At 35.7% G+C, this 57671-nt stretch carries 53 protein-coding genes and 1 other annotated feature (2 of these 54 cut by a window edge); of the genes, 49 read left to right on the forward strand and 4 right to left on the reverse strand.

The genetic code is table 11. The annotated features are described in order from the left end of the window. Positions 1-1950: the 3' portion of a PolC-type DNA polymerase III gene (locus tag EZV73_RS14415; RefSeq protein ID WP_240841045.1), read on the forward strand. Its footprint begins 2376 nt before the window's first position; only the last 1950 of its 4326 coding nucleotides appear in the window; its start codon lies off the left edge, out of view; it ends in the stop codon at positions 1948-1950. Between the two features lie 73 nt (positions 1951-2023). On the opposite strand, the gene EZV73_RS14420 is transcribed toward EZV73_RS14415, so the two are convergent. Beyond that, a complete protein-coding gene (locus EZV73_RS14420; RefSeq protein ID WP_240841046.1) occupies positions 2024-3142 on the reverse strand; it encodes a diguanylate cyclase in 1119 nt (372 codons plus the stop codon). Between the two features lie 115 nt (positions 3143-3257). Here EZV73_RS14420 and pgsA point away from each other — a divergent pair, with 115 nt between their 5' ends. From pgsA to ptsP, 8 genes are all read left to right on the forward strand, one after another. Continuing rightward, complete coding sequence (gene pgsA / locus EZV73_RS14425; protein ID WP_240841047.1) at positions 3258-3788, forward strand: CDP-diacylglycerol--glycerol-3-phosphate 3-phosphatidyltransferase; 531 nt, start codon at positions 3258-3260, stop codon at positions 3786-3788. A gap of 66 nt (positions 3789-3854) precedes the next feature. Continuing rightward, positions 3855-4310, forward strand: a complete 456-nt coding sequence (locus EZV73_RS14430) for an Rrf2 family transcriptional regulator (RefSeq protein WP_240841048.1) — start codon at positions 3855-3857, stop codon at positions 4308-4310. A gap of 58 nt (positions 4311-4368) precedes the next feature. Beyond that, positions 4369-5688: a replication-associated recombination protein A gene (locus EZV73_RS14435; protein WP_240841049.1), complete on the forward strand. Its 1320-nt coding sequence runs from the start codon at positions 4369-4371 to the stop codon at positions 5686-5688. 142 nt (positions 5689-5830) lie between these two features. Further along, on the forward strand, positions 5831-6691 hold the full coding sequence (locus EZV73_RS14440; protein WP_240841050.1) for a PRD domain-containing protein: 861 nt from the start codon (positions 5831-5833) through the stop codon (positions 6689-6691). A gap of 146 nt (positions 6692-6837) precedes the next feature. Continuing rightward, entirely contained in the window at positions 6838-8232 is a 1395-nt protein-coding gene (nagE, locus tag EZV73_RS14445; protein ID WP_240841051.1) for an N-acetylglucosamine-specific PTS transporter subunit IIBC, read from the forward strand. Between the two features lie 106 nt (positions 8233-8338). Next, positions 8339-8815, forward strand: coding sequence for a PTS glucose transporter subunit IIA (locus tag EZV73_RS14450; RefSeq protein ID WP_240841052.1), 477 nt, complete (start codon positions 8339-8341; stop codon positions 8813-8815). Between the two features lie 12 nt (positions 8816-8827). Further along, a complete protein-coding gene (locus EZV73_RS14455; RefSeq protein ID WP_240841053.1) occupies positions 8828-9079 on the forward strand; it encodes an HPr family phosphocarrier protein in 252 nt (83 codons plus the stop codon). Then, entirely contained in the window at positions 9076-10755 is a 1680-nt protein-coding gene (ptsP, locus tag EZV73_RS14460; RefSeq protein ID WP_240841054.1) for a phosphoenolpyruvate--protein phosphotransferase, read from the forward strand. The genes EZV73_RS14455 and ptsP overlap by 4 nt, the downstream gene beginning before the upstream one ends. A 10-nt stretch (positions 10756-10765) precedes the next feature. Here ptsP and EZV73_RS14465 read toward each other — a convergent pair whose 3' ends face one another. Further along, positions 10766-11782, reverse strand: a complete 1017-nt coding sequence (locus tag EZV73_RS14465) for a M48 family metallopeptidase (protein WP_240841055.1) — start codon at positions 11780-11782, stop codon at positions 10766-10768. An 8-nt stretch (positions 11783-11790) separates the two neighbouring features. Then, the gene (locus EZV73_RS14470) at positions 11791-12495 is read right to left on the reverse strand and encodes a DUF5668 domain-containing protein (protein ID WP_240841056.1); all 705 of its coding nucleotides are present in this window, start codon (positions 12493-12495) and stop codon (positions 11791-11793) included. 177 nt (positions 12496-12672) lie between these two features. On the opposite strand from EZV73_RS14470, the gene EZV73_RS14475 reads away from it, so the two are divergent. The 21 genes from EZV73_RS14475 to EZV73_RS14575 all read left to right on the forward strand — a co-directional run bounded on the left by EZV73_RS14475 (position 12673) and on the right by EZV73_RS14575 (position 36507). Continuing rightward, a complete protein-coding gene (locus EZV73_RS14475; RefSeq protein ID WP_240841057.1) occupies positions 12673-13137 on the forward strand; it encodes an Rrf2 family transcriptional regulator in 465 nt (154 codons plus the stop codon). A gap of 2 nt (positions 13138-13139) precedes the next feature. After that, positions 13140-14309: a cysteine desulfurase NifS gene (gene nifS, locus EZV73_RS14480; protein WP_240841058.1), complete on the forward strand. Its 1170-nt coding sequence runs from the start codon at positions 13140-13142 to the stop codon at positions 14307-14309. Positions 14310-14315: 6 nt separating this feature from the next. Further along, complete coding sequence (gene nifU, locus EZV73_RS14485; protein ID WP_240841059.1) at positions 14316-14747, forward strand: Fe-S cluster assembly scaffold protein NifU; 432 nt, start codon at positions 14316-14318, stop codon at positions 14745-14747. A 77-nt stretch (positions 14748-14824) separates the two neighbouring features. Further along, positions 14825-15646, forward strand: a complete 822-nt coding sequence (locus EZV73_RS14490) for a helix-turn-helix domain-containing protein (RefSeq protein WP_240841060.1) — start codon at positions 14825-14827, stop codon at positions 15644-15646. A gap of 45 nt (positions 15647-15691) precedes the next feature. After that, a complete protein-coding gene (locus EZV73_RS14495) occupies positions 15692-17719 on the forward strand; it encodes an ATP-binding protein (RefSeq protein WP_240841061.1) in 2028 nt (675 codons plus the stop codon). An 8-nt stretch (positions 17720-17727) separates the two neighbouring features. Further along, positions 17728-19710, forward strand: coding sequence for an ATP-binding protein (locus tag EZV73_RS14500; protein ID WP_240841062.1), 1983 nt, complete (start codon positions 17728-17730; stop codon positions 19708-19710). Then, entirely contained in the window at positions 19697-21679 is a 1983-nt protein-coding gene (locus EZV73_RS14505) for an ATP-binding protein (RefSeq protein WP_240841063.1), read from the forward strand. Before EZV73_RS14500 ends, EZV73_RS14505 begins: the two co-directional genes overlap by 14 nt. Continuing rightward, positions 21667-23739 carry an ATP-binding protein gene (locus tag EZV73_RS14510; protein ID WP_240841064.1) on the forward strand — a complete coding sequence of 691 codons (2073 nt, stop codon included), beginning with the start codon at positions 21667-21669 and terminating at the stop codon, positions 23737-23739. Before EZV73_RS14505 ends, EZV73_RS14510 begins: the two co-directional genes overlap by 13 nt. A 14-nt stretch (positions 23740-23753) precedes the next feature. Beyond that, positions 23754-23942, forward strand: a binding site (T-box leader). 37 nt (positions 23943-23979) lie between these two features. Then, positions 23980-26592, forward strand: coding sequence for an alanine--tRNA ligase (alaS, locus tag EZV73_RS14515; RefSeq protein ID WP_240841066.1), 2613 nt, complete (start codon positions 23980-23982; stop codon positions 26590-26592). A 74-nt stretch (positions 26593-26666) separates the two neighbouring features. Continuing rightward, positions 26667-26918 carry an IreB family regulatory phosphoprotein gene (locus EZV73_RS14520; RefSeq protein WP_240841067.1) on the forward strand — a complete coding sequence of 84 codons (252 nt, stop codon included), beginning with the start codon at positions 26667-26669 and terminating at the stop codon, positions 26916-26918. After that, positions 26918-27859, forward strand: a complete 942-nt coding sequence (locus EZV73_RS14525; RefSeq protein WP_240841069.1) for an aldo/keto reductase — start codon at positions 26918-26920, stop codon at positions 27857-27859. The genes EZV73_RS14520 and EZV73_RS14525 overlap by 1 nt, the downstream gene beginning before the upstream one ends. Further along, positions 27859-28299, forward strand: a complete 441-nt coding sequence (ruvX, locus tag EZV73_RS14530) for a Holliday junction resolvase RuvX (RefSeq protein WP_240841071.1) — start codon at positions 27859-27861, stop codon at positions 28297-28299. The genes EZV73_RS14525 and ruvX overlap by 1 nt, the downstream gene beginning before the upstream one ends. A 6-nt stretch (positions 28300-28305) precedes the next feature. Beyond that, on the forward strand, positions 28306-28557 hold the full coding sequence (locus EZV73_RS14535) for a DUF1292 domain-containing protein (RefSeq protein WP_240841073.1): 252 nt from the start codon (positions 28306-28308) through the stop codon (positions 28555-28557). A 3-nt stretch (positions 28558-28560) separates the two neighbouring features. After that, the gene (locus EZV73_RS14540) at positions 28561-29001 is read left to right on the forward strand and encodes a Fur family transcriptional regulator (protein ID WP_240841074.1); all 441 of its coding nucleotides are present in this window, start codon (positions 28561-28563) and stop codon (positions 28999-29001) included. Between the two features lie 35 nt (positions 29002-29036). Continuing rightward, positions 29037-30698, forward strand: a complete 1662-nt coding sequence (locus tag EZV73_RS14545; RefSeq protein ID WP_240841076.1) for a ribonuclease J — start codon at positions 29037-29039, stop codon at positions 30696-30698. A gap of 12 nt (positions 30699-30710) precedes the next feature. Beyond that, the gene (locus EZV73_RS14550; protein WP_240841077.1) at positions 30711-31040 is read left to right on the forward strand and encodes a YlbF family regulator; all 330 of its coding nucleotides are present in this window, start codon (positions 30711-30713) and stop codon (positions 31038-31040) included. Between the two features lie 5 nt (positions 31041-31045). Further along, positions 31046-32038 (forward strand): endolytic transglycosylase MltG, encoded by a 993-nt coding sequence (mltG, locus tag EZV73_RS14555; protein ID WP_240841078.1) that lies wholly within the window; start codon positions 31046-31048, stop codon positions 32036-32038. Further along, positions 32038-32697 (forward strand): O-methyltransferase, encoded by a 660-nt coding sequence (locus EZV73_RS14560; RefSeq protein ID WP_240841080.1) that lies wholly within the window; start codon positions 32038-32040, stop codon positions 32695-32697. The genes mltG and EZV73_RS14560 overlap by 1 nt, the downstream gene beginning before the upstream one ends. Beyond that, on the forward strand, positions 32690-33928 hold the full coding sequence (locus tag EZV73_RS14565) for a U32 family peptidase (protein WP_240841082.1): 1239 nt from the start codon (positions 32690-32692) through the stop codon (positions 33926-33928). The genes EZV73_RS14560 and EZV73_RS14565 overlap by 8 nt, the downstream gene beginning before the upstream one ends. Further along, entirely contained in the window at positions 33921-34538 is a 618-nt protein-coding gene (udk, locus tag EZV73_RS14570) for a uridine kinase (protein ID WP_240841083.1), read from the forward strand. The genes EZV73_RS14565 and udk overlap by 8 nt, the downstream gene beginning before the upstream one ends. A gap of 61 nt (positions 34539-34599) precedes the next feature. Next, the gene (locus EZV73_RS14575) at positions 34600-36507 is read left to right on the forward strand and encodes a cache domain-containing protein (protein WP_240841084.1); all 1908 of its coding nucleotides are present in this window, start codon (positions 34600-34602) and stop codon (positions 36505-36507) included. A 106-nt stretch (positions 36508-36613) separates the two neighbouring features. Here the strand turns inward: EZV73_RS14575 and EZV73_RS14580 are convergent, their stop codons facing one another. Continuing rightward, positions 36614-37741: a hypothetical protein gene (locus EZV73_RS14580; protein WP_240841086.1), complete on the reverse strand. Its 1128-nt coding sequence runs from the start codon at positions 37739-37741 to the stop codon at positions 36614-36616. Between the two features lie 229 nt (positions 37742-37970). Between EZV73_RS14580 and EZV73_RS14585 the strand changes: the two genes are divergently transcribed. The 19 genes from EZV73_RS14585 to EZV73_RS14675 form a co-directional block, all read left to right on the forward strand. Then, complete coding sequence (locus tag EZV73_RS14585; RefSeq protein ID WP_240841088.1) at positions 37971-38816, forward strand: shikimate dehydrogenase; 846 nt, start codon at positions 37971-37973, stop codon at positions 38814-38816. A 12-nt stretch (positions 38817-38828) separates the two neighbouring features. Continuing rightward, a complete protein-coding gene (locus EZV73_RS14590) occupies positions 38829-40520 on the forward strand; it encodes a GspE/PulE family protein (RefSeq protein ID WP_330637127.1) in 1692 nt (563 codons plus the stop codon). Between the two features lie 2 nt (positions 40521-40522). After that, a complete protein-coding gene (locus EZV73_RS14595) occupies positions 40523-41575 on the forward strand; it encodes a type IV pilus twitching motility protein PilT (RefSeq protein ID WP_240841090.1) in 1053 nt (350 codons plus the stop codon). Between the two features lie 11 nt (positions 41576-41586). After that, positions 41587-42798, forward strand: a complete 1212-nt coding sequence (locus tag EZV73_RS14600; RefSeq protein ID WP_240841092.1) for a type II secretion system F family protein — start codon at positions 41587-41589, stop codon at positions 42796-42798. A 56-nt stretch (positions 42799-42854) separates the two neighbouring features. Then, entirely contained in the window at positions 42855-43310 is a 456-nt protein-coding gene (locus EZV73_RS14605; RefSeq protein ID WP_240841094.1) for a prepilin-type N-terminal cleavage/methylation domain-containing protein, read from the forward strand. 13 nt (positions 43311-43323) lie between these two features. Continuing rightward, on the forward strand, positions 43324-44070 hold the full coding sequence (locus EZV73_RS14610) for an A24 family peptidase (protein WP_240841095.1): 747 nt from the start codon (positions 43324-43326) through the stop codon (positions 44068-44070). 8 nt (positions 44071-44078) lie between these two features. Next, the gene (locus EZV73_RS14615) at positions 44079-44627 is read left to right on the forward strand and encodes a type II secretion system protein J (protein ID WP_240841098.1); all 549 of its coding nucleotides are present in this window, start codon (positions 44079-44081) and stop codon (positions 44625-44627) included. A gap of 12 nt (positions 44628-44639) precedes the next feature. Next, positions 44640-45788, forward strand: coding sequence for a pilus assembly protein PilM (pilM, locus tag EZV73_RS14620; RefSeq protein WP_240841100.1), 1149 nt, complete (start codon positions 44640-44642; stop codon positions 45786-45788). Then, positions 45785-46399, forward strand: coding sequence for a DUF3256 family protein (locus EZV73_RS14625; RefSeq protein ID WP_240841101.1), 615 nt, complete (start codon positions 45785-45787; stop codon positions 46397-46399). The genes pilM and EZV73_RS14625 overlap by 4 nt, the downstream gene beginning before the upstream one ends. After that, complete coding sequence (gene gspM / locus EZV73_RS14630; RefSeq protein ID WP_240841102.1) at positions 46399-47679, forward strand: type II secretion system protein GspM; 1281 nt, start codon at positions 46399-46401, stop codon at positions 47677-47679. Before EZV73_RS14625 ends, gspM begins: the two co-directional genes overlap by 1 nt. A gap of 1 nt (position 47680) precedes the next feature. Further along, complete coding sequence (locus tag EZV73_RS14635) at positions 47681-48607, forward strand: Tfp pilus assembly protein FimT/FimU (protein ID WP_240841103.1); 927 nt, start codon at positions 47681-47683, stop codon at positions 48605-48607. A gap of 4 nt (positions 48608-48611) precedes the next feature. Continuing rightward, the gene (locus tag EZV73_RS14640; protein ID WP_240841105.1) at positions 48612-51308 is read left to right on the forward strand and encodes a hypothetical protein; all 2697 of its coding nucleotides are present in this window, start codon (positions 48612-48614) and stop codon (positions 51306-51308) included. 9 nt (positions 51309-51317) lie between these two features. Continuing rightward, positions 51318-51596 (forward strand): late competence development ComFB family protein, encoded by a 279-nt coding sequence (locus EZV73_RS14645; RefSeq protein WP_240841107.1) that lies wholly within the window; start codon positions 51318-51320, stop codon positions 51594-51596. Beyond that, entirely contained in the window at positions 51589-52116 is a 528-nt protein-coding gene (locus EZV73_RS14650; RefSeq protein WP_240841108.1) for a shikimate kinase, read from the forward strand. The genes EZV73_RS14645 and EZV73_RS14650 overlap by 8 nt, the downstream gene beginning before the upstream one ends. A 24-nt stretch (positions 52117-52140) precedes the next feature. Next, positions 52141-52575, forward strand: a complete 435-nt coding sequence (gene aroQ, locus EZV73_RS14655; protein WP_240841110.1) for a type II 3-dehydroquinate dehydratase — start codon at positions 52141-52143, stop codon at positions 52573-52575. Positions 52576-52591: 16 nt separating this feature from the next. Continuing rightward, positions 52592-53149 (forward strand): elongation factor P, encoded by a 558-nt coding sequence (gene efp, locus EZV73_RS14660; RefSeq protein WP_240841112.1) that lies wholly within the window; start codon positions 52592-52594, stop codon positions 53147-53149. 30 nt (positions 53150-53179) lie between these two features. Continuing rightward, on the forward strand, positions 53180-53611 hold the full coding sequence (locus tag EZV73_RS14665; RefSeq protein ID WP_240841113.1) for a CD1247 N-terminal domain-containing protein: 432 nt from the start codon (positions 53180-53182) through the stop codon (positions 53609-53611). Between the two features lie 120 nt (positions 53612-53731). Then, positions 53732-55606 (forward strand): bifunctional diguanylate cyclase/phosphodiesterase, encoded by a 1875-nt coding sequence (locus EZV73_RS14670; RefSeq protein ID WP_240841114.1) that lies wholly within the window; start codon positions 53732-53734, stop codon positions 55604-55606. 91 nt (positions 55607-55697) lie between these two features. After that, positions 55698-57671, forward strand: the start of a protein-coding gene (locus tag EZV73_RS14675) for a collagen binding domain-containing protein (protein WP_240841115.1). It continues 2220 nt past the right edge of the window; the window shows 1974 of its 4194 coding nt (coding positions 1-1974); its start codon is at positions 55698-55700; the stop codon falls past the right edge of the window.

Consider the following 57671-nt stretch of genomic DNA (forward strand, 5'->3'; position numbering starts at 1 on the left):
GAAATCGTCATAGAAGTGCCTAATCAAATAGCAGAGGCAATGGACAATTTCTTGCCGATTCCAGATGGTACATTCCCGCCGATTATTGAAGGATCTGACCAAGAACTTCGTGATATGTGTAATGAAAAAGCAGCGAGAATTTATGGTACACCAGTACCGGAATATGTACAAGCGAGACTGGATAGAGAACTGAACTCTATCATTTCCAATGGTTATTCAGTCATGTATATTATCGCTCAGAAACTGGTTACAAAATCTTTAGAAGACGGCTATCTGGTTGGTTCTAGAGGTTCGGTAGGTTCATCTTTTGCTGCAACAATGAGTGATATAACGGAGGTAAATCCACTTGCGCCACACTATATCTGTGACGAATGTAAGACGTCTGAGTTTTTCTTAGAATCTGATTTAGGTTCTGGAGTCGACTTACCTGACAAGATGTGCCCTAAGTGTGATATACCTTATAGAAAAGATGGCCATGCCATACCGTTTGAGGTTTTCCTTGGTTTCCACGGTGATAAGGAGCCCGACATCGACCTTAACTTCGCCGGTGTCTATCAAGGTAATTCCCATAAATACTGTGAAGTCCTGTTCGGTGAAGGTAAAACATTTAAAGCGGGTACAATTGGTACAATCGCAGAAAAAACGGCCTTCGGTTATGTTAAAAAATACTTTGAGGAAAGAGAAATCAACGTTAATAAGCGTGAGGTGTTCAGGCTTGCACAAGGTTGTACAGGTGTAAAAAGGACTTCAGGTCAGCATCCTGGTGGTATCATGGTAATACCAGATTACAAGGATGTAGAAGACTTCTGTCCAATACAATATCCCGCTAACGATACAACTTGTGGTGTAAAAACGACTCACTTTGATTACCATTCCATTTCAGGTCGTATACTGAAGCTGGATATACTGGGTCACGATACGCCGACCATTATCAGACAGCTAGAAGACTTAACAGGTGTCGATGTAGAGAAGATTCCATTAGACGATCCTGATACTGTGGCTATCTTTACATCAACAAAAACTTTGAAAATCGTAGATAAGAATTATTCAGAAGAAATTGGTTCATTGGCCATTCCAGAGTTTGGTACAAAGTTTGTACGTCAGATGCTTAAAGACACGCAGCCATCTACTTTCTCTGAGCTTGTACGTATTTCTGGGCTATCACATGGTACAGATGTATGGCTCAATAACGCACAAGACTTAGTGCGTGATGGTATTACAGAATTAAAACACGTTATCTCAACACGTGATGACATTATGAACTATTTGATTTATATGAAGTTGCCTCATGGTACAGCCTTTAAAATCATGGAGGATGTGCGTAAGGGTAAGGGCTTAAAAGAAGAGTACGTAGAACTGATGAGAGAAAAAAATGTACCTGAGTGGTATATCAAATCTTGTAATACCATCAAGTACATGTTCCCTAAGGCACATGCCGTTGCCTACGTTATGATGTCCTTCAGGATTGCTTACTTTAAGGTACACCATCCAAAGGCATTTTATGCGACTTTCTTCTCAACTAAAGTAGATGACTTTGATGCAGACTTATTCTCTAAGGGTGCTGATTATGTTAAAAACTTTATGGAGGAAACAGAAGGGGAAGACCGAATTCTTTCTAAGAAAGAACAGGATATTCTTGCCATTGCTGAAGTTGTCTATGAATTCTATGCAAGAGGGTTCAAGGTTGGAAGAGTAGACCTTTATAAGTCACATTCTGATAATTTCATTGTTACAGAGGATGGTCTGTTGCCACCGCTTAGAGCCCTTCAAGGGGTCGGTGAAAACGCCGCAAGATCTATTATGGAAATTCGAGATACATCTGAAATAATGAGTAAAGACGACCTTAGAAAACGTGCCAAAGTGACTAAAACAGTCATTGAGACATTGGATGCTCATGGTTGTTTACAAGGAATGTCTGCGACAAACCAGTTATCATTATTTGATTTCTAAATAAGAACTCAGCACATCGAGTGCTTCGTTACTTATGAAAACCAAGTTTTCAAACCAAAAAAGAACAATCCATTTACGGGTTGTTCTTTTGTTTCTTGTCTTCATACATGGCTTGGTCGACTTTTGCGATGACTTCTTCTAAAGTAGTTGTTTCAGATGGTCTAAACTCAAGTAGTCCTGAAGAGAAATCCAAGTCCTTTAAATCTTCATGCATTCTATGATAAGCATCCAGACCTATGGCAATTCGATCAGTAATTTTTTCAATTGTCTTTTTATTGGTATTTTCAATAAGGATGATAAATTCATCCCCCGCATATCGATAGGCGGAATCTTTTTTATGGATGGCACCTATTAAAATCTCTGCGAAGTCCTTGAGGACTTGATCGCCTCTTACATGACCGAAGCTATCATTGATTTGTTTAAACTTATCTAGGTCAATCATAATAAGCGAAAAATTTTGTTCTTTCTTGAAAAGTTGAATGAGCCTTGATTCTAGTTGCTTTCTTAGTGATAAGCCTGTGAGGGCATCTTTAGCCATTTCAATTCTTTCCACATGTAAAAACATAAAGAAACATAGAAAGGACATTGTAGGCCAAATGGTTGGAAGGCCTGTAGCACCTTTGATGACTGATGCAACAATTACCAAGCTTAAGGCTATGAAAATATTCATTACAAATTTTCTACTCAGTTGATTTCTTTTTATGAAGGTAGAAATCAAATAAACTACCAGATATACCAACTGAATGGTCATGGTTAACAAGGTGCCACCAAGACCAACAAATTCATTACTGGTGTTAAGTTTGAATAAAAATGGGTATTGAATATTAATAATAACAAACAAGAACATAATCAAATTAATTGCTAAATAAAAGTACCTTCTTTTCTTTAAAACTTTCCTTGAAAAGTAAATTCTATAGTCTGAATAGATAAACCACATGGTAATCGGCAAAGCGCTTAGGGCGTACAATAATGCATTGAATGAGTAGTTCATGAAAAGAGCTGAAGAACCTGAAAGGCCTTCAAATAACCATGAAATCAGTTCTATAAATGTCAGTAACGCCGTTGCAGCTACTAGGTTTACATAATATCTATATGTACCTCTATAACGGTTTTCTTTTCTTGTGATATGAACAAGAAGTGTTAGAGTGAATAATAAGGTGAAACCGTAAGTGGTGATAACGTAAGCTTTCATACTTGCCTCCTCATCTTACATATACCCAGATTTTATCATATCAATTATTTAATTGTGCTTGCTTATTATTATCTTATTATTCCTTATATGATAAAATATAAAAAAAGGAGTTTGTATGAAGATACCTAATATTTTAACATCCCTTAGAATTGCAATGATTCCACTATTTATTTTTTTATTCTTTTCTGACATTGAAAGTAATTACACCTATGCGTTTATAGTATTTGCCCTAGCAGGCATTACAGACATTTTGGACGGCTATATCGCCAGACGCTTTGACATGATCACAGATGCAGGCAAGGTCCTAGACCCTCTTGCAGACAAGCTTATGCTAATGTCAGTTTTGATATGTCTTGCATCTACTAATATGGTGCCGCTTTGGTTACTGACAGTCATGGTAATAAAAGAACTTATCATGGTTTATGGCGGCATTAGACTTTATTACTCAAAGACACAAATCATCATTCCATCCAACAAATTTGGAAAAATGGCCACAGTTTCTTTTTATATTGCCATTTGTATGGTCCTTTTGAATGTCGACCATTTAATTGCCTCGATTGTCCTCTATATCGCTGTGGGACTCGCTTTATACGCATTTTTTAACTATGTAATGATCGTAATTAGAACAAAATCCCAAGAAACTTAAAATTGAGTATTTAGCATATGTCAAATATGTGTTATACTTGTTTTAATTGAACTGGGGAGGTATACAATGAGAATAACTGTTGAATCTGGTTGTGCTGTACGAATCATTCTTTTTTTATCTCTTAGAGGTGTTGGAGAAAAGACAGGCGCAAAAATGATTTCAGAGAATGAAAATATTCCAATTAGATTTACTTTGAAGATATTAAGGAAATTAAAGATAGCTGGTTTGGTGTGTTCTTTTAGAGGGCAAAGTGGTGGTTATGCACTGCTTAAGGAACCTGAAGATATTTCGCTTAAAGAGGTTATAGAAGTAATCGATGGACCGATTGTTATGAACAAATGTTTAGGTGACAGTGGTCTATGTGACTTAGAAAGAACGAGTGTATGTCCAGTCCACTACTATTTAGGTGGTGTACAAAGAGATGTCAGCGATAAACTTGGCGCTATTAACTTTAAGATGTTAATTGACAAGTACGCTGAAAATCAAGGTGATATTGTTACTCAAATCCAAGGTCTAAAATAAATCTGAATAAAGCTTTTAAAATCCATTGTATCATCTTATAATGTTAATGAGGTGAACAATGGATTTATTTAATTACATGCAAGAACAAGACAATAAAACTTCAGCACCACTTGCTGAAAGAATGAAACCGAGAACAATAGATGATTTAATGGGTCAGCAGCATATACTAGGACCCGGTAAACTCTTACGAAGAATGATTCAGGCTGATAAGATACAGTCCATCATTTTATATGGACCACCTGGTACAGGAAAGACCAGTGTGGCAAAAGTAATTGCAGAGTCGACGCATTCTGAGTTTGAAACCCTTAATGCAGTCACATCAGGTGTTAAAGACATCAGAGAGGTTATTAAAAAGGCTCAAGATGCAAGAGGTATGTTTGGTAAAAATACCATTCTCTTTATCGACGAGATTCATCGTTTTAACAAATCTCAACAAGATGCACTTTTACCTTACGTAGAAAATGGGACGGTCACTTTAATAGGTGCAACAACTGAAAATCCATTTTTTGAAGTAAACTCAGCCTTGATATCAAGATCAACAGTTTTTAGATTAAATGCACTGGAACCAGATGATTTGATGGAAATCCTTATAAAGGCTATAAATGACACAGAAAAGGGTGTAGGCATGTTCATGCCACAAGTGACTCAAGCTGGCCTGGAATACCTATCAAGTCAAGCTAATGGTGATGCCAGAAAGGCACTAAATGCACTTGAACTTGCCGTCCTTACAACCAAACCTTCTGGTGATGGTAGGATTTTAATTGATGAACATATACTGAGTGAATGCAGTCAAAAAAGACAGGTCCAATATGACAAGGATGGCGATTACCATTATGACATCGTTTCTGCTTTTATCAAGTCAATGAGAGGGTCAGATCCTGATGCAACTCTACATTATCTGGCACGTATGATTTATGCTGGTGAAGACGTAAAGTTCATTGCTAGAAGAATCATCATAGCCGCTAGTGAGGATGTGGGTCTAGCAGATTCTAATGCCCTTGTTGTTGCTAAAAGTGCCTTTGATGCTGTCCATATCATCGGTATGCCAGAGGCTAGAATCATCCTATCTCATGCAGCGCTTTATGTGGCGACGGCGCCAAAATCCAACTCTGCTTATGTGGGCATCAACCAAGCCCTAACAGATGTGGAAAATGGTCTTGTGGGAGATGTGCCATCTCATTTAAGAGATGCCACTTCAAACAAAATGAAACAGAGGTATAATATGCAAGACAAGGCTGAAATAAAAAATTATTTATACCCACACAGCTATGAAGGTCATTACGTTGAACAGCAGTATTTACCTGATGAGTTGAAAGACAGAAAATATTTTTCATCGTCAAAAATGGGGTCAGATAAGTTTGATAAAGAAAAATTGTAGTTGACAGAATAAAAAATCTTGTGTTAACATAAATTTAGAAAACGGAAAGCGATTTCATAATAAAGGTGTGTTACTGTTAAATCAGGCATGAACCGTACGTCAAGTAGTGGGTCATGCTTTTTTTGAATTTTGGAGACGATATATGAAACCGAATTATACGATAATAACAGTTATGAACAACAATGTTGTTCTAGCGAAAAATCATAAAACAAAAAATGAAGTTGTCCTCTTAGGAAAGGGCATAGGCTTTGGTAAGAAAAAGGACACATCCGTATTCTTCTCAGAAGACATCATCGAAAGATCTTTTATCAACATCAACAAGTCGGTTAAAAAAGAATATTATGAGTTGATACAGCAAATGGATTTAGAGATTATGGGTTTGTGTCAGGAAATTATTCTTATGGCAGAAAAAGAAATCGGTGATCTTAACGATAACATACATATTGTTTTAACAGACCATATAGGCTTTGCCATTGAGAGATTAAGACAAGACATTGAAATAGCCAATCCATTTTTACATGAAATAAAAATTCTTTACTCAGATGAGTTTAAAATTGGCATGAAAGCCATAGAGTTAATCAATGAACACATTGATGTTCAATTGCCAGAAGAAGAAGCAGCATTTATAGCACTTCATCTTCATTCTGCAAGAAAGAACAAGGCGGTTAAGAAGACCTTAAAAAATACCAAGGTCATAAAAGAAATCGTGGCGCTTCTTGAAAATGAGATAGGTAAGGATATTTCAGAGGATGTTTTGACTTACAGAAGGCTTTTGACTCATATTAGGGCCAGTATCGACAGAATTGAAAATGGCATTTCACTAGAGAATCCTCTATTAGATACCATAAAAACTGAGTTTAAAGATTCTTGGTCAATTGCCTCAAAGGCAAAAGAAGTCATAGAAAATAAATTGGATTTGAAGGTACCTGATGATGAACAAGGTTACTTGACAATCCACATAGACCGTTTGATGCGATTAAAGAAACAGCGTGTTACTGATTAGATCAGGCATTAGCTAACCTTTATGGGTTGGTTGATGTCTGTTTTTGTTTACGAATAAGTCGTTTGAATAAACGCTTAGATATATGTTTTGCTACTGATCATAGCAAAATGAGGTTATTATAAAATATTTATTAAAAGGAGAGGGTTATGGGTAATTTTTTCGGTAAGTTACAAAAGTTAGGTAAATCCTTGATGGTACCAGTTGCAGTTCTTCCTGTTGCAGCAATCTTTTTAAGATTAGGTGCAGGTATCCCTGGTATTGAAGGTAAGGTTGCAGAGATTTTCTTAAAGTCAGGTGCTGGTGTATTTGACAATATGGCGATTTTATTTGCAATTGGTATTGCTTTTGGTCTTGCTAAAGACAACAATGGTGCAGCAGCACTTGCCGGTGCAGTTGGTTTCTTCGTAATGAAGAATGTATACTTGGTAATGAATGCTGACATCGATACAGGTGTATTTGGCGGTATCATCATAGGTATCGTAGCAGGTAACTTGTACAACAGATATCACGATATCAAACTTCCTGATTTCTTAGGATTCTTTGGGGGTAGACGTTTTGTTCCTATCGTGACTTCATTCGCAGCTGTTGCATTAGGTATTGTATTTGGATTTATCTGGCCAGTCATTCAAAATGGTTTAGATGCATTCTCAAGAGCAGTTGTTGATGCAGGTGCAATCGGTTCATTTGCATTTGGTTTCGGTAACAGAATGTTAATTCCAGTAGGTCTTCATCACGTACTTAACTCAGTATTCTGGTTTGGTCATGGTTCATTTACTAACGCAGCTGGCGAAATTGTAAATGGTGACTTATTAAGATTCTTAGCTGGCGACCCAACTGCAGGTGTATTCCAAGCAGGTTTCTATCCTATCATGATGTTTGGTATTCCAGCAGGCGCTTTAGCTATGTACACTGCAGCTAAAAAAGAAAACAAGAAGATGGTTGGTGGTTTACTATTCTCAGTAGCATTTACATCTTTCTTAACAGGTATCACAGAACCGTTTGAGTTTATGTTTGTATTCTTAGCATTCCCACTTTATGTTTTACATGCTGTATTTACAGGTTTATCATTAGTGGTTACAAATGCCTTTGGTGTTTTACATGGTTTCGGTTTCTCAGCTGGTGCATTTGACTACTTCTTACTTTGGAATCAAGCAACTAGACCAGCACTTATCATAGTTATTGGTTTAGCATTTGCAGCACTCTACTACTTCTCATTCTTATTCTGTATCAAGAAGTTCAACATCATGACGCCAGGTCGTGAAGATATAGATGAAGAAGCTATCCAGAAGTTAGAGAGCATGGACGTTACTGAATTAGGTAGAAAGTATGTTTCTGCTTTAGGTGGTAAGTCAAACATCGTTTCTGTTGATTCTTGTATCACTAGACTAAGATTAGAATTAGCTGACTCTGCTGCAGTAGAAGATGCTGATCTAAAAGCTCTAGGTGCTACGGGTGTTTTAAGACCTAACAAGAAAAATATGCAGGTTATTATCGGTACAAAAGCAGAATTTGTTGCTGATGAGATAAAAAAAGCATTATAATATAATGGTATCTCCTTTTTAGGAGATACCATCTTAAATCTTGAATTGTGCTCATGGTAGAATTGAGGATTTAAAATACATCACTTAATGTGATTTGGAGGTCAATATGTTAAAAGGTTTATTTAAGAAGAACAATGTCCAATTAATCCCCCCTATGGTTGGACAAGTTCTAAAATTAGAAGAAGTGCCAGATGCTGTTTTTTCAGGCAAGATGATAGGTGATGGCTTTGCCATTATGCCAAGTGATGGTAAAGTATACGCACCAGTATATGCAGAGGTTGTTCAGTTGTTTCCAACTAAACATGCTTTTGGTTTAAAAACAGCCAGCGGTCTTGAAATTTTAGTGCATATCGGTATCGATACTGTGGAATTGAAGGGTGAGGGTTTTGAAGCCTATATTAAAGCGGGTGACAAGGTAAAAGCCGGAGATTTACTATTAGACGTAGATTTAGATTTTCTAAAGTCTAAGGAAAAGTCAGTAATTACACCTGTTGTTTTTACGGATAAGAGCCAATACAAAGATTTTGATGTGACATATGGTTCTTGTGATAAATCTGACAAAGTATGTGTCGTTAATATTTAGAAAGGATTTAAAATGAAATCAATTGTTATTACATCAGAAAATGGTCTACATGCAAGACCAGCCAGTTTAATTGTCAATGCGTGCAGTGCTTTCAGCTCAGATATTTTCTTAGTAAAAGACGGCAACAAGGCCAATGCTAGATCTATCATGAATATCATGGCTATGGGTATTGTTAAAGGTGACGAACTTAAAATTGAAGCTGAGGGCGATGATGCTGAAGCGGCTGAAGTTAAAATATTAGAAATAATCGAGGCATCTATATGATTAAAGGCATAAAAGCGTCAGATGGTATTGCCATTGGTATAGCTTATGTGATTAAAGAAGAAAAAATTGAAGTAATCAAAGAAACCAGTCTTGAAGTTTCAGCCGTTCAAGCTGAAATGGATGGTGCTATTGAAAGTGGTGTAAAGGCCTTAGATGACCTTAAAAAGAAAACTTTAGAAACGGTTGGTGAATCAGAAGCAGAGGTCTTTGAAGCACATAAACAACTCTTGATGGATCCTGTTATGGGCGGAGAAATCAAGACTGAAATTGAAAAGGGTGTATCTTCAGCTTATGCATTTGAAAGTGTTATTGATAAGTACATCACCATGTTTCAGTCATTAGACAATGATTATATGAGAGAAAGAGCCCTTGACTTAAAAGATATCAAAGTAAGGGTTTTAAAGATACTATGTGGAATTGATGACAGTCAAGCAGTCTTAACAGATGATGCGATTATTGTCACTTTTGATTTAACACCAAGTGAAACTGTGAACTTGGATAGGGAAAAAACAAAGGGCTTTGTTACTGAAATAGGCGGTGAAACCTCTCATTCAGCCATCATAGCAAGAACACTTAACATACCAGCAGTTGTTGGAGTTGGAAAAGAGATTGCCTCAATCAATCAAGGTGATCAATTGATCATCGATGGTTCAGAAGGTGTGATTTATATCAATCCTGCAGTTGACATAGTGGATGAATATAAGAGGAAGAAAAGCGATTTTGAAGCTTCTCAGTCTCTTCTAGAAGCCTACAGAGATAAAGCTTCTATAACCTTAGATGGTAAAGAAATTGAAGTGGCAGGAAATATCGCTAGTGTTGAAGATGTCCAGGCTGTCTTAGATGCAAGTGGTGATGGTATCGGACTCTTTAGATCAGAATTCTTATATATGAATAGACCTTCACTTCCGACAGAAGAAGAGCAGTTCGACGCTTATAAGACTGTCTTAGAAAAGATGAATCCTAAACCTGTTACTATTAGGACCATGGATATTGGTGGCGACAAGGAACTGGATTATCTGGGTCTTGAAAAAGAAATGAATCCATTTTTAGGCTATAGGGCCATCAGGATCTGTTTAAAGGATACAGAGCTTTTTAAAACGCAATTAAGGGCTTTACTAAGAGCTTCTGCCTATGGTAGATTAAGAATCATGTTTCCAATGATTGCTTCTTTGGAAGAAATTATAGAAGCAAAAGAGATACTAAAAGCATGTCATGATGACTTGATTTCAGAAGGCGTAGAAATACATGAATATCAGGTTGGTATTATGATTGAAGTGCCAGCTGCAGCTATTATGGCAGATGTTCTAGCAGAAGAAGTAGACTTCTTCTCAATTGGTACCAATGATTTGATCCAGTATACAACTGCTGTAGATAGAATGAACAACACCATTTCTGATTTATACTCACCTTATCATCCAGCTTTCTTACGACTGATAAAATCAGTTGTTGAAGCCGGTCATGTAAAGGGGATAGAGGTTGGTATGTGTGGCAATGTTGCAGGCTATCCTGAGTTTATTCCATACCTTTTAAACATCGGTTTGGATGAACTTTCTATGAGTCCTAACATGATCTTAAAAGCTAGATCAATTGTCAACAATCATTCTAATGAAAGTGTAGACGATATCTTAAAACTAAAGACTAAGAAACAAGTAGAAAACAAACTAAAGGCTGAGTAAAATCAGCCTTTTATTCTGTCCAAGATATGAAGTTGGATGTTTTCTTTTTAGAGCCTTTTGCAACAATATCACCCGCATCTGAACCACCTGCAAGAGTGAGGTCATAATAGTCGTAAAGTTCGCCGTGTGATTTAAAATCAGGTGCTTTAATGTCTTCATCACCGCTGACCCTATGTGCAAGTATTTCAATAAATTCTTCTAATAAATCCATGGCACGATTCTTATCTGTACCAGCTAGAAGTTTGAGTCCAAAGGCAATTTGATCTTCTGCTACAATAATGGTTGCTTCTTCAACTTCGATTTCTGAAGAAATTAAGCTGATGGCTTCTTCCTTATGTTTTTCTGTAATGACGGGTCTATCTTCTTCACTTTCGGTAAAGAGTTGTTCGCCGCCTTCTAGACTACCTTCGCTTGATTCTAGTTCAATAACTCTATTGATGGCTTCAGGTAAATTAAAGGCTGCAAATACTGTTACTGTCAGTGACAGTAACAGTGCTATAAAAATAGCTTTCTTCTTAGACTTTGATTGAAAAACATCTACAAAATAAGTAACAAGATATACAATCCCTGTAAGTAAAAGAGTAGGGTATATGGATTTTAGTAGAACACCCATGATGATAAAAATTATATAAAAGATAACAGCTGTTAGACTTTTACCCTTGTTTTTAGATCGAAAGCCTATGATATGAAAGCGGTAATCATCTGTTATGACTTTTTCCTTAACAGGTACATCCTTGAGTTTTTCGTTGATGGCATCGATACGTCTTTGAAACTTATCTTTAGTACCAGACATCTTGTCATTTTCAATGGCTTCTATGGCTTTATGACAAAGTTCAAGGGCTTTATCATACTGTCTTTTTCTTTCATATATAACTGCCGGGCGCTCATAAGCATCGGAAGTATTGGGTTCGAACTTTTCATGAAGTTCAATATACAAGTCCAGTGCTCTGTCGGCACTGCCCATTTCTTCTAATTTTTTTGCCCGCTTTAAAAGTTTAAATTGTTCCACTAATTGGTCATTACTCATACAAATCCTTATCTTCTTCTGATTTCTAAGCCTCCAAGAGCGATATTGGCCTTAATGACTAATGTCTTATCATATTGGTCATGGTTGTCTGGATAACGAACTTCTTTGATTTCGTTTTGGAAACCACCGCCATCTAGTTCAAAGAACTCATAACCGCCTAATGTATATTGACCCACTAGGAAAACCTGAATATCGTCTTCTACTATAATTTCGGCACCTCCGAAGGAAATGTTTAGGTTTAAAGATGTAAAACCATCATTCATTTCATCATATTTAAAGATGTATTTTTTTGAGTTAAAGGTGATATTGGTTGTCTTTGAATTGGACTCACCATCATAATTGTCAGTGACATCATCAAAGTCACCATCAAATTTAATTTTCTTGTCGTTGGTTAAGAGTCTAAAACCTACATAAATCAGGACAACAGGCCAGAAAAACTTAAAGATGACTGAACCTTCATAAGATACACCAATAAGTTCAAGGGTGTTTTCAAGTAAAAATGAACCACCTATAAGGGTCAGAACGATACCACCGATGCCCACCTTGTTCTTAAGCATGTTTATACCTGGAATAAGTATAAAGAGTGGCCATAAGACACCGATGATGTTACCTAGGTTGAAGCTAGATAAAAAGGGCACATTGAATACTTGTATAGTCAATAAAACACCAATGGCAATCAGTGCTATAGCAAATACATTTTTGTTTGATTTCATAATAATTCCTCCTTATAAACATTGTATAAGACTTACATTATAAATACAATTAGAAGAAGATTAGAATTGAGTGAAAAATAATGTTAATTATATAACGGTTTAATGTTGACTAAATTACTAGGGTATACTATAATTATATCGAAATCCTAGTAAAAAAGTTGGAATTAGGAGGTATACATGAAACTATCGACTAAAGGGCGATATGGATTAAAGGCAATGTTTGATTTAGCTTTATTTTATGGAGAACAACCCATCTCTTTGTCAAACATCGCTGATAGAAGAAATATCTCTCTCAGTTATTTAGAGCAGTTGATATCACAACTCAAAAAAGCGGGTGTTGTAAAAAGTATTCGTGGTGCTCAAGGCGGTTATATTTTAAGTGATGAACCTAAAAACATTTCTGTCGGTCAAGTACTGAGAGCTTTGGAGCAATTAGCACCAGTAAAGTGTGTGACAGACGATCATGACTGTGATAGCTCAGAGTTTTGTGTCACACGTGTTATATATCAAAAAATATTAGACAGTATATTAGAAACTGTTGATAATATTACTTTACAAGATATGATTGATGACTATTATAATAAACGGGAAAAAGGATCTATTGTAACATCGATTAAATTGTTTGAAGACAAAGGGGTGTAAAGATGACAAAAAGAATTTATATGGATTACGCAGCAACAACACCTGTAAAAAAAGAAGTTGTTGACGCAATGTTACCTTATTTTACTGAAACTTTTGGTAATGCATCAAGTCCACATGGATTTGGTAGAGATGCTAAAAAAGTTTTAATCTCTTCAAGAGAAACAATTGCAAAGACATTAAATGCAAAAACAGATGAAATTTATTTCACAGCAGGCGGTACTGAGTCAGACAACTGGGCGTTAAAGGGTGTTTTAAAGTCAGTTAAGCCAAAGGGCAACCATATAATTACCAGTGCTATTGAACATCATGCTATTTTACATGCTGGTGAAGCACTAGAAAAAGAAGGCTATAAGTTAACAGTACTTCCTGTTGACTCAGATGGTTTGATTTCATTAGAAGATTTAAAAGCTGCTATTACAGATGAAACAGCATTGATCTCAATCATGTTTATGAACAATGAGATTGGTACTATGCAGCCGATTAAAGAAATTGGTGAAATTGCAAAGGCTCACAATATTTACTTCCATACAGATGCTGTACAAGCCTATGGTAATGTAAAGATTGATGTTGAAGAGATGCACATTGATATGTTAAGTATGTCTTCTCATAAGATTTATGGACCAAAGGGTATTGGTGCCCTTTATATAAGAAAAGGTACACTACTGGCTAACTTTATAGATGGTGGTGCACAGGAAAAGAAAAAACGTGGTGGTACTGAAAACATTCCGGGTATCGTAGGTTTTGCTAAGGCAGCAGAAATTGCTCATGAAAACTTAGAAGATCATATCGAAAGATTGACAGGCCTAAGAGACCGTTTAATCGATGGTTTATTATCAAAAATCGATTACTCTAGATTAAATGGTCATAGAACACTTCGTCATCCAGGTAATGTGAACATCTCATTTGAGTTTATAGAGGGTGAGGCTTTACTACTTATGTTAGATCATAAGGGTGTGGCTGGTTCATCTGGTTCTGCTTGTACATCTGGCTCTTTAGATCCATCACATGTACTTATGGGTATCGGATTAACTCACGAAGTTGCTCATGGCTCATTGAGACTAAGCTTAGGTGATTTTACAACTGAAGAAGATATAGATTATGCTATTGAAGCATTAATACCAATTGTACAACGATTGAGAGAAATGTCTCCGTTGTATCCAGGAAACAATTAGGAGGCTATGATGTATAACGATAAAGTAATGGACCATTTCTTAAACCCAAGAAATGCTGGAGAAATAGAAAACGCTGATGGCGTTGGTGAAGTAGGTAACGCTAAATGTGGCGACATCATGAGAATGTATGTAAAAATTGAAGATGATGTGATTGTAGATTGTAAATTTAGAACATTTGGATGTGGTTCTGCTATTGCAGCTTCATCAATCTCTACAGAGATGTTGATTGGTAAGACTGTTGAAGAAGCATTAGCAATTACAAACAAGGATGTTGTAGATGAGTTAGGTGGTTTACCAGTCGTGAAGGTTCACTGTTCAGTACTTGCTGAACAAGCTTTCAAAGTAGCTATCTATGACTACGCTAAGAAGCACAACAAAACATATGCAGGTCTTGAAGGATTTGATCCGGATGATTTAGAAGACGCACATGAACATTAAGATTTAAGAGTATGCCTTGCATGCTCTTTTTTTTGCATTATTTTTTTCTATGTGAGAAAATGAATCAGGAGGCTGGTATGAAGATTCAAGAGGCAATTTATGATTCCATAAATTACATAGAGGATCATATAACAGAAGAAATAACATTTGACCAGTTATCATCAAGAGTTTATTATTCATCTTTTCACTATCAAAGACTCTTTCAAATGATGACAGGAACGACTCTTTATCAGTATATACGAAAGAGACGGATGACTCTTGCTTCTAAGGAGCTTTTGTCCGGAGACGTAAAAGTGATAGATTTGGCTTATAAATATCAATATGACAGTCCTGAAGCCTTCTCAAGGGCCTTTAAAGCAGTCCTAGGCGTATCGCCTAGTCAAGTGAAAAGATCGGATGTTATTTTAACGGCCTATCCCAAGCTTGATATAGATGAGCATGAAACACCTCTAAGCTACGAGCTAGTAGAAAAAGACGCCTTTTATATAAAAGGATATAAAAGAACATTTACAGCTGAAGACATTATAGAGGGACATGCTTATTCTGAATTTTGGAAAGAAAAAGAAGCAAGTCTTGAGGAACTAAAAAGACAGACTTCTTCTAATTGTAAAATTGGAGCGGGTAGATACAGGGCCGATCAGAAATATTACGACGCCTTAATTGGTGTCTTTGGACAAGGTGAAAATACAATATGTGTTGAAGCGTCTAGATGGTGTATTTTTAAAGGGACAGGACCACTAATAAGTGAACTTCCTAAACTGTGGAAACGCATCTTTTTAGAATGGTTTCCATTAACAGATTTTCAGCATTCAGGCAAGATCGAACTGGAAGTATTTTATGATGGAGATGTAACCAGTAGAGACTATGTCTTTGAAATATGGATTCCACTTTCGAAATAACAAGTTATCTTGTTATTTTTTCTTATATTAGGGTAAAAAAATAGTATGAAGAGTATACGTATAAAAATCTTAATTCTAGTCATTACATGTATGCTGATTGTAGGATCTGTGGTCAGCTTTTTTGTCATGCAAAGAACAGAGGAGGTTTATACTGAAGAAATTGAAAAGACATTGGTGGCTAGAACCAGAAATAATGGAGGGGTCATAAGTGATGAAATTTCTGACGTAGAAAATACCTCCTCTATTTTACACCTACTGGTCGAAAAGCTGTTTGACGAGACAAGTTTTCTTGAAGAAGGTTATATGGATGACTTTCTAGACAGGTTAAAACCAAGTATAAAAGACATCGCCAGCGAATTGTCTTTGTCACAATCTGCTTATATATACTTCTATTCTGATGGCATATCAAGAAATGTCTGGTATGCAGACTTGTATGGTGATGGTGAAGTTTCTCTTCAACAGGAATCAGATGTTTCTATTTACGATATAGAGACAGATTCAATGGATTGGTTTAATGTACCTAGAAGGACACTCAAACCATATTGGACCCATCCTTATGTTGGTAACACAGTATTTTCAGCAGATGTCACCTTTGTTTCTCATACGAGGCCCATTGTTATAGGTGGTAAGTTTTATGGTGTGGTAGGCTCAGACTATCACTTTGACCAACTCTTAAACGATGTGGATGACTTCAGTTTTTATGAGGACAGCTATGCCTTTTTAATGGATAAGCAAAGCAACTTAATCTCAGACACTGTGGAGGATTTTACTGAGTCTCTTGACTATAGTGATAGGCAAAAGTTGATTTCTAATCAGTCGGGGCTTATTGTGTTAGATGACAAATATGTCAGTTTTTCAAAGTTATCCAATGGCTGGATCTATGGTGAAGTCAACTATATGGAAGATGTTTATTATTGGTACAGAGAACTAGGAAGACTCCTATCAATGATTTCTATTATCTTACTCGTTGTGATTCTTTTGATGACCATGAGACTTTCTAGCGTCATTATTGATCCTATCAAACGACTTACTAATAATGTATCTCAAATCAGTGATGGTATATACAACAAGCCCCTTGAAAAGAGCCTTTTGACCCTTAATAATGAAATCGGTAAACTAGCAAGGTCTATAGAGAAGCTACGTCTAAAGCAAAAGACGTCACTCAAGAGGTTGAATGAGCAAAATGAAACTATGGAGATAGAAGTCACTGAAAGAACGGAAGACCTGGTTAAGCTTAAAGAACAGCTAGAGATTTCACTGGAAGAAAATCAAAGAAAAAAAGAATCTTTAGTAGATTTAAATATACAGATGGAACTTGCCATTAACAAGATGAAAAATACACAGCTCAACTTAATTGAATCTGAAAAGTCAGCTTCGCTTAGCTTGATAGTGACAAGAATGGCACATGATTTCAATACTCCAATCGGTAGCTTTTTAACACTCATTACCTTTATGAAGAAGACATCCAACGACTTACATCAAAAGCTTACTGATAATCGTATGACCAAGGCTGATCTAGAAGCCTACTTTGACAAATGTTATCAAACCAAGCTTATGATAGATGAGAACTTAAATAATATCAGAAAATTGGTGGAACGTTTTTCTAATTTGGATTCATATAACCAGCATGCCATTCATACCACCATTAATGTAAAAGACCACATTGTATTTTTAGTTGCCAACAGCAAGTACCGCGATGATCTTGAAGTTGTTTTGGACTGTCCGTCAGATTTAGTAGTTACAACAGATGTGGCTAAGTTTTCTACCATTATTATGAATCTTGTAGAAAATGCTTATTTCCATGCTTATGATGAAGACCATACCAAGGTAGAGATTTATGTTGAAAGTGGAGAGTATTTGAAGTTGGTAGTTAAGGATTTTGGTAAAGGCATCACTGAAGATAGAATCCATCACATCTTTGTACCTTATTTTGCAGAAAGTCTGAATGAAAAGGGAAGCGGTCTAGGTTTAAATATTGTCTATAATATTGTTACAAAATATTTTTATGGGACTATTTCTTGCAAGTCGGAACTTGGACAAGGAACAGAGTTTAATATCACACTTAAACTGTAGGAGAGCACATGAAGAAGATTCAAAAGACAATAACAAATATGATTCTCTTTAATGTAATTATTGCCTTTGTTTTGATTACATTGTTCTCCATGATACGCATGAGAGCCTTTTATTTAGAATCAGTCAGTAAAAGAACTGAAAAAGATGTGATTCATCAGGCCTATGTCTTTGAAGAGGATATGATCGATGTGGAATCGACTACCAAAGCCTTGGTTGCCTTTGTCGAGTCTTCTTTTGATGTTGAAAAGTTTAAGACTGACGAAAGTTACATGGATGACTTTGTTCAAGAAATCGATCCCTATTTTAAAAGAATGGCATTAGAAACATCTGATCTGGGCTCTACTTACATCTATTTTGATCCGACTTATATGAATGGTCAGGTTTATGATGTTTGGTATGCAGATTTAAATTACAGTGGTAAGATTCAGAAACAGCCTTCTACAAATCTTGACTACTTTACCGATGAAAATGACCATAAGAAGTGGTATTTTGTCCCGCTTAGAACCAAATCCTTTTATTGGTCTATGCCTTTTTCAGGACAAAATGAGTTTTCTAGTCATATGACATTTGTTTCAAACAGTGGTCCTGTTCTTATTGAAGACCAGGTGATTGGCGTGGTTGGGTCTGATTATAATTATGAAAAAGTAACCCAGCATATTGAGAACTACAAGGGGATTGGTCAAGCATTTTTAGTCGACCAACATTATCAGTTGATCGCCGCTTCAAGTGATATTGACCTAAGTGCCATACGACAAGACCTGTCAGGTAAGGTTATGAAAGACCATGATTATACCATTATATATAGTGAAATGATGAATGGCTGGTATTATGGTGTTCTTTATGAAGATGGTCAAGTGCTTGAATGGTATCATCACTTACTCATCAATGTTCTATTACTTGGACTTCTGATAGTCATTTTTCTTTATCTTTACGCTAGATATACGTCAAAAAAACTGATTCAACCGCTAGAAAGTCAAGCCTATCATGATGAGCAAATGACACTTCCGGAAGGACTTCTGATGAGAGACGATGAAGTTGGTTTATTATCTCGAGAAATTGACGACATGCAAAAGCTTCAGAAAAAGTTTTTTAAGACCATGGAAGACCAGAACCTGCTTTTAGAAGAAATGATAGAAAAACGGTCACTTTCTATTAAAGAGAACAATTATCTTTTAAGTGAAGCTGTTCAAGCTTCACAGGATAAAAGTAGAGAGCTAAATGATTTAAATGATGAGTTAGAACATGCCATAGAGGCCATGCATGACACAAGAAAGAAAATTGTTGAAATTGAAAAAAGATCTACACTGTCTTATGTTATAACCAAATGGGCCCATGAGTTTAATACACCAGTCGGTTCATATATTACCATGTTGTCTTTTCTAAAAGAAAGAGTATCAAATATAGAAGAGAAGGGCATGCCACTATTTATCAAGCAGTTTCAAAAGACCCATTACATCATTCATGAATCACTTGTCGAGTTAGAAGATTTGATTTCTAAGCTGACGGAAATGGATAAAATGCACGAAGTTAAACCTGTTCAAATCAATGTTAAAGACTTTATAGATATGATTATTAAAACCCTTAATTATCCTAAAATCGGTTTTATCAATCATAGTGATGACCTGATCCTTTTGATTGACAATGGTAAGTTTTCTCAAATTGTCTATCATTTACTGGATAATGCAGCCCGCCATGCTTACGATGGTCATACTGGTCATGTAAGGATTTATGCCTCAAGGCAGGATGATGACCTGGTGTTGAGAGTAGAAGATGATGGTAAGGGTATGACTGAGGCCGTTAAAAATGACATCTTTGTACCATTTTATTCTGGTGGTATCCATTATAAAACTTCTGGTGTTGGTATGAGTGTAGTTTATAATATAGTTAAAAATGTCTTTGATGGTCATATAGAATGTGAAAGTGAAGTTGACAAGGGCAGTGTCTTTTGGTGTCAACTAAAAGTAAGTGGGTGGCCTCATGAGTTTGAATAAAAGAATTGTCTTGTTGATATTATCAACAATCGCCATCGTTTCCATTGTCATTTCATCTGTGATTTTAATATCTTCACAAAAAAGGATTCAAGAAGAGACCATGGCTCTACTGGATAAGACCAGTGAAAATAATGCCCTCCTTTTTAACAGGAACATGGAAAGCGTTGAGGAAATCGCCTATAACATCCGCATAGCCGTTGAATCATCTTTTGATGCAGATCAAATAGGAAACACTGACTATTTAAGAGACTATGAGCTCTTTCTAGAAGACATCATCTATAAGATGTTAGAAGAAAAGCTGATGGTTGATTCAGGTTATATGTACTTTGATCCATCTGTAGATTCTAATGAAACACATGATGTTTGGCTATCTGATTTATCAAGGAGCGACACAATCGAAAGACAAGAGGAAGTAGACTTTAATTTTTATAGTGAACAGAAGGATAAAAGGCAGTGGTATCATAGACCAAAAGAAACTGGCCTTAGTGGTTGGACAGATCCTTTTTCTGGTACACTGGACTACATCATGGATGAAATATTTGTTTCATTTACCACACCGGTTTATGTAGATGATGTATTTATTGGTGTTGCAGGTTCAGAATTTTATCTGTCTAATATGATTGTTTATCTAGACCAGGCCCAGTTGAGTGATGATGCCTTTGGATTTGTTTTGAATGAAGAGCTAGAACTTGTTATAGATGGTGGTATTACGGACCAAGATGTCCTTACTGACAGCAAAAGGATGATCAGAAACGGTGAACTCGGTGTACAAAGATACGGCCATAAGCTTATCAAGTATGTGACTTTGAGTAATGGCTGGCATATGGTATTTTCAATGAATGCCAGTCAGACAGAGAAGATTTCTAGTGAAGTGATTGCTCTTTTAGTGACAACACTTATTATACTAGGTCTTGTATTGATCACCGCCTCACTTATAATGAATAACATGCTCATCAGACCAATCAAGGCTTTGATCAAATATGTCAGTGACTTGTCTTCTGGCAAGTATGATCAAGTGCCATCACATATTCTATTAAATAGCAGTGAGGAGATTCATCGACTGACGAGTGATTTACAGAAACTTTCTCTATCTTTAAAAACAACCTATGATGATATAAGTCATTATAAGGACTCCTTAGAAGAAAGGGTAGATTATCATACGAAAGAATTGAGTCAGAGCCAAGAAATTTTAGAAAATGCCTTATCTGCCAATGAAGAAAAAAACCAGACGCTGACTGATCTGAATAAAAAACTAAATGAAACCATGAATCAGATGAAAGATATGCAGTATAGGGTGATTCAAAGTGAAAAAACAGGTTCCTTGATGTCAACGATCCTTAACCTGTCAAAAGAGTTCCACAAGCCCCTAAAGGCATTTTCATCCAACCTATTAGAACTTAAGTCTCTGTCAGAAGATATCAAGGATGACATGATATCTTTTGAAGCATTTAAGGCTGATTTTCTAAGTAAAAGTCAAAATTGCTTAGATGCCTTAAAAGATATGATTGTTTTGATTGATAAGTTTAAAATGCTGGACCAGGAGTTTTCTAAATCCATCAAGAAGCAAGTTGATTTGGGCCACTATCTTACTTATTTATTAGGTGAAATTGTTAGTGTTAAGTCTACAGCACATGTCTTAATTGACACAGACAAACTCGAATATGTTATGAATGAGCTTGTTTTAAATGCCAAACTCCATTCTAGAGGTCGTGTACACATTGATCTGGCTGTTGAGGATGAGATTATTATTACAGTAACAGATGACGGTATTGGCATGACTGATCAGGTTAAGAACCTGGCTTTAAGTCCATTTTATTCAAGCCTTCCTGAACGAGAAGGACTTGGACTGAGTATCAGTAGCAACATTGTTGAGTCTATGTTTTCTGGTAAATTTATTATAGAGTCAAATTTGAACCAAGGTACCAGGATTAAACTGATCTTACCAAAGGATAAATTATGCGTACAATAAGAATGAAAGTGTTTTTATTAATAACCACTTCCATACTGTTGATCTCTTTGATCATCAGTTCTATTGTTATGCTTAAATCCAAGCAAACCTTTCATGATTTGGCCATTGAAGCAGTAAGAGAAACCGTTGTTACCCATGCAAAGAATTTTGATGATCAACTGAACTTTGTAAAGAAAACAGCCCATAAGGTAGAAATCATCATTGAAAATCTTCTGGATATAAAAAGGTTGAATGAACCAGGTTATCTAGAAGAGTTTGAAGAAGAACTGGCACCACTTATCTACAGTCTTGCTGATGAAGGCAAGCTGACCAAATCAGCATATATCTTCTTTGATCCATCTTTAGATGGTCAGACCCATGATGTTTGGTATACCGACTTAGATGACAATGGTAACTTAATGAGGCAAGAAGAGTTTCCAATGTCCTTTTATGAGAACTTATCAGAAGGGGATGAATGGTACAGTGAACCTAAAAGAACTTTAGAGCCTTATTGGACAAAACCTTATCATGGTAGTGTTGACTTTGACCAGCATGTGATTTACGTGTCTCATACAAGACCGGTCGTCATAAACAATCAGTTTATAGGTGTCGCAGGCTCTGACTATCATTTTTCAACAATGATTGACGAAATCACAAAACTGGATATGTACGACGGTTACGCTATTTTGATGAATGAGTATGGCGAAATCATTGTCCATCCAACAGAAGAAGTTGGTTCTAGTCTACTGAGAGATTTTGATGGTAGGTTTGAAGACATCACCCTTGAAATGATCAAGAAAGATAGAGGATATGTATCCTATAAGTGGCTCAATGATGAAGACAAGTTCATGGTCTTTGAAACTTTAGAAAATGGTTGGAAATTTGCAGTGGCTGTTGAAGACAAGGCCATTACTTCATGGTATAGAGAGTTGCAAATTGTACTTGCTTTTATCACCTTTGGCATCATGGTTGTTGAACTCATTTTAGGTTATCATGTATCCAAGCAGATTACCCGTCCCATTGAGCATTTGGTCTCTCATGTGGAGGAAATATCTCTAGGCAACTATGAAGAGAGTTTACCTAGAAAGCTTTTAGATATGAAAGATGAAACAGGCTCTCTATCTAAAAGTGTAGAGTCTATGCGGATTGGTATTAGAAATAACTTAAATGAGATAAGAGCGCATCTAAGAAAGTTAGAGGATTTGGTATCAGAAAGAACCTTTTCTTTAATAGAAAATCATAAACACTTAGAAGAGGCGCTAGTTGAGAATGACATACAAACCAAAGAGCTAAAAGATGTGAATGAAAAACTTGAGGCTCTGTTAAAAGAGATGCAAGAGGCTCAAAAGGCTTTAATTGAAACTGAAAAAATTGCCTCAATGAATGCTGTGATGACCAGGATGGCCTATGAAATCTTCACGCCAATGGACAATTTTGAAAAGCTTTATAATAGACTCAATCAGCTTAGAAATCACTTGGCTAAAAAGTATGACCAAGCTTCATTAACTAAAAGAGATCTGCTTGAGACCCTTATGGAGTTTGACGAGCAGTTTGTTGTCTTACTTGACTACCTAGACCAGATGAGTGGCTTAGTTGAAAGCTTTAAGGCACTAGATCCTTATACGGATTCCATGACATCTAACTTTGAAATGGGTCATCTTGCTCATGTGGTCATAGATTCTATTATGTTCCCTTCTCACGTTGGTGTAGAGGTCTTGTGTCATGAACCCGTTCATGTTAATTTGGATGCGACCAAGATGTCATCAGTTTTACATCATCTACTGGACAATGCTGCCAAACATGCCTTTAGTGGATTGTCTTCTGGTTTGGTGGTTGTAGACATTTTTATGAGGAACAATAAGCTTCACATCACCGTTAAAGACAATGGGATAGGCATTGATAAAGACATACTTGATAATGTTCTTAGACCCATCTATCATGCAGAGCATACAAGTGGCTATGGCCTTATGATTGCCTACAATTTGGTGGTCCAGTTTTTCGCAGGTTCTATAGACTGTCAGACTGACGAGAATTTTGGTAGTGAGTTTAGAATTTCTATAGCCCTTGATGAAAAAGTATGATATAATTATTTGAAGAAAAGACGAAGAAAGAGATAAGTAGTTCTTATACAGCGAGTTGTCGTAAGGTGAGAGATAACAAAGAATGAAGCTACTCTGGAGTTGCAGTAAGAAATTACTGACGGTAACAGCCGTTATATGTAGGATGTATATCTAAAGTGATCGAAAGATAATTAGGGTGGTACCGCGGTTTTGTCGTCCCTATCATGTCACTTTAGTTTTTTTTGTTTTTGAGGAGGCTACATGAAAATTACAGGATTGAATGAGATTAGACAATCTTTCTTAGATTTCTTTGAGTCTAAGGATCATTATGTTAGAAAAAGCTTTTCTCTTGTACCGCAAAGTGACAAGAGTTTACTTTTAATCAACGCGGGTATGGCACCCCTAAAGACTTATTTCACAGGTGAAGAAACACCACCAAACACAAAGATGGCTACCTGCCAAAGATGTATGCGTACAGCAGACTTAGATAATGTTGGTTACACATCAAGACATGCGACTTTCTTTGAAATGTTAGGTAACTTCTCTTTTGGTGATTACTTTAAAGTGGAATCACTTCAGTGGGGATGGGAGTACATTACAGAGGTGTTAGGTTTACCTGTTGATAATTTATGGGCAACGGTTTACTTAACAGACGATGAAGCTTATGACATTTGGAAAGATGTTATTGGTATAGATGAAAACAGAATTGTAAGACTGGGTAAAGAAGATAACTTCTGGGAAAAAGGTACAGGCCCTTGTGGTCCATGTTCTGAAATATACTACGACAGAGGTCCTAAGTATGGCTGTGACAACCCTGATTGTAAGCCAGGTTGTGAATGTGACCGTTTTGTAGAATTCTGGAACCATGTATTTACGCAGTTTGATAAAGATGAACAAGGCAACTACAACGATCTTGCTAATCCAAATATTGATACAGGTATGGGTCTTGAGAGAATTGCTTGTATCATGCAAGATGTAGAGTCTATTTTTGAAATTGACACATTAAAGCATGTGTTGGATGCAGTTGTTGCTAAGGCAGGTATTGTTTACAATGCTGATAAGAAGCAATCTGTATCAGTTAAAATCATTACTGACCATGTAAGAGCCGTAACCTTTATGGTACTTGATGGCGTTATGCCAAACAATGAAGGTCGTGGCTACGTCTTAAGAAAGATCTTAAGAAGAGCATACAGACATGGTAAGTTATTAGGTATTGAAGGTATCTTCTTAAATGAACTAGTGGATACTGTTATAGAGGTTTCTAAAGAAGCTTATCCTGAGTTGGTTGAAAAGAAAGATTACATCAAGAAAGTTATTGCGCTTGAAGAAGAAAGATTCCAACAAACAATCAACCAAGGTCTTGATATCTTAAAATCTTATGTAAGTGAACTAGAAGGTCAGGTACTTTCAGGTGATAAGGCATTTAAACTTTATGATACTTACGGTTTCCCAATTGACTTAACGAAAGAGATTTTAGCTGAAGACAACTTAACTGTAGATGAAGAAGCTTTCAATGAAGAAATGAAAAAGCAAAAAGAGCGTGCTAGAGCGGCACGTGGTGACCAGTCTGCTTGGGAGAAAAATGCATTAGCAGATACTGATATCCCTGCAACTGAATTCAAGGGTTATAGCTCTCTTGATGGTCATGGTAAAATTATGGCAATTGTTTCTGAAGGTGAACTTGTAGACTCAATTGGTGAAAATACAAAAGCAGAACTTGTACTGGACCAAACGACTTTCTATGCAGAGTCTGGTGGTCAAGTAGGTGATCTTGGTGAAATCGTGACTCATGATGGTATCTTTGTTGTAACGGATACTCAAAAGGCTATCATGGACAGGGTGACGCATAAGGGTTATGTTAAGACTGGTTTGATTCAGGTCGGCGTAGATGCTAAAACTGAAGTAGATGAGGCTGTAAGAATGGCTTCGGCTAGAAACCATACGGCAACCCACATCCTTCACAAGGTCTTAAAAGAAACTTTAGGTGACCATGTAGAGCAGAAGGGGTCTTTGGTAGAGCCTTCTAAACTACGTTTTGACTTCTCGCACTTTGAAGGTATTGATTTTAAGGTGATCCAGTCTATAGAAGAAGAAGTTAATAAAAGATTATTTGAAGCACTTCCAGTAAACACTGAAGAGCTTGCTATAGCAGATGCTAAAGCAAAGGGTGCTACTGCACTCTTTGGTGAAAAATATGGCGATACAGTTAGAGTAGTTACAGTAGGTGACTTCTCGATGGAACTTTGTGGTGGTACACATGTTTCTAATGCCTCTCAAATTGGCTTATTTAAAATCTTATCTGAGTCAGGTATTGCAGCAGGCGTTAGACGTATAGAAGCCATTACTGGTTCTGAGGTATTTAACTACCTAAGCCATGTGGAAGATAAAATGAAGCATGTTTCTGCACTTGTAAAAGGTACTATGGAAGATGTGGATACCAAGGTAGAATCTCTAGCAAATGAAGTGAAGTCTCTTCAGAAAGAGATTGAAAAGATGAAGTCAAAGGCAGCGGCTTCAGGCTTGGATGATATCATTTCTTCTGCAAAAGAAATCTCAGGTATCAAGGTCGTGACAGCTAAGTTAGCTGGCGTACAGCCAAATAACTTAAGAGAGCTTGCAGATAAGATTTCAAATAAAGTAGATGGTGTTATTGTACTGGCTTCAGACAATAGCGAAAAAGTAGCACTGCTTGCTATGGCGTCAGAGTCAGCAATTGCTAAAGGTGCTCACGCTGGTAACATCATTAAAGAAGTAGCTAAAATCACTGGCGGTGGCGGTGGTGGCCGTCCTAATATGGCTCAGGCAGGCGGTAAAGATGCTTCTAAGATTGAAGAGGCTCTTTCTAGGGTATTAACAATTATAGACGAATTATAAAATAAATGATTTTTGTTAAATAAAACACGACAAATCATGTATAATAGTATTAGATATAAGATTGGAGTGGTGAGATGAGTAAGTTAGATGCAACAATGAAATTTGATTTTGACGCGGAACTAAAAGAAGAAGTAAAAGATATTCTAACAAGCGTACAAAAATCTTTAGTGGAAAAGGGATATAATCCTGTGAATCAAATGGTTGGCTATTTATTAAGTGGTGATCCTACTTATATCACGAGTTATAACAATGCTAGACAATTGATGAAAAAAGTAGAACGTGATGAAATCATCGAGGTTCTATTAAAAGCGTATTTAGAGGGTTAATGATTTACAATGAATTAGGGAAGACGGGGATTAAGGTTTCAAAGCTTTGCTTTGGAGGCTTAACCGTCGGTCCTTTACAAAAGAACAAGACACCGAGTGAGGGTGGTAAGATCATTCGTTATGCCTTTGATCAAGGTGTCAACTTTATTGATACAGCCCAGCTGTATCATACTTATGAACACATAAAATCAGCTATGCTAGGTCTTAGGCGAGAGGATATTGTCATCTCGTCTAAGTCTTATGCATATGATGAAAAGACAGCTCTTTCTAGTGTGTATGAAGCCCTTGAAAAATTGGGGACGGAATATATAGATATTTTCATGTTACATGAACAAGAAAGTGAACACACCATAAGAGGACATTTTGAAGCTTTGGAGACCTTTCTTAAATTAAAAGAAAAAGGCATTATCAGGGCAGTTGGTCTGTCTACACATGCTGTAGCTGGTGTAGAAGCGGCCATAAAATATTCAAATGAAATTGAAGTCATCCATCCTATACTCAATGTATCGGGTTTAGGTATCACAGATGGGACTAGAGATGATATGTTAGAAGCCATTTCAAATTACAATGGTGGTATCTACTCTATGAAACCCTTAGGTGGCGGACACCTATTAAATAGAGTGGAAGAGTCTTTTGACTTTATCCTAAAACAAAAGGTGGATGCTGTTGCAGTAGGCATGCAAAACTTTGATGAAGTTGATTATAATATAAAAAGATTTACTGAAGAAATGATAAGCGATGATTTGAAAAATCGTTTAAGAACACAAGTAAGAAAGTTGCATATAGCTGACTGGTGTACAGGATGCTTTAAATGCGTAGAAAGATGTGGGCAAAAGGCCCTGTTAAAGGGTGAGGGTAGACCGATAATCTTACAAGACAAGTGTGTCAAGTGTGGTTATTGTGGCAGTGTTTGTCCTGAGTTTTGCATAAAGGTAGTTTGATGAATAAAATAATGGGTTTAGATGTTGGCGATAAGACAATTGGAGTTGCCATAAGTGACGCACTTTTAATGACGGCTCAGGGTCGTACAACCATTAGAAGAGAATCAATTAAAAAAGACATTGACCAGTTGCTGGATTTTATAGTGACTGATCACATAAATATAATTGTTGTGGGGTTACCAAAGAATATGAACAATACCATTGGGCCTCAGGCAGAAAAAACTTTGGACTTTGTTAAGAAGCTTCAAAAGAAGATTAAATATAGCGATCGTTTGGAAAATCGTGAAATTGAAGTTGTTATGTGGGATGAAAGACTGACCTCTGTTGCTGCGGAACGCTCCATGTTAGAAGCAGATATGAGTAGAAAGAAGAGAAAGAAAATCATCGATAAGCTTGCAGCGGTATATATTTTACAAGGTTATCTAGACAGCAGAAGGTAGGTTATTATGGACGAAAATATTATTGTATTATTGGATGAAAATGGCGATGAAATAGCATTTGAGATTATAGCGGACTTTGAAGTAAATGATCAAGAGTATGCAATTTTAACACCTGTAGATGAAGATGACGATTCAGCACTTATTTTTAAGGTAGTAGACCAAGGTGACGATGAGCCGGTACTTGAGTACTTATCAGATGAAGATGAGTTTGATTTTGTGGCAAAAGCTTACGAAGAGTTGATGGATGAAGAGGATTAAGATATGGAAATGACTGCAGTTAATGAAAAACTGAAGAAAAAAGGATATAAGTTTACACCTCAGAGAAAGGCTATATTAGAAGTCGTTTCTGATAGCGTTGGACAACATTTGTCGTCTGAAGAAATCTATGACTTGGTAAAGGTAAAAAATCCTGAAATTGGTTTGGCAACTGTGTATAGAACAGTTCAGCTTTTAGTGGAACTGGATATCCTATCAAAACTCAACCTAGATGATGGTTTCGTAAGATATGAAATGAACGACCATGATGGTAATGAACATCACCATCACCATTTAATATGCTCACAATGTGGACGCATTGATGAGGTAAAAGAAGATTTATTGGAAAGTATAGAAAAAGAAATCGAAATGAAATACGAATTTCAAATTAGAGATCATAAACTGAAGTTTTTTGGTTTATGTAAGTCTTGTAAAGAAAACCTATAATTCTATAGGTGTTTTTTACGGTTAGGAAGGTAAAAATGAGTAAAAAATTAAAAGTTATACCCTTAGGTGGGTTAAATGAAATCGGTAAAAATATGACCGTTTTCGAATATGACGATGAAATAGTCATCGTCGATTGCGGTTTGTCGTTTCCTGACGACGAAATGTTAGGTATAGATGTTGTTATTCCAGATTTTACGTATCTGAAGAAAAATCAACATAAGATAAAAGGAATTTTTATTACCCATGGTCATGAGGACCATATTGGTGCCATTCCTTATTTCTTAAAGCAGTTCGAAGCACCAATTTACGGTTACAAATTAACACTTGGTCTTGTACAGCTTAAGTTAGAAGAACATGGTTTAATGGATAGAACAACTTTAAATGTTGTAAAACCAAGAGATGTTATTAAAACGAATCATTTCTCAGTAGAGTTTATCAGAGTATCTCACTCTATTCCAGATGCTTCCGCTCTACACATCAAAACGCCTTATGGTTCAATTGTTCATACAGGTGACTTTAAAATCGATTACAATCCAATCGATAGTGAAATGATCGACTTAAATAGATTTGCAGAGCTTGGAAGAGAAGGCGTGCTTTTACTTCTAGCAGACTCAACAAATGTGGATAGAAAAGGTTACACCATGAGTGAATCGACGGTTGGTGCATCGTTTGATGATATATTCCACAACAACCAGGATAAGAGAATCTTTGTAGCATCATTTGCATCCAATGTTCATAGAATTCAGCAGGTTGTACATTCTTGTTATGCTTATAACAGAAAGTTGGCATTCTCAGGAAGATCAATGGTCAATGTATCAAAACTTGCTATGGAACTAGGTTATTTAAAGGTACCAGATGGTATGATCATTGAGTTAAATGAAATTGATAAGTATCCAGACAATGAAATTGTTATTGCAACAACTGGATCCCAAGGTGAGCCAATGGCTGCACTTTCTAGAATGGCCAATTCTGAACACAGACAATTACAACTTCGTCAGGGAGACTTGGTAGTATTTTCTTCATCACCGATTCCAGGTAATGAAAAGTCTGTTAAACGTGTGATTGATAAGATTCTTAAGCTTGGTACAAGTGTTATTTATGAATCACTTGCTGATATTCATGTATCTGGCCATGCCAAAGAAGAAGAACTTAAACTCATGCATTCTTTGGTAAAACCAAAATATTTTGCACCAGTTCACGGTGAGTATACACATCTTTCTCACCATGCATTTTTAGCGGAATCTTTAGGAAAATCATCAAGTGATGTTTTTATCATGGAAAATGGTCATGGTATAGAGATTGACAAGGACGGTGCAAGATATACCAAGAAGGTACCATCAGGCCGTACTTTAATAGATGGTCTAGGTGTTGGTGATGTTGGTAATATCGTTTTAAGAGACAGAAGAATCCTATCTCAAGACGGTTTAATGATTGTTGTACTTGCAATTGAAAAAGAGTCTGGTAAAATAGTCTCTGGTCCTGATATTATTTCAAGAGGTTTCGTCTATGTAAGAGAAGCTGAGACATTGATGTCAGATGCCAAATCAGTTTTAACACATGCGCTTTATGAGTTAGAAAAAGATGGTGTAAGAGAGTGGTCTTCAATTAAGTCCACTGTAAGAGATACATTAAGAACATTCTTATACCAAGAAACTAGAAGAAGTCCGATGATTTTACCAATCATTATGGAAGTATAGAAGGAGGATATTATGAACGTATTAGATCAAGCAAAAGCATTAGCAGAATCAATCAAAACTTCAGAGGAGTTTTCAAACTATAAGTCATTAAAGGAAGCACTTTATAAGAACGAAGAAATCGTTGGTTCTTTATCTCTATTTGAAGCAAAGCAAGCCAACTTACAAAGAATGCAAATGTTAGGCGAGCAGCTTAACGAAGATGAAATCAAAGATGCTCAAGAGTTATTTGATGAATTGAATCAAAATGAAGATGTAAAGGCTTACTTTGAAGCTGAGTTTAAACTTAACCAAATGATGGCAGAAGTTTCTAAGGTTCTTGGCGATGCCATGAACATTAGGTAATTATCATGAAAAGATTATTGTTATTCAGTTTAATGATCGTTCTGGCTTTGTCATTAACAGCTTGTAATTTAGATGAGATGAGAGCACCTGTGGATCCTGAAGATACAGAGATTGTCTTGTTAACAGTAAACAGAGGTGCAACCACCACTTCTATTGGTGCAAGTCTCATGGAAGCTGGACTTATTCAAAGTGAAATGGTCTTTAAAATGGCAGCAAAAGAACTGGGTGCTGACGGTAAGATGCAGGCTGGTGACTATGAGTTATCAAAGTCAATGTCTACAGATGATATCATCGCTAAATTAGTAGCAGGTGATGTTGTTATCAATACCTTTACCTTCACCATCCCAGAAGGCTTTGAGATTAAAGACATCACAGCTAGACTAGTAGCAGAGGGCCTAGTAGATGAAGCCAAGTTCAACGAGGCTTTATTAAGACCTTATGACTATAAGTTTTTAGAGGGTCAAGAATCTCTAGAAGGCTTCTTGTTCCCAGATACTTATGAAATGAAGGTTGGAGCAAGCGAGCAAGAGATCATTGTTAGAATGTTAGATAGATTTGATGAAATCTTTAAAGAAGAATACTATGGACGTTTAGATGAACTGGGCATGGATATGAATCAATTGATTACCCTAGCATCTATCGTGGAAAGAGAAGCACAGGCTAAAGAAGAGTTTCCTATTGTTTCTGGTGTTTTCCATAACAGAATTGAAGACGGCATGTTATTACAATCATGTGCAACTGTTCAATATATCTTAGGTGAAAGAAAAGAACGTTTAACATATGATGATATAGCCATAGATTCACCATATAACACTTATATCAATGCAGGTTTACCACCGGCACCGATTGCCTCTCCTGGCAAGCTAGCCATTGAATCGGCTTTATTCCCAGAAGACCACAACTACTACTATTTTGTTGTGAAAAAAGGTGGCAATGGTACACATGTATTTAGCGAGACATTGTCTCAGCACAATAAGGCGAAAGAAGAAAATAGATAATGAGTAATATAGTAAATGAACATGTAGAAAAGTATATCAGAGGCTTGGTTCATGAGTCAGAAGATTACTTTTTACAACTAGAAGACTATGCAGAAGAACACCATGTACCCATCATTCATAAAGAAGTTAAATCATTACTGGCATTTGTAGTTAAGTCTACAAATGTTCGTTCTGTATTAGAGATCGGTACAGCTATTGGTTATTCTGCTTCTGTCTTTGCTAGGGCCATGAATGGTAAAGGCAAGATCACTTCTATAGAAAGAAGAGAGTCTTACCATGATATGGCCAAAGAAAATGTAGAAAAACTAGGCTACGAAACTGAGTTTGACTTTAGATTAGGTGATGCCATGGAAGTGCTAGATGACATTGATGGGACTTATGACCTTATCTTTGTTGATGCTGCCAAGGGCCATTACCAGGTCTTTTTAGACAAGTGTCTAGATAAATTGAATCCAGGTGGTGTCATTGTTTCTGATAATGTGCTTTATCAAGGTATGATTGCCTCTGATGAGTATGTCATCAGAAGAAAAAAAACCATCGTCAAGCGTATGAGAAACTATCTGGACCATATATCAAACCATCCGGATTTTACAACAACACTTCTACCAATCAGTGATGGTGTTGCACTATCATACAAGCATGGAGGACAAGATGAATAAAATAGAACTTTTAGCACCTGCTGGTGACCTTCAAAAGTTAAAGTTTGCTATTATTTATGGGGCTGATGCTGTATACATTGGTGGACAAATCTTCGGTATGAGAGAAAAGGCTAAAAACTTCTCTTTAGAAGATATGAAAGAAGGGGTAGCCTTTGCCCATGAACGTGGCAAAAAAGTCTATATGACTTTAAACATCATTCCTCATAATGATGACTTAAAGCATTTGGAATCTTATTTAAAGGATGTAAAAGACATTGGCTTTGATGCTGTTATTGTATCAGATCCAGGGACTTTGATGTATATCAAAGAGTATGCACCTGAACTAGAAGTCCACTTGTCAACACAAGCCAACAACACAAACTACATGTCTGCTAAGTTTTGGCATGGCCAGGGCATTTCTAGAGTCATCTTGGCTAGAGAATTGTCTTTTGATGAAATCAAGGAGATTTCAGACAATATTCCAGAAACACTTGAGTTAGAAGCTTTCGTCCATGGTGCCATGTGCATTTCTTACTCAGGTAGGTGTTTGCTTTCTAACTATATGACAGACAGAGATGCCAATCGTGGTTCTTGTGCCCATGCATGCAGATGGAAGTACAAGCTTGTAGAGGAAAAGAGACCAGATGAAGCTTATCCAGTTGTTGAAACTGAAGAAGGTACATTCTTCTTTAACTCTAAAGACTTATGTATGATTGAGTTTATTCCTGAACTTATTAACTCTGGTTTATCAAGTTTAAAAATTGAAGGTCGTATGAAGTCTGTTTACTACGTTGCAAATATTGTGCGTGTTTACAGAGAAGCCATCGACAAGTACTATGAGAATCCAGAAAAGTTCTCTTATGATCCGATGTGGCTTACAGAAATACAAAAGGCCAGCCATAGAAAGTTTACAACAGGTTTTTATTACAATAAACCGACAGAAGAGGATCAATTATATACATCATCTTCTTATGATAGGTATTACAATTTTACAGGAATTGTGATAGACTATGATGAGAAAAGTGGTTATGCAACTATTGAACAAAGAAATAAGATTGAAATCGGTGACGAGCTAGAGGTTATGCAGCCTGGATACAAGGGCTTTACTCAAAAGGTTACGGAGTTAATTGACCATAAAGGTGTGTCTGTAGAAAGTGTACCTCATGCTCAGCAAATCTTTACTATGAAGATGAATCAGCCGGTGAAAGCTTTTGATATTTTAAGAATGAGAAAGGATGAATTTGATGAATAAACCTGTAATTATTGGTATCTGTGGAGGCACAGGCTCTGGAAAAACGACTGTAGCGAGAGAGATTTTAAAGGCGCTGCCTTCTAAGAATGTATCTATCATTCATCAAGATGCTTACTACAAGAAGCAGTCGGACAAGTCTTTCGAAGAAAGAACAGAAACCAATTATGATCATCCTTTTGCATTTGATACGGAACTTTTATTAAATCATTTAGAAGACCTACAAAAGGGTTCTGATATTGATATGCCGATTTATGATTTTTCTAATCACAACAGATGTGATGAGACAACTAAGATTTTCTCTAGAGAGATCATCATCTTAGAAGGTATCTTAATCTTAGAAGATAAGAGACTAAGAGACTTGATGGATATAAAGATCTTTGTTGATACAGACACAGATGTAAGAATCATTAGAAGAATCACAAGAGATATGAACGAAAGAGGCCGTTCTTTAGAGTCGGTTATCGAACAGTACTTATCAACAGTTAAACCTGCCCATGAGCAGTTTATTGAACCTTCAAAGAAATATGCTGATATCATTATTCCAGAAGGTGGCTTCAATGCTGTAGCCATAGACATCATGGTAGGAAAAATTAAAACGATTTTAGACTAATATCACCGGATATTAGTTTTTTTTATGTCTTTTTTGGGTATTCACTTAATGAGGCATGCTTATGAGAAAACTAAGATTATCAGAAAGAATCACAATTATCATTTCATTAACACTTGTTGTTATACTTTCTTTGACAGGTGTGTTTCTTTATGACTTTATTTCTGAAATAACCAGAGACAATGTAGAAGAAGCCTCATCCATGCAGGCCAGCAACATTTCAAAAGATATCACCAATATTTTTGAAAATGCAAAGCTTGCCACTGAATACTTAAGTCTACATAACAGTGTTCAGATGTATCTAAAAACAACCAAACAAAGAGAAGACATCTTTACAAACCAATATACCCAAAGTGTTTATAAGGCCTTAGAAGACGTTATTAACTTGAATGATCGACACTTCCTTGCTTGGGTAGCCAATGAAGAGGCCAACTTTTACATTGACTCTTTAGGTTATTATTCAGGTGAAGATTACGACGTTAAAAAAAGACCTTGGTATGATGTGGCCAATAATGCAGCTGGTGTTGGTCTAACCACGCCTTATGTGGAGTGGGAAACTAGAGAAGTCGTGATTTCGTCTATAATGGCCCTATACGATGAAGGTAAAATTTATGGCTATGTAGCCATTGATATTGTATTAGAAGATGTACCTGAAATTCTAGATATGATGAAACAGGGAGATGAAGATTTTTCTTATTTGATCACTGGTGACGGATCTTATGTTTATCATCCCAATGAAGCTATGATCATCAACCGGGGTATTTATGATAAAGATGATGAGCTTTATGATTATAAGGATCATATCATAAGGGGAGACGGTTCACTGCTTGAAATCAACTTAGATGATAGAGACTACTATTTGGTTTCACATAAGGTAGATGAAAGAGATTGGAAGATTGTTACCTTAATTGATAAAACAAGGCTAGATGTTTTGATTACCAGACGGTCTATACTGCCTATGTTTATTCTCTTTTCTGCCATGATCATAGCTGTCTTTATGATTTATGTTCAGATAAGAGTTACCACCAAACCTTTTGTACACCTTGTAGAAGTAGGCTCTGATATAGCGGCAGGGGACTTTACAAAAAATGTGCCTGAAAGGTACTTGTTAAGATCTGATGAAATGGGTGACCTTTCTAAAGCCTTTCAGTCTATTACTGATACTTTTAGGTCAGTTAATACAAGATTAGAAGAGGAAATAGAAAAGAAAAATCTAGAGCTGGAATCTCAGTATAAACTTTTATTGGAACAGGAAAAGCAAATCTCTCTTGGCTATATGGTGACAGGTGTTGCCCATGAAATTAACACGCCGCTAGGGTCATGTTTATCACTGGCAACCTACTTAGAGAAAAATCTTAATGAAATCAAGGAAAAAGCCGCAACCGGTACCATGACAAGGTCTGACTTTGAAAGAATCATTAAGACTTCAGAAGAATCTATGGGCCTCTTAATTGAAGGTCTGACAGATGCCAATACTATTGTAAGTAACTTTAAGATGATTTCTATGGATGCGTCTAAGGAAAGTAAACATAAGTTTAGACTGGTGGATGTTTTTTCTGCCCTTATCATATCTATGAAGAGTGAGATAAAAGATCATAAAGTAATGATTAAGTGTCAAGAAGAAATCTTTATTAACTCCTATCCATCTGCTCTTTCTAATGTTTTCAGCCACTTGATCATCAATTCAGTCAAACATGGCTTTAAAGACAAGGATGGTCAAATTATCATTGATGTAGAAAGTAATGATAACTTTATAGAAATACATTACAGAGACAATGGGCTTGGTATGTCTAAAGAAATTATAGACAAGATGTACGATCTATTTTATACAACAAAACGTAACTCCGGTTCTGGGGGACTTGGTATGTACATTGTTTTCACTACTGTCACCCAAAAGCTAGGAGGCAGCATTGAGTATGTAGGTTCTATAGAATCAGGTGTCTATTACCTTATAAAAATACCAATCAAATAGAATTTCGCACATCGAGTGCAGATTTACTCATGAAAATGAGTTTTTAAACCTATAAAAGATGGCTACATATCTCTGATATGGCCATCTTTTTATATTATAAATTCGATTATTCCAGTTTGTTAAGGCTGGCATAGATAGTTTTGACACCTATATACCAGTTTTCATCTTCAGAGTATTTATTGTTTAAGAACTCAATAAGGTCCACGTCTTCAGGTCTGTTTCGAAGTGCTGTATCAATGGTATTTAAACATATTTGAGTGGCGTCTTCAAAATTGGTATTGTAGTCTTGCCATGAACCAAATACATTGTATGGGTTATTAATTATTTCATCTGCATACTCATGATCTTTTGGCACATAAGACTGTTCTTGTCCAATAATGGCTATTAAAAGATATGGGTTTACATAATGTTTTTTTGACAACCTAGTGATGGTTGTTAAGTAATCATCCTCAACAAGCTTTGAATTTTTCTCATTTAGATATTCGTAAACTGCTTTAAGATTCATATCTTTATAAAAGTATTCATCAGGTATGATCTTGATATCAACCTTATCCATTTGGTCAATGTATTCACCTGCCACAAGTTCAAGGTCTGCATGATAGGCTTCTGGCTCTATAAAGTCCATAACATGGTGGTCATGGGTATCCATAACAAACAAGCTGTATAAAAGAATAGCCAGTAAAATGACAATGGGTATGATGATGGCTCTTTTGGTTGGCTTATATTTATAAATAACATCATCATAGGATGGTTCTTTACTTGGTCTTTCATATGTTCTTTCAGGTGGTTCATAAGTCGTCGCTGCTGTTTTGACGATTTTACCAGATGAGTTGATCTTATAAGATTTGATATACTGGGTTAATGATTCTTCTTCATATGTAAACTCCGTGTTTAAATCAAGCCACCTCATCAGACGAGCCTTTGTATGATCGTCATCGTCATCAAAGTTTGTCAGTGTTGTAAAGACGTGGCCGTAGTTGATATGGTCACTTGTTGGGTTTGGAATGACCATAAAAGAATTCACAATGAGAAGTCTACGGATGGATTCTTTATCCGCTTCATTGACGCCAACGAGGGAGTTATCAATCTGTTCGTTTATTTTTTTAGCAAGTTCTCTCGCACGCTCTTTTGAGGGTTTATCATAAAAGAGCATGTTAATTTCATATTTCATACGTCTAACAATTAAATCGTTGATGACGATTTTATCGTTCAAAGATCTGATGAGTTCGTTCATGTCACCTCGTTAATACTTTTTTAATATTTTTACTCAAAGTTTTATATAAATATAGTATTCGCATATTTTTTCATGTATAATTATGTGTAAGCTAGTGTTCACTAAAGCTATTTTAACTTATATTTTCTCATAAAGCAAAATTAGTTTTATAAAAAAGTTTATAGAAAGTATTAACAAATAGAGTAATTTAATATATAATAATATACGGTTGTTTACGAGGTTGAAAAAAATGATAAACGGGAAGACTAAAACAGTGTGCTTACTGGGTTCACCAGTGGAGCATTCTTTCTCTCCGATGATGCACAATGCATCATTTCAGAAGCTTGGTATAAACGCAAAGTATCTTGCTTTTGATGTTCATCCAAGTTCAATAGAACAAGCTGTAGAAGGGGTGAGAGCCTTCGGTTTCTTGGGATGTAATGTGACTATCCCACATAAAGAAGCTGTCATGCAGCACTTAGACGAAATTGATCCTAAAGCCGAGCGCATTGGGGCTGTTAACACAGTTGTCAATGAAAATGGTAGACTCAAGGGATACAACACAGACGTCGATGGTTTTATTGAATCCTTTAAAACATTTCATTATGATTTTAAAAACAAAAAAATAGCGGTTCTTGGAACAGGCGGTGCTTCAAAAGCAGTGGTTGTTGGTTTGCTTTATCAAGGTGTAGGAGAAATTCACATTTTTTCAAGATCTTATGATAAGTCATCTTCTTTTTGTGATAGAATTGATAACTCCTTAAAAGCCATGACTTATGACCAATTAGATGAAACTTTTCCTTATGATGTTGTTGTAAACACCACGCCAGTGGGTATGCATCCTAATGAAGGTAAGTCTGTTATCCATGTAGAGAACTTAGGTCATAAAGAAACCATTTTCTATGATCTGATCTACAATCCACTAGAAACCGAATTTTTACGTCAAGGACGTGAATCTGGTAGAAGAACGCTTAATGGTTTGGATATGCTTATTTACCAAGGCATCTATGCCTTAAGGTATTGGGTAGACTTTGATCACTCTAAGTGGACAAGAGACGATGTTATAGAAGTTTTAAAAGCCAGTCATATCATATAGAAGGGGAACTCAATGAAGATGAGAAACACGCTGCGTTTAGGAGACTTACTCGTAAATGCAGGAAAAATCAAAGAAGATCAACTGGAATTTGCCTTACAGGTACAAAAGGATAAGAAGAGAAAACTTGGCGAGACCCTTATTGAGTTAGACTTCGTATCTGAAAGAGATATCATTGAAGTACTAGAATTCCAACTTGGTATCCCTCAAGTCGATTTAGAAAAGTATTACATAGAACCAGACGTACCCAATCTTGTGTCGGAATCTTTTGCTAGAACCAATCTTCTGATTCCAATTAAGAGAGATGGTATGAGACTGGCTGTAGGCATGGTAGACCCACTGAACATCTTAGTCATCAATGACCTTGAAATAATTACAGGACTTGAAGTAGAACCTAAGATTGCTACAGAAAAAGATATTAGAAATGCCATCGACCAATTTTATTCTAGACGTTCAGCAGAAGAAGCTGCTGAGGAGTTTACAAAAGAATACAAGTTGGAACAAGATGATATTGATAAAGAACTCTTAAAAGAGATCAACAAAGCACCGGTTGTAAGACTGGTTAATACCATCATTGTACAGGCGGCTCAATCGAGAGCTTCCGATATTCACATCGAACCACATGATGACTATTTAAGAATAAGATTCAGAGTTGATGGTGATTTACAAGAGGTTATGAAACCAGCCAAGCAAACACATGGTGCCATTGTTACTAGGATCAAGATTATGGCCAAACTGGATATCGCCGAAAGACGTATTCCTCAAGATGGTCGTATCGAGATAAATGTTAAAGGTAGAGACTTGGATCTTCGTGTTTCGACCATACCAACGATTCATGGTGAGAAGGTTGTTATCCGTTTGCAGGATAGAACCACTTTCCTAAAGCCAATCGATGAGTTAGGTCTAAACGATGTTAACCAACATGCATTTGAAGAAATCATTAAGGCAAGAAACGGTATTGTACTTGTTACTGGACCGACAGGTTCAGGTAAGTCAACGTCTTTATATGCCATGTTAAATGAACTCAATGACTTCAAACGTAATGTCATGACTGTTGAAGACCCGGTTGAGTACCGTATGGATGGTATTACACAGTCTCAAGTAAACCCTAAGGCAGGATTTTCATTTCCTGAAGGTTTAAGATCCATGTTACGTCAGGACCCTGATGTTATTATGGTTGGTGAGATTCGTGATACCGAAACAGCTGAAATTGCCGTAAGAGCTGCCATTACTGGTCACGTTGTTTTGTCTACACTACATACCAATAATGCTATTGCAACAATTAACAGACTTGTAGATATGGGTATTAAGCCTTATCTAGTATCTTCATCAATTGTGGCAATCATTTCTCAGTTGTTAGTTAAGAAAATATGTCCATCATGTAAGGTGCCTTATATACCATCTCAGGCTGAGCTTGAAATGGCGGGTCTTAAAAATCTGGATTTAAATGTAGAGTTCTACAAAGGGGCAGGTTGTCCACACTGTAAGCAAACTGGTTACAGGGGTAGAACACCGATCTTTGAAATTTTACAGTTTGATTCTGATATTAGACAAATGGTTACAGATGGGAAGTCATCAAACGAGATCAAAAGATTTTTATCAAGTCAAGGTATTCGTACTTTGCAAGATTCTTGTCTAGAGCTTGTTTTAAAGGGTGACACAACAGTAGACGAACTTATGAGAATTTCATACACATTGGAGGCGTAATTATGTCAATAGTAGAACTTCTAAAAATGGCGCATAGAAACAAGGCATCAGATGTACACATTACAGTAGGGGTTCCACCAGTTATCAGGGTTAATGGTAAGTTGATTCATGTAGATAATGTGGACAACTTAATGCCAGAAGACACTGAAAAAATTGCTTATGAACTTTTAACTGAAAAGCAAATAGCGGTTTTAAAGGATAAAGGAGAAATTGACTTTTCATATGCTATCAGTGGCGTAGGACGTTTCAGAGTAAACGTATACTCACAACGTGGATCGTATTCAGTAGCTATCAGACCGATTCCACTTGATATTCCTAGTGCACAGGAATTAGGATTGCCAGATATTTTAACACAACTGGCGGATAGAAAAAGAGGTTTAATATTGGTTACAGGTCCTACAGGTTCAGGTAAATCGACAACCTTAGCGACCATGATTGACCATATTAACGAAACAAGACGTTGTCATGTACTTACCTTAGAAGATCCAATAGAGTATTTACATAGACATAAGTCTAGTATCATCAACCAAAGGGAGATTGGTTATGATACAGGATCGTACAATACGGCTTTAAGAGCTGCTTTAAGACAGGATCCAGATGTTATTCTTATCGGTGAGATGAGAGACTTAGAAACCATTTCTATAGCAGTTACTGCTGCTGAAACAGGTCACTTAGTACTAGCAACGCTTCATACGATTGGTGCAGTATCTACAGTAGATAGAGTTATCGACGTATTCCCAGCTGAACAACAACAGCAAGTTAGAGTTCAGTTAGGTTCAGTACTTCAAGGAGTTATTTCACAGCAACTTGTAAGACGTGCTGATGGTTCAGGAAGAATCGGTGCCTTTGAAATAATGATCTGTAATCAAGCGGTTAGAAACCTGATTAGAGAAGGTAAGTCACATCAATTAATGTCTTCGATCCAAACAGGAAGAAAGATTGGTATGATGTCAATGGACACATCTTTAGTGGAATTATATAAGAAAGGTTATATCACTGTAGATGAGGCTATGGCTCATTCCGTAGATAAGACGTTTATCAAGCGTCTGTTGTAAAGGATTAGAATTTGGCTATTTATACTTACGAAGGGAAAGACTACAATGGTAGAAAAGTTAAAGGAGAACTGGATGTAGACTCTAAGTCACAAGCAGTCTCTGAACTTAGAAAACAGGGTATTTTTCCTATAAAAGTACAGTCTAAAGAGGAAACGAGTAAAGAAATCAATCTTTCCTTCGGACGTAAAAAAGTAAAAAATAGAGAACTGATTATCTTCTGTAGACAGTTTGCTGCTACACTAGATGCCGGTATCTCTATCATAGAAAGTCTAGATATCCTTAGGCAACAGACTGAAAATAAAATGCTCAAAGAAGCGCTTGATGATGTCTACAATGAAGTGCAAAAGGGTTTAGCACTTTCAGTTGCAATGAAGAGTCATCCCAAAGCATTCCCAACTATGCTAGTAAACATGGTAGCAGCAGGTGAATTCTCTGGTGCACTATCAGACATCCTACACAGAATGACAGAACATTATGAAAAAGAAGATAGGATTAGTGCAAAAATTAAGAGTGCAACAATTTATCCAAGAATACTTGCTGGAGTTACTATTATTGTAGTTACAATACTTTTGATTTTCGTATTGCCAAACTTTGGTCAAATGTTTGCTGATATGGGTGCAGAACTACCTGGTATAACTCAGCTACTCATGAATTTTGGTTCTACAGTTACTACTTATTGGTATGTTCCAGTGGGAATATGTGTTTTGATATACCTGTTCTATAGAAGATTGAATTCTACAGTAGAAGGGAGAATAGCTTGGGATAAATGGAAGCTTGGACTGCCAATATTTGGCCAGCTTACAAGAAAAGTTGCTACGTCTAGATTTTCAAGAACGCTAGGTGCAATGCTTAAATCAGGGATTCCGATTATAGAAGCTATGGAACAAGTGATTCAAGTTATAGGTAATAAGTATGTAGAAAGCGAATTGATTGGAACGTTAGAAAACATAAAAAGAGGTGAAGGTATCGCTAATCCATTAAGCTCGATTAACATTTTTCCACCTATGCTTATTTCGATGATCAGGATTGGAGAAGAAACTGGAACTATAGATGAACTTTTATTGAAAACATCTGAGTTTTATGATGACGAAGTAGAAAGAGCATCAACTAATATGGTTCAAGCATTAAACCCATTGATTCTATTAGTAATGGTTGCTTTTATCTTACCGGTGTTAATTGCAATAGCTTTACCTATGTTTGATATGTATAACCATATGGTGTAGATAACTGTAGGTTTTCATATATAGTCAACTCATGTTAGAGAAGAAGGAGAGATAGTATGATTAAAAAGATTCAAAAAAACATGAACAAGAAAGGTTTTACTTTAGTAGAACTAATTATCGTTTTAGCAGTAATGGCAATATTAGCAGCTATTGTTATTCCAAGGATGTCAGGTGTTACAGATTCGTTCAAGATTAGATCTGATGAAAGAGTTGCTGCTTCAATTGCTAGAGAGATACAGGTGATGGTCCAAACTGGTGTGATTGATGACTTGGGTGCTTCTGACACAAGTTCAGTTGTAACTACAGATTACACTTCTAGAGATAATTATATAGCTCCAGAAATTCAATCAACAACTTTGGCTGAGGATGCATTGATTATTACCTTATTCTCAGATTATGATATTAATGGTGATGGTGATAAGGATGATACAGATGAGGACAAAAAACATATTGAAGTTAAATTTGGTGATGATATTACAAGTGTATTAAAATATACTGGTGAAATTAACTAAGAGTAGGTTGCGTTTGATAGTCATATATTTTATATTAGGTTTATTATTAGGTAGTTTTTATAATGTATGTATCTATCGTCTTCCTGTTGGGAAGTCGGTGGTGACGCCTCGATCATCTTGTGGTGCTTGTGGACATGTGTTGGGTGGTTTAGATATGATCCCAGTTTTGTCGTACTTTATTTTTGGTCGTAAGTGTCGTCATTGCGGAGCTTCTTATAGTGCTAGATATGCGCTGGTCGAGTTATTGACTGGCGCTCTATTCGCTATAACCTATGTGGTGTTTGGTTATACGTGGATGTCTTTAGTAGGAATTATATTATCATCAATAGTTATAATTGTTACATTTATAGATATTGATCATCATATAATTTTAGACAGATTTACTGTCTTTGGGATTATTTTAGCTATAGGATATCACTTATTTATTAGTGATGTATCATGGTTAAATGTTTTATTAGGATTTCTAATCGGTGGAGGTATACTTTTTATTATTGCCATGATAGGAACTATGGGTGGTGGTGATATAAAAATTATGTCTGCTTTTGGTATGCTTTTAGGTTTTCCTAAAGTCTTTATGGCATACTATTTATCTTTTGTTATAGGTGCAATTGTTTTATTACCGATTGTAATCTATCAAAAGAAAAAATATGGAGAATACAAGTCGCTTGTACCTTTTGGACCATTCTTATGTATAGGTACTTGGGTTACATTCTATTTTGGTGATGTTTTGTATAATTTTTATCTGTCAGTTTTATTGTAGGTGATGCTATGAAGTTTTTCAAAAATAAATATGGTTTCACCTTAGTCGAGATGATTATTGTAATTTCTGTTGCAGCAATCGTTTTAACTCCTTTTGGCATGTTGATGACTGCTGGTTTGCGAAATGAAGTTGCTATTCAACGAACAATAGATGCTGATCAGACAACTCAACAGACTTTTATAGTTCTGAATGAGAAGATTCGTAAAGAGGGTTTTTCAGCTGTAGAAGATTTAGGTACACATCTTGCACAAGCTAATGTACTTAGAGTAGATGACAAGATATTCTTTTTAAATTCAAATGGTTATGTTTATCAAGATTATAACGACACTGTATTACAAACGACCACAGAGGTTGTCTTAAATGAGTTTGTCTTATCTGCTATTCCTTCTATGATTACATATGAAGATATATTAGATCGAGATGCGATTGAAAAGACGGGTTATACGACAGAGCAATTGAATGAGATTATAAGTTTAGAGATAGAGTTTGGGATTGATACGAATAATGACAATGTAATAGATGATACATATACTTACATTTATTCGAAGAGAAATTGATAGGGGGAAGTAATGCCAAAGAGAATTGGTTTGGAGATTGGTACTGCTAAGACTAAATTAGTTGTCGGCAATGCCAGTAAAAGTGAATTTAGGTTATCAGGCTATGAAGTCTTTGATACATTAGATGGCGTCTATACTATTGATGAAGACATTGATTTACTACGCATGGAACTGCCTATCAAAGAAGCGATGGGTAGGTTAAATGTTAAAAATGGCGAACTATATGTAACGATTAATAATGAAAAAGTTATTATTCGTACACGTGAATTACCGCGTGTTGGCCCTAAAGAGATGCTTGATATTGTACGTTTTGAAGCAGAATCCTTTTTACCTTATGACATCGATGCTTTTTACATTGATTACAAGGTACTTGATGAAGTGGATGAAAAAGAAATCGGTGAAACTGATGACAAGCAGGTTTTCTTTAATGTCATGATCATAGCTGCTCCGAAAGATGTTGTAGACCAATATATAGAACTTGCTTCAAGACTTAAGTTGAAGTTAAAAATAGTAACTGTTTATACAGAAGCTGTAACAAAATTCTTTAACAAGCATTACTTGGAAGATAAAAAGAACACTCTGTTCGTAGATATAGGTAATAAATATACTAATATGACAATGTTTGAAGGTAATCACTACTTCGCAAACATTAAAACAGAACGTGGTATCAATGGTATGTATGAACGATTAGTAGATCACCATGGATTTAATGAACATGATGTTAAGTATTACATGTACAATTATACCGGTGAGTTAGGTGAACCTATAAAGAGAGAAGAAGAGGAACATGTATCTTTAGAAGAGGATTCATCTTTAAAAGACTTACAGATGAAACTTCAGTCTATTCAAAAGGCCAATACCAATCTTTCTGAATCCGATACAGACTTATTGAGTCTTCGTAATAGAGAATACGACAGTATTATCAATGAAGTTAACAGAATGGTTGAGTTTTTTAAGACTCGTAAGTACGGTACTTTTGTTGACCAAATATTTGTATTTGGTGGTGGTGCATACTTGTCAGATTTTGCGGAAATAGTAAATGAATCATTAGGTGTACCTTGTGAAGTATTGCCAAATAAGGGGTACGCAGGTTCAATAGATAAAGAGAGTTATGAATTGATGATACCATCAATTGGGGCATGTATAGGAGGCAAATCTTGAAACTAGGAAAATCTAAAGTTTATAGTTTGAAAGATTATAAGCAGAGAGAAGTAAACTTACTGCCTCCTGATTTTCACCGTGGGGCTAGAATCAAAGCTGGTATATTAATGTTTGTTGCATTATGTATTGTAGCTGTAGGTGCATTTGCATTCTATGAATATACAGTAATTCGCGATACGAAAGCTTTAGAAGAAGAAACAATTATCAAAAAAGCTGCAATTGCAAAAAACCAGAATACAATTAGTAAGCAGAATATCATTATGTCATTGGATACAAGAATTGCTTTAAAAGAATTCTTGTTGGACTATGTATTCACTGCAAATAGATCATTGAGTGAAATGATTGATTTGTTTGAGTCTAAACTAAATGGAGAAGTGTATCTGACTTCTTTGACAGCAGATTCATCTACGAGCCTAACAGTTAGTGCATCTGCACTTTCGCATGAGGCTGTGTCATATACTATTAATCAATTGAAATTACTATCTTTTGAAGATGGTACAAAATATTTTGATACTGTTACTACAAATGGTATTGTTAGAAATGAAGATGAAGATGGTAATGTTACTTATCTCTTCCAACTTGAATGTAAATTTGGTGGAGGTGTTGAGTAATGAAATTATCTACTCGTGAAAAGAACATGATCATTGTTTTTGGTATCGCCTTAATTTGTGTTGCTATTTATTTCTTTGTTGTAGAGCCAATTCATGTAGAATACAAGACTGTAAAGGCAGAATACGATACTGTAGAGTCTCAATATAGAATTGTAAAAACGCAAGTAAAAGACGATAATGAGATGGAAGCTATCATGGCAGATTATAGAGATCGTCTAGCTAGGTTAAATGCAAAACTTCCTTCACAAGTTTATTTAGAAAAAATCATTGATGATATGTACAACCATTTTGGTTCATATGAGATCGTCATGGATGCTGTAACGTTCAATTTGGTTGAGAGTGAACAAGTTGAAGTAGAGTCAATTGAGAGTCAAGATGGTTTAGCAGTTGAAAACTTAAGACCTGTAATGTCTGTTGAAGAAATAATGGAATCATATGAAGCAGAAGAAGATTTATCAGGTGTGGTAGTACTCAATGAAGAAACTATAGCATATGATTATTCTCAACTTGGCTACATGAATGTAAATATGTCTTTTACAGCTAATTATAATATCTTTAAAGATGCATTATCATCACTAGCATTGTTGGATTCTACTGTTATTCCAACAAACTTGTCATTATCAAAGTCTGAATATGATGATGAAGCTAGAAATCCGGATGATAATCAAGTCTTCGTTGCATTATCTGTTGCTATACCATTTTATTATGATAATGAAGAAAAAGAAGATATATTCTTTGATTATGAGTTTGAGCCTGAAAAAGACTTTGAAGAGCATGGTCCATTTGAGTATGTATCAGTTACTAATTCAACAAGAGGTTCATCATCGTCAAGTTCTGATTATAGACCAGCGAGCACTGTGACTTCAGTTAATGCTGATTTTACAGTTTCGATAAGAAATTCATCTTCTGATCTAGCTGCTCAATCTTTGACTTACAGTAACATTCCAGGCTCTAAACTTGAGTTGGACTCAAATAGAAATGAAAAATATATCATGGATATCACTGAATCGGGTTCTAGTTTATCATTTAAGTATTCTAATGATAATGCGACGTACCCAAGTGGATCTGCTTATGAAGTATTATCTCCAAAGGGAGATAACATTGTCGTAAAGGTAAACTCGTCTGTTAGAAGTAATCTAGATGATGATTCGGGACTAACTTTAGTTCTAAACAATAGATCTTCTAGAAAAGTGATGATCTATGTTTCTGATGATGATCCAAATAATCCTAGATTTAACATCATTGTTAACGCAGGAGCCTTTGAAGTAATAAGGAATTAGAATGAAAAATAAGAAGGGTTACACACTTGTTGAATTGATCATTACGCTGGCAGTTATCAGCATAATGATCGTTCCTATTTTCAATTCATTTATAGAAGCTAATCGCGTTAATCTTCGTTCGAGACGACAGATTAGCGCTGCTTATCTTGCGCAGAACACCTTAGAAGAACTTAAAGGAATGCCAAGATATGATTTTACTAAGATGGATACGAATGCAGGTGATTCTATAGGTGTTTATGATGCTGCATGGAGTGAAACTAGAACAGAAACAGTAGACAATGGTGGTACAACTTTTACAGTTGTCACTGAAATGAGAAACATTACTAGAGAAAACATTGATTTAGATAATGATGGTTCAGGTGATGTTATTGTAGGTGTTACAGTCGACAACAGATCGACAAGTTATCTGACTAAAGAAAGAGATTATAATGCAAAGGTATTTATAAACTCTGATCAAGCTGATGTGACTTATAGGACCCAAAATGTTGCCGGTTCAACTTATCAGGACAGTGATGATACTGTTTATTTACTTTTTACTAGTACAGATGATTCATTAAGTCATATAAGACCAGTTGATGAAAGTTTGGTAACCATTCCTGGTATGGAAAGTAAGAACATTACAACTACAGGCTTTGGCGATGATGATATGATTGTTCTAAATATTGAAGGATATGAGTCGCTTGCATCGAACTATACGTTTCATATTATTAATAGGTCTAACTGGACCATAGATGCAAAGCCTTATACGGATAATGACCACATTATAATAAAGTCGCATAGAGATTCAACAAATAACGTTTATATAGGAAACTCTTTTCCAGTAGCAATTGGGACACCATCTTCGGTAAAACATTACTTTGAAATTGTAGTGACTGTTTCTAGAAATGGTGAAGAGTTTGAAAGAATAGAAGCTATAATAGGGAAGTGATGATATGAGAAAGTATTTAAATAAAAAAGGATATACTTTAACATACACTATCGTTGTGATAGGTCTTCTTTTGATTCTTACTGGATCGGTCACCTTTATATCCTATTATAATCTTAAAACGGCAAGAGTAGGTGGAAGAGTCAACGACTCTTTTTATTTAAATGATTCATCTTTAGAAGAAGCACTTACTGACTTGAACAGATATGTTTATGATGCTGAAGTAAAAGCGTGGAATCACTTAAATGAGCATACTTTTGTTGTAAATGATACAACATGGGTTAATTTCTTATCTAGGATATATCAAGATGTTAATGACCCAACAAGTGGTTTAGAATTAGAGCACGCAAATGATATCATTGCTCGTGCTTTAAAAGGAGAGTTTGAAGTAACCTTCTATAATGAACTTTACCAGGGTACGTATGCAGAACACGACTTTTATAATCCGTCTGGGCTAACACCTGTGGACCGATATTCAGATTATGATTCTTATCAAGGTGTTTCTCTTATAGCTGATACAGAGTTAAGAACAGATATTCAAACAGATTTAAAAGAAACTGACTTTTTCTCTGCGTCTGTAGAACCAACTGTGAAGATAGAGTCATTTAGGCATATTGATGTGGATGATGATGGGAATATAGTTGACGGCACCAATGGATTTGAATTGGTTCTATCAACAGATGGTACTGCTCATAATTATAATAAAAAGCTTCAAACTAAATTACATGTTGTTGCACCAAAATATGAGTTTTCAGTTGCAATGTTAACAGAAAACTTTATTATGTATAAAAATAAATTGACATCATATGCTTTGGTTGCAAATGATAATATCGTTGTATTAGATGGTGATGTTGATGTAACTGGTGATATATATGCTTTAGGTAACTATAAAAAAGCAGATTCTAGTTATGGGCATGTAGATGTTGATTACAATTTACCAAGAGATAATTATGGCGGTGTGGTTATTGGTTATAAAGATTCTACATCTGAAAGAGTATACGGAAATTCAAGGGTGGATTCATTTTATACTGATGAGGTTTCAGGTAATTTAACTGTCACCGGTAGTATTTCAACTAGAAATTCAGTGAAGGTAGAATCATCTTCAGTAGCAGATGCAACCAAACTTATTGTTACTGATGATATTAATGCTAATGCTTTTTATGTTCGACCGGGCACAGATGCAGCTGATATAAAAGTAAATGATAATATGATGTTGTATGCTGATATGTATGTGTCTGGTACAAATACGAAAGTAGAAGTTGGATTAAGTAATACAGAAACACCTTCAGGCAATAGAAACCTATTTAAGTATAACTCTGGTGTAATTTGGGGTTTACATGATACGAACTTCTCTGCGAATAACGCTTATACTAGGACAGGATCTTTAATAATCGGATCGAGTGCAGTCAATCCAATTATTGAAGCAAATGGTCTTAACTTGAATGGTGTTATCAGATACGATGTTGAAGGTTATGAAGTAAGAGAACCTGGTTCAGGTGATGAAAAAACAGCATATAGAACAGGTGAGTCATTTACTACTTATAAAAATGCTCAATATTATCAGACTTTAATGTCAGATAATATCTATCAAAATGGTGTTTTTGCATTCTTAAGTTCGTTTGCAAATTCATCAGGTGTGAATTTTGATATGATTTCCTTTGATGCTTTAGCAGGTGTTAATCAAGTTGCTTATAGATCAAATCATTATTTTACAATGGGTTATATGGCAAACAATCCTGGTAAATTTGGTTTAGATGAAAATTACTATAAAAAAGTTGCTGATGAGGATAAAAAGATTCTTCGAATCAGAAATCCAAAACATGATGGAACAGATTCTAATCCAGGTCAGTTTTATGGTATACAAACAAATGGTATTGTTGCATTCAGTAAAGAAGATGGATCTGATGGTAAGGTCTATAATGTAAATAGAACTGAAGTTAGTGATGATAATAAGGGGTTAGTTATAGATGTACTCTATGATGACCCTTCTTCAGCAAATGATGAAGGTGTTGATAAAGACATTAGTTTACTGGGCTATACTTTTGAATATGAATCCGGTGGTAAGAAGTTATATAGGGAAGAAACATTATTTAGTGAATGGATTAAATCTTTAGATGGAGATAGTAATGTGATACCGAGTGTGATACCGGATAGAGATTCAACTTCTTTTGCCTTATACAATGGTGAGTCTTCTAAGGATGTTTATATAAACTTCCCAAGTTCTTATTATAATGGTGATGGCAGTCCTATAGATAGTGTGAAAGATCATATACATATTAAAGGTGTTCATCCAGTTACAGAAAACTTAGAAGGAACAATCGTAAGTAAGGGCAACATTTACGTATATGCTGCATCAGGAGAAACATTAAATTTCAAAGGCAATATGATAAGTGAAAAAAGTATTTACTTATTTGGACCTGGTGAAAAGAACTTCAAGGTTGATGAACAAATTACGTATGGTATGATTCATAAGAATCAAGATTTAGTAGATGTATACATGACAGAGTATGGACGTGACATATCTATTCCGCAAGGTGTTGGTACAGGGACTTCTATAGAACCAAACTTCTCTGTAAATATTGAAAATAATACAGATGATTCCAATAAGATTTCAATAAATTTTGTTTCTAATGCCAATCCTAATGGTACAAGTATAATAGATTCAAATACTATTATTATTGATTCTTGGCAAGAAATCGATTAGGAGGGCTTTATGGAACTTAAGAACTATAAGGAATTTGCAGTGGATCATGTATTGCCTAACTTGTTAAAGGCTTTTCCTGATATTTGTAAGTGTGATAAATGCTTGATGGATATTAAGGCAATTGCTCTTAATAATTTAGAGCCTCAATATGTGGTAACTGAAAAAGGTGAGTTGTTTGCTCAGGTTAAAGAGATGAGCTTACAATACGAAGCGAATATTATGAAAGCTGTATTGGATGGTATTTCTGTTGTATCTGCCAATCCAATGCATGAGGTAAAAAGTGAGTAATATTGTATTAATAGGCATGATGGGATCAGGTAAATCTACCTTATCCCATTTGCTATCTAAAAAAACAGGTTACAGTATCATAGACTGTGACAGTGAAATTGAAAAATCTGAAGGTATGAGTATTTCTGAAATTTTTTCTGCCCATGGCGAATCTTATTTCCGTGCTTTAGAAAAATCATTTTTAGAAGACTTATCTTGTGATTCTACAATCATCTCTACAGGTGGTGGTATGATCTTACAAGAAGACAATGTCATTGCTTTGATGGGTCTAGGACACGTGATTTATCTTTCTGGGACTCTTGATACCCTTGTATCGCGTCTTCTTTCTGGTACTGAAAATAGGCCGCTTTTGGATGAGACGTCACTTAGAAGCCAAGTTTCTGATTTGCTTTCTACTCGTGAAATCCTCTATCAAACTTCATGTGATGATGTGGTTGAGATTGACGGAAAGTCTCCAGAGGAGATAGTTTCAGAAATTTATGGAATCTTAAGCGAAATAGACTATAATTTTTCAGGATAATATGATATTATAAATGGAGTAATTATGAAGAAAATACTAGTAATCAATGGACCAAATCTTAATATGCTGGGAAAAAGAAAAGAAGAGCATTATGGGCGTCTTACTTTAGACATGATATGTGATTCTATGACGACATTGGCATCAGACCTGGACATGTCTTTAACATTTGTCCAGTACAATGGTGAAGGTGAAATCATAGACTGTATTCATTCGGGGATGGACTATGATGGCTTGATCATCAATGCTGGGGCGTACACGCATTATTCTTATGCCATTAGTGATGCTTTAGAAATCCTGAGTATACCAAAGATTGAAGTACATCTTTCAAATATACATGCAAGAGAATCTTTTCGTTCTCAGTCAGTAATAGCAAGATCTTGTACAGGTCAGATATCGGGTTTTAAAGAAAGTAGTTACATATTAGCATTATATGCTTTAAGAGATCTTTTAAAAGATTAATAATTGGAGGGAAGATATGATTTCAGCAGGTGATTTTAGAAAAGGTATGACGTTTGAGAAAGATGGTAATCCATTTGTAATCGTCGATTTCCAACACGTTAAGCCAGGTAAAGGTGCTGCATTCGTTAGAACTAAGTACAAGTCTTTATTAAATGGTACAATTAGAGAAGAAGCTTTTAACCCATCAGAAAAGTTTCCGAAAGCTCATATTGAGACTAAGCAAATGCAATACTTATACAATGATGGTGACTTATACTACTTCATGGATAATGAGACTTATGATCAAATTCCATTACAACTTGAGTTAGTAGAAGAAGCAATTAAGTATGTAAAAGAAAATGACAATGCAACACTTAAGTTCTACAAGGGCAAGTGTTTTATTGTTGAGCCACCTAACTTTGTTGAGTTAGAAGTTGTTGAGTGTGAGCCGGGTGTTAAAGGTGATACTGCAACTAACGTAACTAAGAAGGCAAAAGTTGAGACTGGCGCAGAAATTAATGTTCCTTTATTCGTAAATGAAGGTGACAAAATTAAAATTGATACTAGGACTGGTGACTACCTGTCTAGAGTATAGAAACCTATCTATAACAATAAGGAGGTTATGATGGATTATTTATATGAAAAAGTAGCATATCTTAAAGGTTTAGCAGATGGTCTTGATTTAGACGAAACAACTAAAGAAGGCAAAATGCTGGTTAAGATTGTTGAAACTTTAGAAGATTTTGCAGATGCTATTGTAGATTTGGATGAAGAAGTAGAAGAACTAAATGAATTCGTAGAAATCATTGATGAAGATTTATCTGACCTAGAAGATTTCGTTTATGACGAAGAGTTCTATGATGATGAGTTTGATGAGTTTGATGAGTTTGAATGTCCAAAGTGCGGCACAATCCTTTTTGTTGATGAAGATGACTTTGATGAATTCGGAAATCTTGAAATTGCTTGCCCTGAATGTGGTGAAGAGTACACTGTAACAGATGATGATGTTTGTGATTGTGTATGTGGTTGTAGAGAAGAAGAATCAGAAGAAGAATAATACCGAGCAATCGGTATTTTTTTTATGTTAAAATTTGCATTAAGTGAATAAATGTGTCGAATTTTGTTGAATATTAGTTGTAAGTAAAATATAATTAAACATGGTGTGAGGTGTTTGATAATGTTTGATAACAATTCGTTGTATGAAAAAATGATAGATAGCCTAGAAGGCAGTGTCCATACCGTATATACACTAGGTATGGTCATTATGATACTGGCTGCAGTCTGCAGACAGATATTCGTTCCAAAAGATCCATTTTTGTATCTAGATATACTAGCTGCTCTCGTTTTACTCTTATCTAATATATTCTCGGCTAGATGGTCAATAGTATTTAGAGTAAGACTTGCAGGAGGTCTTTTTTTAGTCATGTCACTTTTGTCTTTGTACCTTTATGGTTTAGAAGGTGGTGGCTTGCTACTCTTGATTATTCCAAATGCAGTTGCTGCTTTTTTTGAAAAGAAAAAGTCTTTTTTATTCTGTATGATTGTCTCTATTATTGGCATGGTTGTCTCTTATGATCCGACTAACTCGTTTTCATACATCATTTCATGCATTATATTTGTTTCAAGTGCTCTAGGCATTAGAGTTATGATAGGCGGTCTGAGAAGTGCCTATGTAGACAACATGCGTGAACTCAACTATAACATACAAGAAAATGATATGATTTATGCTGAGCTTTTAGAACAGCATGAAGAAGTAAAAAAATCCAAACTGGAAATATATGAGTTGGCTTACTATGATAAGCTTACTGGTTTACCAAACAAGGTAAACTTTAAAGAAACTGTTTCATCGAGAATCGCATCTGGCAATTATGGTACCATGATGCTTTTAGATATTAAAGACTTTAAGATTTTAAACTCTGTCCATGGTATGGAAATGGGGGATAGGCTTTTAAAACTTGTAGGTGAGGTTGTAAGAGACTTAAATGATCCCTACCTCTATGCTTGTCGTATTTCAGGCAATGAGTTCTTATTCTGGTATGAATCCTTAGATTCACTGCATATGAGAGACCTACTCAACAGAATGATTTTAGAATACAACGTTCGTGCTAGAAAGTTCTTTACTTACTCTAAGGTGCATTTTAGGATGGCTTTTGTTAGAGCTTATGAAGATGGTAATGATTACTTAACCCTTGTGGATAAACTAAACGCTGCCATCAAGTATTCTAAATATGCCGATATAGATGAGCCTGTCAGATTTAAAGAGTCCATGTATGTAGATCTTCAAACTGAAACTCAGCTGAAAGAGTTGATAGAAGATGCAATAGAAAAAAGAGCCTTTAATGTTTATTATCAAGAAAAATTTGATTTAAAGTCCAATAAGGTTACTGGTCTAGAGGCTTTAGCTAGATGGCAGTCTGATATATTAGGTGAAGTGTCACCTATGATCTTTATTCCAATTGTACAAAAGTATCAAATGACACCGTCATTTGAACGTTTGATTATCGGTAAGGTTCTGTCAGATTATCCTAAGTTGATAGAAAAGTACGGTCCTATTAAAATTGGTATAAACATCTCTTCTGAGCACATTTCTGCTAAGGGCTTTATCAAGTATTTCTCAGACGCTTTAATGCTCTATAAAGTAAATCCTGAGCATATTTCATTAGAGATTACAGAGAACATTCTTGATTTTGGTCAGGAAAAAGTTTTACGTGTAATAAAGAACTTAAAAGAACTAGGCGTTAAGATTGCCCTTGATAACATTGGACAGGGGTATTCCTTCTTAGATCATGTTTTACATTTGCCTTTAGATGAAATTAAACTAGACAGACGTTTTGTTCTAAACATAGAAAATAAGAAGGTTCAAAAGCTACTAAGAGCCATTACAAGTCTAAAAGATGACTTTGAGGTATCTGTTGTAGCTGAAGGTGTAGAGAATGAAAGTCAGCTTAAAATAATAAGAGAAATGGGCTGTACTGAAGTACAGGGCTTCTTGTATCAAAGACCTGAACCATTATCAAAATTAAATAAGAAACAGAACAATCATATATCTTAGTGAAATTCTCAACATGTGTTTGAGAATTTCACTTTTTTTGAATATATGAACATAAAACTATGCTATAATGGTGGAGATTGAGGAGGTATGAATGAAGAAGTTTTTTAATGTTTTATTGGTAATAGCTATCTTGTTTTCTACATTACCAATACAAAATTTTACTTATGCAGCTGGCGGCTATTACTTTACTGATGTAGAAATCCTACATACAGAAGGTGGCCAAGCAAAATCTATTGATGCACTAACAGAACCTTTACAAGATGGTGATTCTGTTACTATGAAGTTTCACTGGGCCTTGGATAACACAGCTATAGTAGCGGGTCAAACTATGTCCATTGATCTACCTAAACTAATAGATTGGTCAGATCTTTTGAATCAAGATTTACCAGGTGATGATGGTACAATTTACGGTATCTTTGATGTACAAGATGAAAATGGAGACGGCACATACGAACTTAAAATTACTTTTAATGCAGAGGCTGATAATAAGTCCAATGTTTCAGGTTTTGCAGGTGTAAATGTAAGCGTTGAGACGCTTAATCAGATTATAGAACTGCCTTATGAGTATTCAATGCCAATTAATGGTGGTACTAAAAAGATAAGTTTTGATGTTTTACCAAGTGGTGGTCAAGTGCTAGAAAAGTATGGTGTCTTAACAGGAGATCCTAATGTTATTTCTTGGACTATAAATGTAAATACAGGTTTAACGAAGCTTTCTGATTACGATTTAGATGATTCATATTCAAGTCTACTAAAATACGATGACAATATGACTATCCATGAGATTTTAATCAATGCAGATGGTTCTGAAGCTGGTTTAGGTGATGATGTGACAGATCAGTTTGATATCACTTATACAGATGCTGGTGTTGGTGTTGAGACCGGTCAAGAAGGTAAGTTAAATGTTAATCCTAAAGATACTTATGACAAGGGTTATAACAAAGCTTATAGACTTGTTTATACAACAACAATAGATCCGGCTAAAATTGATGTATCAAGGACGACATTTGATTATGAAAATACAATTGAGTTAAATAGTGATGATACACAGTCGGATACGGTTACTGTTACAAGAGGGACTCTAATCGATAAGTCGTCTGCATTGTCATCTGTTTACAATGCATCTTCTATTGATTGGACCATTCATGTAAATAATGCTGAATACGATCTATCAAATGTTCAAGTGATTGATACAATCCCATCAGGTTTGACCTTGGGAAGTGTTTCCATTAAGACAACTGATGGTACAGATTATACGAAAGATGTAGACTATACAATTTCTACAGCTGGCGTAGATGAAAAGACTGTGATGACCATTGACTTTACAGCCAATGTATCAGAGGAGTTGATTATCAAGTATGATACTCCGATCGCTGATGACTCTAGATTTTCAAATTCTGATAACATCACATTTACTAACTCTGCTAAGTTGAAACATTCAAAGGGTGAAAATTTAGACTTAGGTGGCGATGAGACTGTTGCTTTAAAGCAAGGCCGTGCTATCTATAAAAAAGGGACTGGTACTAACTCATATAATGATGCCAAGTTTATCATATGGGATCTCTACATCAATATGGCTGAAATAGATATGGGTGGTGACAATGTCATTACAGACAGTTTTTTAGATAACTTACATTTAGACAAGTCATTTCCGATAGAAGTAAATAAATTAGATATAGAGCATGATGTCAATCTGGGTGGTGTGAATTCTGATCCAGCTCAGGAAATGCTTGAACAAATAAAAAATGAAACAGAATTTAATGGTTTTTCAGTTGTTTACAAGACAGGAGATGCAGTAGCTATAGATGACAATTTAATTGATAACTTCGTCTTAACTATAAATCCCAAAATTGATGCAGCCTACCATATCAGATACAAAACACTTGTTAATTCAGATAAGTACGATGTTAGAGACTATTCTAATACAGTCGGCTTTGGTGGTTTATCTGATGACTTTGATGAAGAATTAATAATTTCAAATATATATAATAAGTTTTCTACAGATGTAGACTATAATACTAAAATATTATCATGGAACATATCCATAAACCCTCTTAGACATGAG

The sequence above is a fragment of the Acidaminobacter sp. JC074 genome, assembly GCF_022496765.1.
Taxonomy (GTDB): Bacteria; Bacillota; Clostridia; order Peptostreptococcales; family Acidaminobacteraceae; genus JABXKX01.

What these genes read in the sequence shown, in the direction of transcription:
- EZV73_RS14535 (WP_240841073.1), top strand. Translation starts at nt 28,306, where the DNA reads ATGGACGAAAATATTATTGTATTATTGGATGAAAATGGCGATGAAATA.
- EZV73_RS14575 (WP_240841084.1), top strand. Translation starts at nt 34,600, where the DNA reads ATGAGAAAACTAAGATTATCAGAAAGAATCACAATTATCATTTCATTA.
- EZV73_RS14670 (WP_240841114.1), top strand. Translation starts at nt 53,732, where the DNA reads ATGTTTGATAACAATTCGTTGTATGAAAAAATGATAGATAGCCTAGAA.
- EZV73_RS14635 (WP_240841103.1), top strand. Translation starts at nt 47,681, where the DNA reads ATGAAAAATAAGAAGGGTTACACACTTGTTGAATTGATCATTACGCTG.
- EZV73_RS14510 (WP_240841064.1), top strand. Translation starts at nt 21,667, where the DNA reads ATGCGTACAATAAGAATGAAAGTGTTTTTATTAATAACCACTTCCATA.
- EZV73_RS14505 (WP_240841063.1), top strand. Translation starts at nt 19,697, where the DNA reads ATGAGTTTGAATAAAAGAATTGTCTTGTTGATATTATCAACAATCGCC.
- pilM (WP_240841100.1), top strand. Translation starts at nt 44,640, where the DNA reads ATGCCAAAGAGAATTGGTTTGGAGATTGGTACTGCTAAGACTAAATTA.
- efp (WP_240841112.1), top strand. Translation starts at nt 52,592, where the DNA reads ATGATTTCAGCAGGTGATTTTAGAAAAGGTATGACGTTTGAGAAAGAT.
- EZV73_RS14525 (WP_240841069.1), top strand. Translation starts at nt 26,918, where the DNA reads ATGATTTACAATGAATTAGGGAAGACGGGGATTAAGGTTTCAAAGCTT.
- EZV73_RS14605 (WP_240841094.1), top strand. Translation starts at nt 42,855, where the DNA reads ATGATTAAAAAGATTCAAAAAAACATGAACAAGAAAGGTTTTACTTTA.
- EZV73_RS14490 (WP_240841060.1), top strand. Translation starts at nt 14,825, where the DNA reads ATGAAGATTCAAGAGGCAATTTATGATTCCATAAATTACATAGAGGAT.
- EZV73_RS14540 (WP_240841074.1), top strand. Translation starts at nt 28,561, where the DNA reads ATGGAAATGACTGCAGTTAATGAAAAACTGAAGAAAAAAGGATATAAG.
- EZV73_RS14645 (WP_240841107.1), top strand. Translation starts at nt 51,318, where the DNA reads ATGGAACTTAAGAACTATAAGGAATTTGCAGTGGATCATGTATTGCCT.
- udk (WP_240841083.1), top strand. Translation starts at nt 33,921, where the DNA reads ATGAATAAACCTGTAATTATTGGTATCTGTGGAGGCACAGGCTCTGGA.
- EZV73_RS14430 (WP_240841048.1), top strand. Translation starts at nt 3,855, where the DNA reads ATGAGAATAACTGTTGAATCTGGTTGTGCTGTACGAATCATTCTTTTT.
- alaS (WP_240841066.1), top strand. Translation starts at nt 23,980, where the DNA reads ATGAAAATTACAGGATTGAATGAGATTAGACAATCTTTCTTAGATTTC.
- nifS (WP_240841058.1), top strand. Translation starts at nt 13,140, where the DNA reads ATGACAAAAAGAATTTATATGGATTACGCAGCAACAACACCTGTAAAA.
- aroQ (WP_240841110.1), top strand. Translation starts at nt 52,141, where the DNA reads ATGAAGAAAATACTAGTAATCAATGGACCAAATCTTAATATGCTGGGA.
- ruvX (WP_240841071.1), top strand. Translation starts at nt 27,859, where the DNA reads ATGAATAAAATAATGGGTTTAGATGTTGGCGATAAGACAATTGGAGTT.
- EZV73_RS14455 (WP_240841053.1), top strand. Translation starts at nt 8,828, where the DNA reads ATGAAATCAATTGTTATTACATCAGAAAATGGTCTACATGCAAGACCA.
- EZV73_RS14665 (WP_240841113.1), top strand. Translation starts at nt 53,180, where the DNA reads ATGGATTATTTATATGAAAAAGTAGCATATCTTAAAGGTTTAGCAGAT.
- EZV73_RS14560 (WP_240841080.1), top strand. Translation starts at nt 32,038, where the DNA reads ATGAGTAATATAGTAAATGAACATGTAGAAAAGTATATCAGAGGCTTG.
- nifU (WP_240841059.1), top strand. Translation starts at nt 14,316, where the DNA reads ATGATGTATAACGATAAAGTAATGGACCATTTCTTAAACCCAAGAAAT.
- EZV73_RS14640 (WP_240841105.1), top strand. Translation starts at nt 48,612, where the DNA reads ATGAGAAAGTATTTAAATAAAAAAGGATATACTTTAACATACACTATC.
- ptsP (WP_240841054.1), top strand. Translation starts at nt 9,076, where the DNA reads ATGATTAAAGGCATAAAAGCGTCAGATGGTATTGCCATTGGTATAGCT.
- EZV73_RS14550 (WP_240841077.1), top strand. Translation starts at nt 30,711, where the DNA reads ATGAACGTATTAGATCAAGCAAAAGCATTAGCAGAATCAATCAAAACT.
- EZV73_RS14435 (WP_240841049.1), top strand. Translation starts at nt 4,369, where the DNA reads ATGGATTTATTTAATTACATGCAAGAACAAGACAATAAAACTTCAGCA.
- pgsA (WP_240841047.1), top strand. Translation starts at nt 3,258, where the DNA reads ATGAAGATACCTAATATTTTAACATCCCTTAGAATTGCAATGATTCCA.
- EZV73_RS14565 (WP_240841082.1), top strand. Translation starts at nt 32,690, where the DNA reads ATGAATAAAATAGAACTTTTAGCACCTGCTGGTGACCTTCAAAAGTTA.
- nagE (WP_240841051.1), top strand. Translation starts at nt 6,838, where the DNA reads ATGGGTAATTTTTTCGGTAAGTTACAAAAGTTAGGTAAATCCTTGATG.
- EZV73_RS14420 (WP_240841046.1), bottom strand. Translation starts at nt 3,142, where the DNA reads ATGAAAGCTTACGTTATCACCACTTACGGTTTCACCTTATTATTCACT.
- EZV73_RS14475 (WP_240841057.1), top strand. Translation starts at nt 12,673, where the DNA reads ATGAAACTATCGACTAAAGGGCGATATGGATTAAAGGCAATGTTTGAT.
- EZV73_RS14520 (WP_240841067.1), top strand. Translation starts at nt 26,667, where the DNA reads ATGAGTAAGTTAGATGCAACAATGAAATTTGATTTTGACGCGGAACTA.
- EZV73_RS14595 (WP_240841090.1), top strand. Translation starts at nt 40,523, where the DNA reads ATGTCAATAGTAGAACTTCTAAAAATGGCGCATAGAAACAAGGCATCA.
- gspM (WP_240841102.1), top strand. Translation starts at nt 46,399, where the DNA reads ATGAAATTATCTACTCGTGAAAAGAACATGATCATTGTTTTTGGTATC.
- EZV73_RS14470 (WP_240841056.1), bottom strand. Translation starts at nt 12,495, where the DNA reads ATGAAATCAAACAAAAATGTATTTGCTATAGCACTGATTGCCATTGGT.
- EZV73_RS14545 (WP_240841076.1), top strand. Translation starts at nt 29,037, where the DNA reads ATGAGTAAAAAATTAAAAGTTATACCCTTAGGTGGGTTAAATGAAATC.
- EZV73_RS14450 (WP_240841052.1), top strand. Translation starts at nt 8,339, where the DNA reads ATGTTAAAAGGTTTATTTAAGAAGAACAATGTCCAATTAATCCCCCCT.
- EZV73_RS14465 (WP_240841055.1), bottom strand. Translation starts at nt 11,782, where the DNA reads ATGAGTAATGACCAATTAGTGGAACAATTTAAACTTTTAAAGCGGGCA.
- EZV73_RS14615 (WP_240841098.1), top strand. Translation starts at nt 44,079, where the DNA reads ATGAAGTTTTTCAAAAATAAATATGGTTTCACCTTAGTCGAGATGATT.
- EZV73_RS14585 (WP_240841088.1), top strand. Translation starts at nt 37,971, where the DNA reads ATGATAAACGGGAAGACTAAAACAGTGTGCTTACTGGGTTCACCAGTG.
- EZV73_RS14440 (WP_240841050.1), top strand. Translation starts at nt 5,831, where the DNA reads ATGAAACCGAATTATACGATAATAACAGTTATGAACAACAATGTTGTT.
- mltG (WP_240841078.1), top strand. Translation starts at nt 31,046, where the DNA reads ATGAAAAGATTATTGTTATTCAGTTTAATGATCGTTCTGGCTTTGTCA.
- EZV73_RS14590 (WP_330637127.1), top strand. Translation starts at nt 38,829, where the DNA reads ATGAAGATGAGAAACACGCTGCGTTTAGGAGACTTACTCGTAAATGCA.
- EZV73_RS14580 (WP_240841086.1), bottom strand. Translation starts at nt 37,741, where the DNA reads ATGAACGAACTCATCAGATCTTTGAACGATAAAATCGTCATCAACGAT.
- EZV73_RS14500 (WP_240841062.1), top strand. Translation starts at nt 17,728, where the DNA reads ATGAAGAAGATTCAAAAGACAATAACAAATATGATTCTCTTTAATGTA.
- EZV73_RS14495 (WP_240841061.1), top strand. Translation starts at nt 15,692, where the DNA reads ATGAAGAGTATACGTATAAAAATCTTAATTCTAGTCATTACATGTATG.